This window comes from Limnobacter litoralis (assembly GCF_030160455.1).
Taxonomy (GTDB): Bacteria; Pseudomonadota; Gammaproteobacteria; order Burkholderiales; family Burkholderiaceae_B; genus Limnobacter; species Limnobacter litoralis.
Map to the genome: position 1 here is coordinate 1 of NZ_BSOJ01000028.1, position 56,504 is coordinate 56,504.

At 55.3% G+C, this 56,504-nt stretch carries 56 protein-coding genes and 1 tRNA gene (1 of these 57 running past the window's edge); 21 read left to right on the forward strand and 36 right to left on the reverse strand.

Translation table 11 applies throughout. From position 1 onward, the window contains the following. From QQJ87_RS11415 to QQJ87_RS11430, 4 genes are all read left to right on the forward strand, one after another. Window positions 1–237: hypothetical protein (locus QQJ87_RS11415; RefSeq protein WP_284281875.1), on the forward strand; the 237-nt coding region annotated here is incomplete at its 5' end. A 178-nt stretch (window positions 238–415) separates the two neighbouring features. Continuing rightward, window positions 416–1,108, forward strand: coding sequence for an HTH-type transcriptional repressor FabR (gene fabR, locus QQJ87_RS11420; RefSeq protein WP_284281876.1), 693 nt, complete (start codon window positions 416–418; stop codon window positions 1,106–1,108). Further along, window positions 1,095–2,516 carry a UbiA family prenyltransferase gene (locus tag QQJ87_RS11425; RefSeq protein ID WP_284281878.1) on the forward strand — a complete coding sequence of 474 codons (1,422 nt, stop codon included), beginning with the start codon at window positions 1,095–1,097 and terminating at the stop codon, window positions 2,514–2,516. Before fabR ends, QQJ87_RS11425 begins: the two co-directional genes overlap by 14 nt. Before the next feature lie 16 nt (window positions 2,517–2,532). Next, window positions 2,533–4,101 carry an ArnT family glycosyltransferase gene (locus QQJ87_RS11430; RefSeq protein WP_284281879.1) on the forward strand — a complete coding sequence of 523 codons (1,569 nt, stop codon included), beginning with the start codon at window positions 2,533–2,535 and terminating at the stop codon, window positions 4,099–4,101. A 2-nt stretch (window positions 4,102–4,103) separates the two neighbouring features. Here QQJ87_RS11430 and QQJ87_RS11435 read toward each other — a convergent pair whose 3' ends face one another. The 10 genes from QQJ87_RS11435 to ybgC form a co-directional block, all read right to left on the reverse strand. After that, complete coding sequence (locus QQJ87_RS11435) at window positions 4,104–5,072, reverse strand: hypothetical protein (protein WP_284281880.1); 969 nt, start codon at window positions 5,070–5,072, stop codon at window positions 4,104–4,106. Then, window positions 5,062–7,359, reverse strand: coding sequence for a galactose oxidase-like domain-containing protein (locus QQJ87_RS11440; protein WP_284281882.1), 2,298 nt, complete (start codon window positions 7,357–7,359; stop codon window positions 5,062–5,064). Before QQJ87_RS11440 ends, QQJ87_RS11435 begins: the two co-directional genes overlap by 11 nt. 211 nt (window positions 7,360–7,570) lie before the next feature. Next, window positions 7,571–7,647 (reverse strand) — tRNA-Met (locus QQJ87_RS11445). 73 nt (window positions 7,648–7,720) lie between these two features. After that, window positions 7,721–8,467 carry a tol-pal system protein YbgF gene (ybgF, locus tag QQJ87_RS11450; RefSeq protein ID WP_284281883.1) on the reverse strand — a complete coding sequence of 249 codons (747 nt, stop codon included), beginning with the start codon at window positions 8,465–8,467 and terminating at the stop codon, window positions 7,721–7,723. Between the two features lie 22 nt (window positions 8,468–8,489). After that, on the reverse strand, window positions 8,490–9,020 hold the full coding sequence (pal, locus tag QQJ87_RS11455) for a peptidoglycan-associated lipoprotein Pal (protein ID WP_284281884.1): 531 nt from the start codon (window positions 9,018–9,020) through the stop codon (window positions 8,490–8,492). Window positions 9,021–9,062: 42 nt separating this feature from the next. Continuing rightward, a complete protein-coding gene (tolB, locus tag QQJ87_RS11460; RefSeq protein WP_284281885.1) occupies window positions 9,063–10,373 on the reverse strand; it encodes a Tol-Pal system beta propeller repeat protein TolB in 1,311 nt (436 codons plus the stop codon). A 46-nt stretch (window positions 10,374–10,419) separates the two neighbouring features. Further along, on the reverse strand, window positions 10,420–11,373 hold the full coding sequence (locus QQJ87_RS11465; protein ID WP_284281886.1) for an energy transducer TonB: 954 nt from the start codon (window positions 11,371–11,373) through the stop codon (window positions 10,420–10,422). Window positions 11,374–11,385: 12 nt separating this feature from the next. Further along, the gene (gene tolR, locus QQJ87_RS11470) at window positions 11,386–11,814 is read right to left on the reverse strand and encodes a protein TolR (RefSeq protein WP_284281887.1); all 429 of its coding nucleotides are present in this window, start codon (window positions 11,812–11,814) and stop codon (window positions 11,386–11,388) included. A gap of 23 nt (window positions 11,815–11,837) precedes the next feature. Next, window positions 11,838–12,515: a protein TolQ gene (tolQ, locus tag QQJ87_RS11475; protein ID WP_284281888.1), complete on the reverse strand. Its 678-nt coding sequence runs from the start codon at window positions 12,513–12,515 to the stop codon at window positions 11,838–11,840. A gap of 60 nt (window positions 12,516–12,575) precedes the next feature. Next, the gene (ybgC, locus tag QQJ87_RS11480; RefSeq protein ID WP_284281889.1) at window positions 12,576–12,977 is read right to left on the reverse strand and encodes a tol-pal system-associated acyl-CoA thioesterase; all 402 of its coding nucleotides are present in this window, start codon (window positions 12,975–12,977) and stop codon (window positions 12,576–12,578) included. Window positions 12,978–13,050: 73 nt separating this feature from the next. Between ybgC and QQJ87_RS11485 the strand changes: the two genes are divergently transcribed. Continuing rightward, a complete protein-coding gene (locus QQJ87_RS11485) occupies window positions 13,051–14,592 on the forward strand; it encodes a WS/DGAT/MGAT family O-acyltransferase (protein ID WP_284281890.1) in 1,542 nt (513 codons plus the stop codon). Here QQJ87_RS11485 and ruvB read toward each other — a convergent pair. The 12 genes from ruvB to glyQ form a co-directional block, all read right to left on the reverse strand. Continuing rightward, complete coding sequence (ruvB, locus tag QQJ87_RS11490) at window positions 14,589–15,644, reverse strand: Holliday junction branch migration DNA helicase RuvB (RefSeq protein WP_284281891.1); 1,056 nt, start codon at window positions 15,642–15,644, stop codon at window positions 14,589–14,591. The genes QQJ87_RS11485 and ruvB overlap by 4 nt on opposite strands. 20 nt (window positions 15,645–15,664) lie before the next feature. Beyond that, window positions 15,665–16,255: a Holliday junction branch migration protein RuvA gene (ruvA, locus tag QQJ87_RS11495; RefSeq protein ID WP_284281892.1), complete on the reverse strand. Its 591-nt coding sequence runs from the start codon at window positions 16,253–16,255 to the stop codon at window positions 15,665–15,667. A 103-nt stretch (window positions 16,256–16,358) separates the two neighbouring features. Beyond that, window positions 16,359–16,907 carry a crossover junction endodeoxyribonuclease RuvC gene (gene ruvC / locus QQJ87_RS11500; protein ID WP_284281992.1) on the reverse strand — a complete coding sequence of 183 codons (549 nt, stop codon included), beginning with the start codon at window positions 16,905–16,907 and terminating at the stop codon, window positions 16,359–16,361. 28 nt (window positions 16,908–16,935) lie between these two features. After that, on the reverse strand, window positions 16,936–18,528 hold the full coding sequence (purH, locus tag QQJ87_RS11505; RefSeq protein ID WP_284281894.1) for a bifunctional phosphoribosylaminoimidazolecarboxamide formyltransferase/IMP cyclohydrolase: 1,593 nt from the start codon (window positions 18,526–18,528) through the stop codon (window positions 16,936–16,938). A gap of 40 nt (window positions 18,529–18,568) precedes the next feature. Then, on the reverse strand, window positions 18,569–18,823 hold the full coding sequence (locus tag QQJ87_RS11510; protein WP_284281895.1) for a Fis family transcriptional regulator: 255 nt from the start codon (window positions 18,821–18,823) through the stop codon (window positions 18,569–18,571). Next, window positions 18,820–19,812: a tRNA dihydrouridine synthase DusB gene (gene dusB / locus QQJ87_RS11515; RefSeq protein WP_431310103.1), complete on the reverse strand. Its 993-nt coding sequence runs from the start codon at window positions 19,810–19,812 to the stop codon at window positions 18,820–18,822. Before dusB ends, QQJ87_RS11510 begins: the two co-directional genes overlap by 4 nt. A gap of 153 nt (window positions 19,813–19,965) precedes the next feature. After that, the gene (gene gloA, locus QQJ87_RS11520; protein ID WP_284281897.1) at window positions 19,966–20,352 is read right to left on the reverse strand and encodes a lactoylglutathione lyase; all 387 of its coding nucleotides are present in this window, start codon (window positions 20,350–20,352) and stop codon (window positions 19,966–19,968) included. A 31-nt stretch (window positions 20,353–20,383) separates the two neighbouring features. Then, a complete protein-coding gene (locus QQJ87_RS11525; RefSeq protein WP_284281898.1) occupies window positions 20,384–21,148 on the reverse strand; it encodes a M48 family metallopeptidase in 765 nt (254 codons plus the stop codon). A gap of 20 nt (window positions 21,149–21,168) precedes the next feature. Further along, window positions 21,169–21,933: a lysophospholipid acyltransferase family protein gene (locus QQJ87_RS11530; RefSeq protein ID WP_284281899.1), complete on the reverse strand. Its 765-nt coding sequence runs from the start codon at window positions 21,931–21,933 to the stop codon at window positions 21,169–21,171. Window positions 21,934–21,984: 51 nt separating this feature from the next. After that, window positions 21,985–22,545: a D-glycero-beta-D-manno-heptose 1,7-bisphosphate 7-phosphatase gene (gene gmhB / locus QQJ87_RS11535; protein WP_284281900.1), complete on the reverse strand. Its 561-nt coding sequence runs from the start codon at window positions 22,543–22,545 to the stop codon at window positions 21,985–21,987. Between the two features lie 15 nt (window positions 22,546–22,560). Next, a complete protein-coding gene (gene glyS, locus QQJ87_RS11540) occupies window positions 22,561–24,648 on the reverse strand; it encodes a glycine--tRNA ligase subunit beta (RefSeq protein WP_284281901.1) in 2,088 nt (695 codons plus the stop codon). 9 nt (window positions 24,649–24,657) lie between these two features. Further along, window positions 24,658–25,572: a glycine--tRNA ligase subunit alpha gene (glyQ, locus tag QQJ87_RS11545; protein WP_284281902.1), complete on the reverse strand. Its 915-nt coding sequence runs from the start codon at window positions 25,570–25,572 to the stop codon at window positions 24,658–24,660. A 356-nt stretch (window positions 25,573–25,928) separates the two neighbouring features. On the opposite strand from glyQ, the gene QQJ87_RS11550 reads away from it, so the two are divergent. Then, entirely contained in the window at window positions 25,929–26,408 is a 480-nt protein-coding gene (locus tag QQJ87_RS11550) for a hypothetical protein (RefSeq protein ID WP_284281903.1), read from the forward strand. A gap of 64 nt (window positions 26,409–26,472) precedes the next feature. Here QQJ87_RS11550 and QQJ87_RS11555 read toward each other — a convergent pair whose 3' ends face one another. Next, complete coding sequence (locus QQJ87_RS11555; protein WP_284281904.1) at window positions 26,473–27,939, reverse strand: NAD-dependent succinate-semialdehyde dehydrogenase; 1,467 nt, start codon at window positions 27,937–27,939, stop codon at window positions 26,473–26,475. Window positions 27,940–27,941: 2 nt separating this feature from the next. Continuing rightward, complete coding sequence (locus QQJ87_RS11560) at window positions 27,942–28,706, reverse strand: 16S rRNA (uracil(1498)-N(3))-methyltransferase (protein WP_431310099.1); 765 nt, start codon at window positions 28,704–28,706, stop codon at window positions 27,942–27,944. Window positions 28,707–28,848: 142 nt separating this feature from the next. Between QQJ87_RS11560 and tkt the strand changes: the two genes are divergently transcribed. The 3 genes from tkt to QQJ87_RS11575 all read left to right on the forward strand — a co-directional run bounded on the left by tkt (window position 28,849) and on the right by QQJ87_RS11575 (window position 34,008). Beyond that, window positions 28,849–30,864, forward strand: a complete 2,016-nt coding sequence (gene tkt, locus QQJ87_RS11565; RefSeq protein ID WP_284281907.1) for a transketolase — start codon at window positions 28,849–28,851, stop codon at window positions 30,862–30,864. A 35-nt stretch (window positions 30,865–30,899) separates the two neighbouring features. After that, window positions 30,900–31,910, forward strand: coding sequence for a type I glyceraldehyde-3-phosphate dehydrogenase (gene gap / locus QQJ87_RS11570; RefSeq protein ID WP_284281908.1), 1,011 nt, complete (start codon window positions 30,900–30,902; stop codon window positions 31,908–31,910). Window positions 31,911–32,046: 136 nt separating this feature from the next. Beyond that, entirely contained in the window at window positions 32,047–34,008 is a 1,962-nt protein-coding gene (locus tag QQJ87_RS11575) for a S8 family peptidase (RefSeq protein WP_284281910.1), read from the forward strand. Here the strand turns inward: QQJ87_RS11575 and QQJ87_RS11580 are convergent. Further along, window positions 33,942–34,559 (reverse strand): rhomboid family intramembrane serine protease, encoded by a 618-nt coding sequence (locus QQJ87_RS11580; RefSeq protein ID WP_284281911.1) that lies wholly within the window; start codon window positions 34,557–34,559, stop codon window positions 33,942–33,944. The two genes, QQJ87_RS11575 and QQJ87_RS11580, sit on opposite strands and share 67 nt — an antisense overlap. 32 nt (window positions 34,560–34,591) lie before the next feature. Between QQJ87_RS11580 and QQJ87_RS11585 the strand changes: the two genes are divergently transcribed. The 8 genes from QQJ87_RS11585 (at window position 34,592) to arsH (ending at window position 42,815) form a co-directional block, all read left to right on the forward strand. Beyond that, window positions 34,592–35,776: a phosphoglycerate kinase gene (locus QQJ87_RS11585; protein ID WP_284281912.1), complete on the forward strand. Its 1,185-nt coding sequence runs from the start codon at window positions 34,592–34,594 to the stop codon at window positions 35,774–35,776. Window positions 35,777–35,814: 38 nt separating this feature from the next. Beyond that, entirely contained in the window at window positions 35,815–37,254 is a 1,440-nt protein-coding gene (pyk, locus tag QQJ87_RS11590; RefSeq protein ID WP_284281993.1) for a pyruvate kinase, read from the forward strand. A 36-nt stretch (window positions 37,255–37,290) separates the two neighbouring features. Continuing rightward, window positions 37,291–38,355, forward strand: a complete 1,065-nt coding sequence (fba, locus tag QQJ87_RS11595; RefSeq protein WP_284281913.1) for a class II fructose-bisphosphate aldolase — start codon at window positions 37,291–37,293, stop codon at window positions 38,353–38,355. Between the two features lie 81 nt (window positions 38,356–38,436). Then, complete coding sequence (locus QQJ87_RS11600; RefSeq protein ID WP_284281914.1) at window positions 38,437–39,333, forward strand: phosphoribosylaminoimidazolesuccinocarboxamide synthase; 897 nt, start codon at window positions 38,437–38,439, stop codon at window positions 39,331–39,333. Window positions 39,334–39,357: 24 nt separating this feature from the next. Further along, window positions 39,358–39,879: a 5-(carboxyamino)imidazole ribonucleotide mutase gene (purE, locus tag QQJ87_RS11605; protein ID WP_284281916.1), complete on the forward strand. Its 522-nt coding sequence runs from the start codon at window positions 39,358–39,360 to the stop codon at window positions 39,877–39,879. A 14-nt stretch (window positions 39,880–39,893) separates the two neighbouring features. Next, the gene (locus tag QQJ87_RS11610; RefSeq protein WP_284281917.1) at window positions 39,894–41,072 is read left to right on the forward strand and encodes a 5-(carboxyamino)imidazole ribonucleotide synthase; all 1,179 of its coding nucleotides are present in this window, start codon (window positions 39,894–39,896) and stop codon (window positions 41,070–41,072) included. Beyond that, complete coding sequence (locus tag QQJ87_RS11615; protein ID WP_284281919.1) at window positions 41,062–42,069, forward strand: L-threonylcarbamoyladenylate synthase; 1,008 nt, start codon at window positions 41,062–41,064, stop codon at window positions 42,067–42,069. Before QQJ87_RS11610 ends, QQJ87_RS11615 begins: the two co-directional genes overlap by 11 nt. Before the next feature lie 23 nt (window positions 42,070–42,092). Then, window positions 42,093–42,815, forward strand: coding sequence for an arsenical resistance protein ArsH (gene arsH, locus QQJ87_RS11620; protein WP_284281921.1), 723 nt, complete (start codon window positions 42,093–42,095; stop codon window positions 42,813–42,815). On the opposite strand, the gene QQJ87_RS11625 is transcribed toward arsH, so the two are convergent. The 10 genes from QQJ87_RS11625 to QQJ87_RS11670 all read right to left on the reverse strand — a co-directional run bounded on the left by QQJ87_RS11625 (window position 42,800) and on the right by QQJ87_RS11670 (window position 51,718). Then, the gene (locus QQJ87_RS11625) at window positions 42,800–43,945 is read right to left on the reverse strand and encodes a DUF3734 domain-containing protein (protein ID WP_284281923.1); all 1,146 of its coding nucleotides are present in this window, start codon (window positions 43,943–43,945) and stop codon (window positions 42,800–42,802) included. The two genes, arsH and QQJ87_RS11625, sit on opposite strands and share 16 nt — an antisense overlap. 85 nt (window positions 43,946–44,030) lie before the next feature. Further along, window positions 44,031–45,452 carry a hypothetical protein gene (locus QQJ87_RS11630; RefSeq protein ID WP_284281924.1) on the reverse strand — a complete coding sequence of 474 codons (1,422 nt, stop codon included), beginning with the start codon at window positions 45,450–45,452 and terminating at the stop codon, window positions 44,031–44,033. A gap of 168 nt (window positions 45,453–45,620) precedes the next feature. After that, window positions 45,621–46,001: an aspartate 1-decarboxylase gene (gene panD / locus QQJ87_RS11635; RefSeq protein ID WP_284281925.1), complete on the reverse strand. Its 381-nt coding sequence runs from the start codon at window positions 45,999–46,001 to the stop codon at window positions 45,621–45,623. Next, window positions 46,001–46,852, reverse strand: coding sequence for a pantoate--beta-alanine ligase (gene panC, locus QQJ87_RS11640; RefSeq protein ID WP_284281926.1), 852 nt, complete (start codon window positions 46,850–46,852; stop codon window positions 46,001–46,003). The genes panD and panC overlap by 1 nt, the downstream gene beginning before the upstream one ends. Window positions 46,853–46,858: 6 nt before the next feature. Then, window positions 46,859–47,689 (reverse strand): 3-methyl-2-oxobutanoate hydroxymethyltransferase, encoded by an 831-nt coding sequence (gene panB, locus QQJ87_RS11645; protein ID WP_284281927.1) that lies wholly within the window; start codon window positions 47,687–47,689, stop codon window positions 46,859–46,861. Between the two features lie 18 nt (window positions 47,690–47,707). Further along, the gene (locus QQJ87_RS11650) at window positions 47,708–48,349 is read right to left on the reverse strand and encodes a deoxynucleoside kinase (RefSeq protein ID WP_284281928.1); all 642 of its coding nucleotides are present in this window, start codon (window positions 48,347–48,349) and stop codon (window positions 47,708–47,710) included. Between the two features lie 76 nt (window positions 48,350–48,425). Beyond that, the gene (gene folK, locus QQJ87_RS11655; protein ID WP_284281929.1) at window positions 48,426–48,905 is read right to left on the reverse strand and encodes a 2-amino-4-hydroxy-6-hydroxymethyldihydropteridine diphosphokinase; all 480 of its coding nucleotides are present in this window, start codon (window positions 48,903–48,905) and stop codon (window positions 48,426–48,428) included. Further along, the gene (pcnB, locus tag QQJ87_RS11660; protein ID WP_284281930.1) at window positions 48,902–50,326 is read right to left on the reverse strand and encodes a polynucleotide adenylyltransferase PcnB; all 1,425 of its coding nucleotides are present in this window, start codon (window positions 50,324–50,326) and stop codon (window positions 48,902–48,904) included. Before pcnB ends, folK begins: the two co-directional genes overlap by 4 nt. Beyond that, complete coding sequence (locus tag QQJ87_RS11665) at window positions 50,323–50,988, reverse strand: histidinol-phosphatase (protein WP_284281931.1); 666 nt, start codon at window positions 50,986–50,988, stop codon at window positions 50,323–50,325. The genes pcnB and QQJ87_RS11665 overlap by 4 nt, the downstream gene beginning before the upstream one ends. 1 nt (window position 50,989) lies before the next feature. Beyond that, window positions 50,990–51,718 carry an HdaA/DnaA family protein gene (locus QQJ87_RS11670; protein ID WP_284281932.1) on the reverse strand — a complete coding sequence of 243 codons (729 nt, stop codon included), beginning with the start codon at window positions 51,716–51,718 and terminating at the stop codon, window positions 50,990–50,992. Window positions 51,719–51,855: 137 nt separating this feature from the next. On the opposite strand from QQJ87_RS11670, the gene purM reads away from it, so the two are divergent. Then, window positions 51,856–52,893: a phosphoribosylformylglycinamidine cyclo-ligase gene (purM, locus tag QQJ87_RS11675; RefSeq protein ID WP_284281933.1), complete on the forward strand. Its 1,038-nt coding sequence runs from the start codon at window positions 51,856–51,858 to the stop codon at window positions 52,891–52,893. 3 nt (window positions 52,894–52,896) lie between these two features. On the opposite strand, the gene queG is transcribed toward purM, so the two are convergent. Further along, window positions 52,897–53,979 (reverse strand): tRNA epoxyqueuosine(34) reductase QueG, encoded by a 1,083-nt coding sequence (queG, locus tag QQJ87_RS11680; RefSeq protein ID WP_284281934.1) that lies wholly within the window; start codon window positions 53,977–53,979, stop codon window positions 52,897–52,899. Window positions 53,980–53,981: 2 nt separating this feature from the next. Here queG and tsaE point away from each other — a divergent pair, with 2 nt between their 5' ends. The 3 genes in view from tsaE to mutL are tightly spaced (at most 21 nt apart) and all read left to right on the forward strand, a layout consistent with a single transcriptional unit that may run on beyond the window. Further along, window positions 53,982–54,464 carry a tRNA (adenosine(37)-N6)-threonylcarbamoyltransferase complex ATPase subunit type 1 TsaE gene (gene tsaE / locus QQJ87_RS11685; RefSeq protein WP_284281935.1) on the forward strand — a complete coding sequence of 161 codons (483 nt, stop codon included), beginning with the start codon at window positions 53,982–53,984 and terminating at the stop codon, window positions 54,462–54,464. Further along, window positions 54,451–55,779 carry an N-acetylmuramoyl-L-alanine amidase gene (locus QQJ87_RS11690; RefSeq protein WP_284281936.1) on the forward strand — a complete coding sequence of 443 codons (1,329 nt, stop codon included), beginning with the start codon at window positions 54,451–54,453 and terminating at the stop codon, window positions 55,777–55,779. Before tsaE ends, QQJ87_RS11690 begins: the two co-directional genes overlap by 14 nt. A gap of 21 nt (window positions 55,780–55,800) precedes the next feature. Further along, window positions 55,801–56,504, forward strand: the start of a protein-coding gene (gene mutL, locus QQJ87_RS11695) for a DNA mismatch repair endonuclease MutL (protein WP_284281937.1). Its footprint extends 1,135 nt past the window's final position; the window shows 704 of its 1,839 coding nt (coding positions 1–704); its start codon is at window positions 55,801–55,803; the stop codon falls past the right edge of the window.

Below are 56,504 nucleotides of genomic sequence, written 5' to 3' on the forward strand. Positions count from 1 at the left end.
CATCGGTCATTTCCTCAAAAGAGGTTAATTGGCCGAATGCACTTACACAAATTTATTTACAGCCTCTCTGGCAGCGCAAACGATGTCGGCATTGGTGGCCACAAATTCGACAAGGTCTTTGATGCCGGTCGCGAACAATGGGTGATCTTCAATCACCAGAATTTTATTGGTATTCATGCACAGGCTCCTACCGAGGTGAAGTTAGTTAATACGGTGTCACTCTTTGTGATCAACTAACCCTAATGTATTCAAATGAGATTATTTTCCAACCCTCTTTAGGGTGAGTTGAAACTTTTCTGAAAGTTCCGTCAACCGTAAAGCGACGAATAATGAAGTATTGATAGAGATTGAATGCGCAGCTGTGCACATTACAGGGCGAAGTTGACTGTAAACTACCGCTATGCGAGCAAAACCCTTGAAATCCACTGTTAAAGCGGCAGAAGAGCCTCAGGCGCGGGCCCGACGCAAAGAGCAGACGCGCCAGAACCTGATGCAGGCCGCGCTGTCGCTCGTGAATGCGGGCAGCAGCTTCACCGCTTTGGGTATTCGTGAGATCACGCGTGAGGCGGGCGTCGTTCCGACGGCGTTTTATCGGCATTTCAAAAATACCGACGAACTTGGATTGGCCTTGGTCGAAGAAGGGGGCATTACTTTGCGCCGCTTGCTCAGGGAAGCGCGTCAGGCCAGTTTGCCTGGTGAGGACATGATTCGCCACTCGGTGAGTGTATTCGTGAACTACCTGAAGCAACATCACCTTGAATGGCGCTTTGTCACGACAGAGCGATCGGGTGGTTCACGCATGCTGCGTGCAGCCATTCGCAATGAGATTTCACATTTCACCAATGAAATGGTCTCAGACATTCGTGCGCTGAATATTTTTCCCAATTTGTCCACGCCATCGCTCCAAAGAATTTGCAGTCTGGTGGTGGTGCTTATGATGCATTCGGCGCTGGATTTTCTGGATCTGGGGCCGGGGCAGCCCAAGCTTGAGGAAGAAATGATTGATGATTTCGTCAAGCAAATTGTTCTTGTTTTTCTCGGGGGGGCCAATTGGCAGGAGGATCCCCAGAAGCCTTTGCTGGATGGCATGAGTGATGCCAAGCACTAGACCGCCGGTCTATGTTGATCTGGATGGCACCTTAAGTCCATCTGATTTGTTGCTCGAGGCCTGCCTGCAACTCGTTCGTCTCCGTTTTCTCAATGTCTTTCTGTTGATTGCATGGGCCTTGAAAGGGGCTTGGTATTTCAAGTCAAAACTGGCCACTTGCATACAGCCGGACACCGAACTGTTTCCGATACGCGCCGGGCTGCTGGATGAATTGGTGGCGCTAAAAGCCGAAGGACACAGGTTGGTTCTGGCCACGGCGTCTGTCGAAAGCTGGGTATTGCCGATTGCCGCACGTCTTGGCTTGTTCGATGCAGTCATTGCCAGCCGCACTTCCAACCTCAAAGGTGTGCGCAAATTGAGGGCCATCGAATCAGACGCAGGGGGGCAGCCTTTCGTTTACTACGGCGACTCAGCGGCTGACATTCCTGTCTGGAAAGCGGCACAGCGGCCTGTGGCGGTGGCGCCCTCATGGCGAACCCGATTGAAAGCCAAGGCAGCGGGTGTGCAGCTTGAGGTGTTCCAGGTCAAGGGTGATACAGCATTCAAGGTTATTTCGCGAGCCATGCGTGTTCAGCAATGGGCAAAAAATGCCTTGTTGTTTTTGCCCTTGGTGGCAGCTCACCAATTGAATGCGCACCTGTGGCTGCAAATGTTGATGGGTTTTGTGGCATTTGGTTTGGTGGCGTCCGCAACCTACATCTGGAACGACTTGATGGATTTGGTGCCCGATCGTCATCATCCCAGAAAGCGGCTCAGGCCCATGGCCAGCGGTGCGCTTTCCCCCGCATCGGCATTGTTGTTGATGTTTTTTTTGGCACTGGCTGGGTTCGCCTTGTCTTTGCTGGCTGCAGGCGGTGCATTTACCAGCGTACTGTTGGCTTACACCGCATTGACGCTTCTCTACACGTTTCGTCTGAAAAGGGTGCCTTTTGTGGACGTGCTTACGCTGGCCTTGCTGTACACGGTGCGCGTTATTGCAGGTGGGCTTGCCACAGGCATTGAAGTGTCCAGTTGGCTGCTTGCAATTTCATTGTTTGTGTTTTTGAGTCTGGCGCTGGTCAAGCGTTGTGCCGAACTTGAGTTTCTGCAGTTCGAGGGGGTAGAGCCCAGTGGACGTGGCTATCGAATGTCCGATTTGGGGTATCTGGTTTCAATGGGTATTTCCAGCGGTTTTGTGGCGGTGTTGGTGCTGGCCTTGTACGTGGATAGCCAAAACGGTTCGATGCTGTATCATCAGCCCAAGTTTTTGTGGGGCATTTGCCCGATTTTTCTGTATTGGTTAATGCGTATCTGGATACTGACTTCCAGGCGCGAAATGATCGACGATCCTGTGCACTTTGCAATTCACGACCGGGTCAGCTGGCTGGTCTTGGTGTGCATGGTCGTACTGGCCGCCTTGGCCGTTTGAAATTGGGGTGTTGAACGTGAATTCCAACGAGGTCAGGGCCTCCATTCAGGTCGGTCAAGCCCGACGTATATTCTGGTTTGTGGTGCTGGTGACAGGGCTTGTCAAGCTTTGCATGGCCCGCTATTTTCCGATCACCGGCGATGAAGCCTTCTTCGATCAATGGGCCAATTTTCCAGGGTGGGGCTATTACGATCACCCACCGATGATTGGGTGGTGGCTGTGGATTTTGCATCACTTCGGCGATGGGCCTGTGGTGATCCGTTCTGCCACCGTGGCTTTGACCACAATTATTTCCTTTGGGGTGGTTTATCTGGCCAAGCGCCTGATGCCTATGCACGATGAAGCAAAGGCCTGGCTGGCAGGCGCAGTGTATTTGTCTCTGCCGGTGTCGTGGTATGGCGTCTTTGTCACCACTGACACCCCGCTGATTTTCTTCACGGGCGTGTCCATTGCGTTCTATGTCATCGCAATTCGCCGAGAGTCGGCACCGACCATGTTCCTCAGTGGTGTTTTTCTCGGACTCGCGTTCTTGTCGAAGTATTTCGCGGTGCTGTTGGGTCTGGCTTTCGGCATTCATTTGCTGTTTCACCGCAAACGTTTTCAGTACATCGGCTTGTTGCTTTTGGGGGTGTTGCCTTTGGCAGCCATCAATGTCATTTACAACGCCACCCATTGCTGGAACAACATCATGTTCAATTTGGTGAACCGCAATGAGGATGCCGCGCTGGGGTGGCACAACCTGGCTTTGTTTCTGGTCATGATGATTTACCTCATTTCACCTTGGGCAACCTGGAGATTGATTCGCAATGCAGGTGGCTGGCGCAGTCATCGCGCACTGAGTGCTACTTTTCTTATTCCGATGGGGCTTTTCCTTTTGTTGTCTCTGGAAAAAACCATCGGGCTGCATTGGGTGTTGGGCTTTTTGCCGGTGGCCTTTGTCATGCTGGCCGCCTGCACCCCCGCTCACACCCTGAAGAAATTGATCGGTTTCAATGCGCTGTTGGGTATTCCACACCTGCTGTTTTTCGGCGCACTCATGTTTGCCAACCCGGCGATCTGGCCGAAGCCAGGGTTTCGAGAAGATGTGCGCTTTCATCGATACACCGATGAAATTGTGGTGGGTCTGACTGAAGACATGCCAGCAGGGGCGGTGCTGACCACCATGGCCTATTCGCCAGCCGCCCTGTTGTCTTACCACTATGGGCACTATGTGCCAGTGTTTGGGCCGGGCAAATACCATGCACGAAACGACGATGTGTTCGTGGATTGGCGAACCATGGCCGGCAAAGCCATTCGGATTGTCAGCAAGGGTGAGCCCATTGATCCGGCTGTCTATCAAAACTATTTAAGCCATGTGCGCGTGTCAGAAAAGACCATTGCCGAGGTGCCGTTTTACATTGTGGACGGCGATGACTTCAATTACGAGGCATTCAGAAATGTGGTGCTGCGTGAAGCGGCAGAAAAGTATTACCAGATACCCAAACCGCTGCCGGTGTTTGCGTGTCCGTTCGGCGAGCGGTATGGGTTTGAAAAAGAATGCAGGGTCGGTGACATGGGTGTCTTGAAAGGCATATTGGGCCGATAAGCTCAGTGTTTGACGGCTTGCCAGTGCACCTCTCCTGAGACAGTGCCTGGCGTGGTGTTTCCGTCAATCACCACCGGAATCGACCAGTGTCCGGTTTCTTTGTGATTGTCCGGCCAACTGGCCTGAATTCTGGGATCTTGGTAGGTGACGGTGTGCCCTTGGTTCACCTTGATCCAGTCTTCGGGTCCACCTGTTTTGCCATAGAGCTTCAGTTGATCAAACCACTTGTGATGCTGATTCACCCAGACCCCGTCTTTTCTCAGCTCAATGAACGCTTGGCCCTGATCGTCAAGCACCTGCAGGGTTTTTTCGCTGTTGATCGGCCTTGACAACAGGATGATCGACCCGCTGACACCGGGAATCATCGCCGTCAATTCAGTGTCAGGGCTCTGGGTGACTTCCGGCTGCCAGAATCCGTGCATCACGGGTTTGGACGACACTGCAACCGGAACAACGATGCGTTTTCCATCGACTCGCAAACTCAGTTTGAAGGGTTTGGGAGGATCGTCAACCAGTCTCTTGTCATACCATCCATAGCCAGTTTGTTCTGCCACCGTACTCCACTGGGGGGGCAGGTCCTTTTTGGCCATCAAAAGCGCGGGCACTTTGCCGCCCCCGGGTTGCTGTGCCCTGAACCAGGCTGCGGCATTCAAATCGGCTTGTACCTTGCCTTCTCTCAACCGTATAAATGCGCGCCCCTGCGGGTCCAGAATGTCCACTTGATGCGTGCCGTCTGTCGCCAAGGCAAACTGGTTAACCGTGGTTTGGACAACACGAATGTCAATGCCTGAAGGGGCCTTGAAATGGCTGGAAATGACGGGAATGCCTGCACCCGATTCGCTGCTTTCGTGCGCACCCGAAGGTGTGCACACCAGAAACAGCGCAGCCATGGATGCTGTACCGACGATCCTGAAAAAAAACCCCAGCCCAAAGGCCGGGGTTTTCAATGCTCCAAAACGATTAGCTTGCATTTTGAATCATGAAGCTGACTGATTTGGAGGGAAGCAAATTGCCCTTTGAGTCTTTGGTGCGCACAAAGACCATATAAGCACCTGCAGGCAATACGGCGGCCTGGCTTGGTACTTTGAAGGACAGGTTCTTGCCCGCCACTTTCGTGAAGGCCGATTTCGGAACCACGACAGTGCGTTGGTCACCGTCAACCAAGTGGGTTGTGACCGTGTGACGCACGATGATGACTGAGTCAATGTCGCTGGCCATGGTGTTGCCACCCATTTGAACAGTCAGTTCGTCGCCGCGGTGTGCCGCTTTCAATGTGGCCTGCCCCGTGACTGGATTGGGTGCTGGGGCATCCGTGAATCCGGTCAAGACAGGTCGTGCGGGATTCGTCACATAGGGTGGTGTGTAAATCTCGAACGAGGGGTCCCGACCGTCATTGGGCGCAAAACCAAAAGCCGCCAGGTTAATGTCCTTCAGATACAGGGTGGAAATCGGCGCATGGCCACCCACCAGTACACGCCCATCGGGCATCAGCAGGGCGGTGTTGTGATAGGTGCGGGGGTGATGTGCAACCGCCATTTCAGTCCAGGTTTTGGTTTTTGGATCAAAACGTTCTGCTGTCTTGCGTGGGTATTCCACACCAGGTGCCGCTACGCCATCGCGGTCTGCGCCGCTAAACACCATGACGCTGTCATCGGGCAGCAAAACACCACTGCCGTACCAGCGTGTCTGGTTCAATGCGCCAGTCACTTCGCTGCTGTAGCCAACCACCTTGGCGTCCGCCTGCTTTGCTGCGGGTTGCGTCTTCACTGTGTCGATGCGTGATCCCGCTACGGCGACATAACCCCCGGGCGAACCGGCCACGACCAGTGGCAAGACTCCGCCAGCAGTCAGGAAGCTTGCGTCGGTGTACTGGCCGTTTGCATTGGGTCTAAGTGGCAGCATGATCGAGAATGTTGAACCCCGCATGCCCGCGCCCACCACTTGTTGCAAAGCCGCTTGCGGATTGCCCCCCAAGGTTGAGAGCGTTTTCAGCAAGGCTTGTGGGCTCTTGATGGGCGCCTGGGTCAATACCTTGGCAAGCGCAGCGGTTGTCGCGCTGCCACCTGTGGCCACATTCAATGCTTGGGTCAATGATCCCAGGCCCGCGTCATCGAACTTCATCGGGAAGCCTGCGTAGGCAATGTCCGTCCAGCTGTCTGTGCCTGGATTATACGCGCCGGTGATGTTCCAGAGGGGCTGATCGTAGCTTTGGCCAAACGGGTTGAAGGCTTGTCCGCCCGCGTTGTAATACACTTCGCCATCAGGCAGCAGGTGCAGCCTGGGGAACAAGGGCAGCGCGCGCTGCGCAGCTGGGCCGTTGACCTTCCAGATGCCTTTGCCGTCTGTTCCGCCATTCATGTCGAAGGTTTCGGTTTGCACCACGTTTCGACCACTTTGCTCTGGCGCTTGTGGGTAAACAGGTTTCAGCAATTTGGTAACACCACTTGCCACAAAAATCTTGCTGTCAGCAAGATTCACAGTGGAGGGGTACCAGCGACCGTAGTTCATGTCAGCCAGTTGGGTCCACTCGTTGGTGTTCTGATTGTAGGCTCTGGCGTTTCTCAGGCCTTCCAGTTCTACCAAGCCGTAAGGCACATTGTTGATACCCGGTTCGCTGTAATAGCTTGTACCACCCACGGCCATGATTCGCCCGTCGGCCAGCATGGTGACGTCAGCGCAGAACAGGGCGCCATCGGCACTGTTGGTTTGCTTGTTTGAACTCAGGCCGGGTACCAGTTCTGTGCTGTTGTAACCGTTGGGGTTTGCACCTGCGTCAATCGGGTAGGGCAGAAGCCAGCTGGTCGCCGAGTTGGCATCCCGGGGAATGTGCATCAGGCGGGTCTGGTCGTTGATGGCCTTTTGACCAAAGTCGGTCAGAATGCCCAGCTGGAAATCTTCAGTGCCTTCCAGTGCATTGAAATACAGAAAATCACCATCAGGCAACAGAGAGATCGTGCCTGCAGCGGGTTTGCATTTCATGCGACCATGCGCGGGGTCAGCCAGACACTTTTGGTCAGTGGCCACCGGGTCCACCGCGATTGCGTTGCCCTTGGAATCTTTGGTGCGGTAATACACGTAAGGTTCGGCAAAAGGCTCGCTGAAAGAGCCCAGACAACTGGCGTCTTTACAGGTTTGTTGTGGGTTGGTGGGTACATATTTTGCGCCGATCAGGTCGTCGAGCAGACCTGCGGCATGCGCTGCGGTGGACGCAGTAATGGTAAAGGCGATTGCGGTCGCCAGACGGTTCAGCTTGAACATGTCATCCTCCTCCAGACAAGCTGTTGCTACAACGCCGGTAATCACATGGAAATGCTACCGGTCGAATTTTTTTGTTAACACTTGTTACTTAAGAGTGTGCACCAGCCGCGAAGGTTTGTCAAAAAAGAATAATGGAAGTTATGGTTTTAAGATGTCTTTGGGAATGGGGACGAAAAAAAACCCTTGGTGTTTAAACCAAGGGTTTTGTATTTGGTGGCGAATCAGGGACTCGAACCCCGGACCTGCGGATTATGATTCCGTCGCTCTAACCAACTGAGCTAATTCGCCGAAGACCGAGATTATAACTGAGGCAAGCAATAAAAAGAAGCGGCTTTTTCAAAAAAATGCAACGTCTGTCGTTTTATTTCAGTGCTGTCAATCGGGTTTTGGCGCTTGCTGCTGCGGGGCTGTCCGGATACTTGGAAATCAGTTCATTCAGCGTCTTTTTGGCACCAGGAATGCTACGTAATTCAATTTGACTGCTGGCCATGCTCAACAGTGCGTCAGGCGCGCGTGGGCTGCTTGGAAAGTCTTTGGCCAAATCACGCTGAGTAATCAGAGCAGTTTTGTAATCGCCCTGGGCAAACTGGCAGCTACCCAAGAAATAACGGACCTGCGGCACCAGATCACTTTTGGGGTAGGAGTCCAGAAAGGCGGAAAACTGCTTTGCGGCTTCACTGAAGTTGCCGCCTTTGAAATTGTCCAAACCGGTTTGATAGGCTTTGGCCTGATCTGCCGGTACTCGGTAAGTCACACCGTCCAGTTCGATCGGTTGTGGTTCCAGTGCCTTCAGGCGCTGGTCGAGGCTGGTGTACAAGGTGCGGTTGTCGTCCTGAAGCTTGCGAATGGCGTTGTTGGCCACCTCAAGTTCACCACGAAGTTTTTCAATTTCCTTGTCTTTGTTGGCAAGGGATTGCGCCAGGGTCAGTTGACCCTGGCTGGTTGATTCGAGTTGGCTGACCCTCTGTTCCAGCTGGCTGATTCTTTGGCGCAAGTCGAGAATGGCTTTGCGAGCGTCATCGTCCTCAAAGAGGGCATATGAAGGGCGGGCAAAGGCCATCAACATCAGAGCCATCGCACCGGCAAGCTGGGCAGATTTTCTGGTCATCAAAACGAACGTCTCCTATTGCTTACTTGTACACGATGTCGGCACGGCGGTTTTCAGCCCATGCGGCTTCGTTGTGGCCTGTGGCTTTTGGCTTTTCCTTGCCGAAGCTGACCGTTTCGATCTGGTTGGCGTTTACACCCAAAGCCAGCATCAGTGACTTGACAGCGTCTGCACGGCGCTGACCCAGTGCCAGGTTGTACTCTGAGCCACCACGCTCGTCGGTGTTACCCTGAATCACGATGTTGGCGTTTTTGTGCTCGGTCAGGTAGCGGGCATGCGCCTGCACCAGTGCGCGGAAGTCTGGCTTAACGTCGTAGCTGTCGTAGTCGAAGTAAACGCTACGCTTGGCCAGAACGCCTTGTGGGTCGTTCAGTGGATCGGAAGTTTCTGGCTTCACTGTGGGCACTGCGCGGCTGTCCGCGTTGATGTCACCAGGGGCCTTGCCGGACTGGTTTTCGATGGGCTTGTTGTTCAAAGGCACTGTGGAGCTACAGGCTGCGAGCGCACCAATTACGCACGCAATAGCCAGGTTCTTCAGAAATGCTGCTTTCATTTTTTTCCTCCGGGTTGTTCGATAAAAAGTGTTTAAAAAAACTTACTGGTCAACAAATGGTCCCCACGTTGGCTCCGTAATGCTCGCATTTGAACTGGTCAGTTCATTGCGGACACGACCATCTGATGACACAACGGCCAAAACGCCTTTACCCCCTGATTTTGTCGCGTACAGGATGTATCTGTTGTTGGGTGAAAAACTTGGACTTTCATCCTGACTGGTGTTTGTCAGTGATTGTGTGGTACCTGATGAAAGGTCCATGATCATCACCTTGAATTGTCCATTGCTTCGGTTTACGTAGGTCAGAGACTTCCCGTCAGGACTTACCTTGGGGGAAATGTTGTAATTGCCCTCGAAGGTGACCCGTGTGACGTTACTCCCGTCGCTGTCCATCCGATAAACCTGAGGTCCTCCACTGCGATCAGAGGTGAAATAAATGCTTTTGCCGTCGGCAGAGTATACAGGTTCGGTATTGATGCCGCCTGTGTTGGTCAGGCGTTTCAAGTCAGACCCGTCCAGATTCATGGTGTAAATCTGTGAGCCAGAGTCTTTGGTCAGCACCACCGCCAGTTTTTGACCGTCGGGGGCCCAAGCCGGGGCACTGTTGCTACCCCTGAAATTCGCGACTGCGCGTCTTTGCCCGGTTGCCAGGGTGTGCACAAAGACCACAGGTTTTTTGGTTTCAAATGACACGTAGGCCAGTTGCTTGCCGTCTGGTGACCAGGTCGGCGAAATGATGGGTTCGCGGGAGGCAAGCGCAACTTGCTGGTTAGCGCCATCGGCATCGGCCACGATCAGTTTGCTTTGGCCGGGCGATTTTTCAACGTAAGCAATGCGGGTCGCAAAAATTCCGGGTTCGCCCAAGAATGTTTTGTAGACGTAGTCGGCAATTTTGTGGGCGGTCAGCCGCAGCGCGGAAGGGTTGATGACATAGCTGAAACGCCCCACCGATTTTTGTTGCACTGTGTCGTGCAGGTTAAAGCGAACATCCAGTCGCCCGTCAGCCAGTTTTTTGACAGAGCCCACCACCAAGGCGTCTACACCGATGGATTTCCAGGCGGTTGGATCGATGACCGTGTTTTCATCCAGCACCACATTGCTGCTGGTGTTGATGGACTTGAAGTAACCGCTACGGACGAGGTCCGCTTCGATGACCGATTTGATGTCGACGGGCAGGCCTGCGTTGCCGGTAAATGGTGCGGCAGAAAATGCAATCTGGCTTTGGCCCACCCCGGTGATGTCGATTTTCAATTGCGCATGTGCTGGTGCAGACGCAAGCGACAATGCCGCGCACGCCAGATACACCAGCCCAAGCATGGATTGTTTGACACGTCGTGTGAAATCAAAATTCATATGCAACCTGATTCAAGCTTTCATGGGTAAAGGAAGTAGTTCGTTTCTACTGAACGTCCTTCGGTCGAAAAGAGACGACGAGTACCGCGGAAACGGAACCGTCATCTGCCCTTGGCAATGGCGAAGACCTCTGGATTGCACGCTCTACGGCGCTGTCCCAGGCTTCCAGCCCACTGCTCTGTTTCCTCGTAACGCTGATTATCTCACCATTTGGCATCTGCCGTATTTCAAAGATGGCCTCGGGGTTTCCAGACAGGTCTTTGGCACCCGGAAATACAATTCGACTGCGAATGTACTGCCGAATGCGGTCTGCATATTTTGCCCTGTCTGTGCTTGTGCCCGTGGATTGAGACGCCGTATGTGGCGCCCCGCCCGTGATTCGCGCCATTTCTTCAGCCCGAAGTTGCTTGGCCAGATTGGGGTCAAGTTTTGGCTCGGGTTTGGGTTTCGGCTTGGGCTCCTTTTTGGGTTCTTCCTTTTTGGGCTCAGGCTTTGGCTTCGGCTCTTTTTTGGGCTCTTCTTTCTTCGGCTCGGGCTTGGGCTCAGGCTTGACTTCCTTTTTGGGCTCAGGCTTTGGCAGCTTGATGTCTGGCTTGGGCAGGGGAACCTCTTTCTTGGGTTCAGGCTTGGGCTCAGGCTTTGGCTCAGGCTTTGGCTCAGGCTTTGGCTCAGGCTTTGGCTCTGGCTTGGGTTCCGGTTTGGGCGCTTCCTGCACAACCTTTTCAGGCGTGACGATTTTCGGCTGGGGTGGCAGGTTGGACCAGATTTCCGCTTCAAACGCGACCGGAGGCTTGCTGGTCCATTGCAGGCTGAACACGAAAAACGCCACCAGCAGCAGGTGGGCCACAATCGAAAAGGTCAGGCCGGTTTTGTCGCCCACGTGATCGGCAGGCAGCTCGGGCCTTTGCGCCATTCGGGTTTGGGCCGACATGGTTTGCAAAAGCCTTTCATGGCTTTCGCTGAAACTCAAGGGTCCTCGACTGTTGGGGCGATGGTTCATGAGACTTTCGCGTCACTGTCCTTTGGGCTTGACCAAAAGGCCCACTTTCTGAATGGCTGCACTTTGCAACGCATCCATGGCATCAACCACGGCTTGGTACTGGATGCTCTTTTCGGCTGAAATGACAACAGGTCTTTCCGGTTCTGTGCCTTGAATTTCTTTGACTTTGGCCCCCAGGTCCTGCAGGGAAACCTCCGAACTTTTTCCAGTGCGCATGTCTTTAACCACCAGCTGGCCCACCTGGCGCACCGTGACCTCAATGGGTTGCACTTCTTTGGGGGTGTTGGTTTTGGACATGGATGGCAAGTCGATCACCGAGGGGGAGATCATCGGCGCTGTCACCATAAAAATGATGAGCAGCACCAACATCACGTCGATGTAAGGCACCACGTTGATGTCACTCATGGAGCGTCTGGACTTTCGACCGAATTCGGCTTTCATGTCTGCGTTTCCTTGACTGCGCGTCAGTGTTGACGTTGAAGAATGTTCAAGAACTCTTCAATGAATGTTTCGAACTGGATGGCCAGGCGATCAATGTCTGTGGCAAAGCGGTTGTAGGCCACCACGGCAGGAATGGCTGCAAACAGGCCGATGGCTGTGGCCACCAGCGCTTCGGCAATACCCGGCGCGACAGAAGCCAGCGTTGCTTGCTGAACGTTGGACAAGCCACGGAAGGCGTGCATGATTCCCCAAACCGTGCCGAACAGACCGATGTACGGACTGACCGAGCCAGCGGAGGCCAGGAAGGGAAGATTTCGTTCCAGTTGATCGTTTTCGCGTTGGTAGGCGGCCTTCATGGCGCGGCGCGCGCCGTCGATGATCAAGGATGAATCGGTCAGGCCTTTTTTGTCGCGCGCACGCAGGAATTCGCTCATGCCCGCTTCGAAGATCCGCTCAAGCGGGCCAGCGTCGTTGCGGCGGGTTGATGCACGCTGGAACAGGGTGTTCAGGTCTCCACCGGACCAGAATTCCTCTTCAAACTTGTTGGACAGTTTGCGGGCGCGACCGAGTACAACCCATTTTTTGAAAATGTTGGCCCAGGACACGAGTGAAACCATGACCAAAATAAGCATCACAATTTGTACAACAAAGCTGGCTTCAGTAACCAGCGTGACAAAGGACATGTCCTGAGAAATATTCATGTTTTTCCAGCCAAGCTAAAACCCGGTCAGTAACGCATGAGCGGCCTGAACGGTGTACGTTTAAAGTAATTTTTTAAGTTCATCCATGACACTGGCAGGAATGGCTGCCGGGCGCATGGTTTCAGTGTTTACACATCCCACTCGGGTAAGCCCGTCGCACAATAATTCGTTTTGGCGCCAGACCTCCTGGCGAAAGACAGCAGAGGCACGTTTTAATTCCGCTATTTCAACCGAAATTTCAAGCGCGTCTTCTAGTTTAGCAGAGCGCCTGTAATTCAATTCTGTGCGGCTGACAACGAACACCAACTTGTGCTCTTCCATCAGCCTCTTCATGCCGATGCTCTGTTCCAGAAACCACTGGCTTCTGGCGCGTTCCATGAATTTCAGGTAATTTCCATGGTACACAACACCCGCGGCGTCTGTGTCTTCAAAGTAAACCCGCAAAGGGAACTTGAATGCCATGAGGAGACTCTCTCGTTGCTAATATCGGTGTAGTTTAAAGTAGTGACAACAATGATAAGAGGGGTATAGGTCGATGGCTCGAAACATTCCACTGTTAGACGCTTCCTGGTTGTATGTAGAATCCAGAGAAGCCCCCATGCACGTGGGCAGCATGGCGATATTTACGTGTGGGGAAGGTGAAACCTGCAAAGAGGCCATCGCCCGCATTGTCAAAATGCTGCGTGAATCCACTGAATTCTGTCCGCCCTTCAATTACCGACTTTCCAGCCCTAAATTGTTGACCTTGCGCCCCAAGTGGGTTGAAACCGACAAGGTCGATCTGGACTACCACTTCAGGCACAGCGCGTTGCCGGCGCCTGGCGGCGAACGTGAGCTGGGCACGCTGATTTCCCGTTTGCATTCGCATCCGCTTGATTTTCATCGCCCCCTGTGGGAGATGCACCTGATTGAGGGCCTCTACGGCAACCGCTTCGCCCTGTACACCAAGATGCATCACTCGCTGATGGACGGCGTCGGTGCCATGCGCTTGATGGAGCGCATATTCGGAAAAACGCGGGAGGAGAGCATGAAACTGCCCGCGCCCTGGTCGGTCGGCACGATCCCTCGCAAACGCAAAAAAGCCGAGCCCCTGCATTTTGCGGATCAGGCGCGTGAAGCCTGGGAGCAGGCCAAGCTCAATGGTCGAAGCTTGCCGATGGCTGGCAAGGCCATGATGGACATGGTGGCCGAGGCATTCAAGCCGACAGATCCTGCATTGGCGACACCCTTTTCAGGGCCCAAGTCCATTTTGAACGGTCGAGTGGGTGGTGCTCGTCGACTGGCTACGCAAACTTACGAACTTGAGCGGGTCCGTGTGGTTGCCGAGGCTGCCAAGGTCAGTGTGAATGACATTTTTCTGGCCATCTGTTCGTCTGCGTTGCGGCGCTACCTGATTGAACATGATGCGCTGCCTGAGTTGTCTTTGACTGCTGGGTTGCCCGTTTCAGTTCGCCCCAAAGACGACCTTGACGGGGGCAATGCGATCAGCTTTATTTTGGCCAACTTGTACACCACCGAGGCCGACCCGTTGGAGCGATTGAATCACATTCGCCGGTCAACCCAATTGGCCAAGGCGAACCTGCAAGCCATGCCCAAAGAGGCCATCAACAACTACACCATCATGTTGATGTCGCCCATGATGATTCAGTTGATGACCGGTCTGGGCGGGTTGACACGGCCGATTTTCAACACGGTGATTTCGAACGTGCCCGGGCCATCGCAAGACCTGTATTTTGCAGGATGCAAGCTGGTGCATTTTTACCCCATCTCGTTGATTCCGCATGGCCAGGCGCTGAACATCACAGTGGTCAGTTACGCTGGCCAATTCAATGTGGCCTTTACCGGGGATCACGATGCATTGCCGTCGATGCAAAGGCTGGCGGTTTACACCGGCGAGGCCCTGGAGGAACTGGAAAAACTGTTGGGCATAAAAAAGGCGGAGAAGAAAGCGGACAAGAAAACCACCGCAAAGGCTGCGCCCGCTCGAAAGCCGGCTGCACCCAAAAAACCGGTTGCTGCGAAAAAGCCCGCACTTGCCAAGAAACCTGCTGCAGCCAAAAAGCCGGCAGCCGCTTAGCCCAGCAAGCTGCCCTGGTCGCTTCCCCCGGCGGTTGGCGGAAGCGACGACGGTGCCGCAATTCGGAAGTGCGCGTAGCTGTTGAGCGTGGCCAATCTGCCACGCGGTGTGCGTTGTATGTAACCCTGCTGAATCAGGTAGGGTTCAATCACGTCCTCAATGGTGTCGCGTTCTTCGCCAATGGCAGCGGCCAGGTTGTCTAGCCCCACCGGTCCACCGTTGAATTTCTCGATGATGGTCAGCAATAGGTGCCTGTCCATGGGGTCCAGGCCGATTTTGTCGACATCCAGCATGGTCAAGGCCTTGTCGGCAATGTCGGCGGTGATTACGCCGTTGCCTTTCACCTGCGCGTAATCTCGCACACGGCGCAGCAAGCGGTTGGCAATGCGTGGCGTTCCGCGTGAACGGCGCGCAATTTCAAGGCAACCTGACGTTTCGCTTGGGGTGTCCAGCAATTTGGCTGACCGTTCAACAATCCGTGTCAATTCCTCGGGCGAATAAAACTCAAGCCGCGACACAATGCCAAACCGGTCTCGCAACGGGTTGGTCAGCATGCCGGCACGCGTGGTGGCACCGACCAGGGTGAACGGTTTGAGGTCGAGCTTTACACTGCGCGCACCGGGGCCTTCACCGATCATGATGTCGATTTGATAATCTTCCAGCGCCGGGTACAGAATTTCTTCCACCACCGGCGACAGGCGGTGAATCTCATCGATGAACAGCACATCGTTTTCTTCGAGATTGGTCAGCAAAGCAGCAAGGTCACCCGCGCGCTCCAGCACGGGGCCAGAGGTTTGGCGAAGGTTTACACCCATTTCGCGGGCCAGAATATGCGCCAGCGTGGTTTTACCCAGGCCGGGCGGACCGAACAACAAAACGTGGTCCAGTGCTTCACCCCGCGCTTTGGCCGCTGCAATAAAAATGTCCAGTTGATCGCGAATTTTCTGCTGACCCACGTACTCGTCCAGGTGTTTGGGGCGCAGGGCGCGCTCAAGCGCTTCTTCGGCGGGCGAAGACGGAGCAGGGCTTATCAGTCGATCGGGTTCAATCATCTTGGCGTGCTCGCATCGGTTCAGGCTTTGGAGAGGTTTTTCAGGGCATGCCGGATGCCGTCAGTGACATTGCTGCCCTCGGGCAGACCCTTGCAGGCCAGCTTGGCTTCTTTGTCAGAATACCCCAAGGCCATCAGCGCTTGAACAATTTCATCCGCCTCAGAGGCCGCAGCAGTTGGCAACGCACCCAAACCGGCACCGTGGCCAAGTACATTGATTTGCCCCTTCAATTCAAGCAACAGGCGCTCAGCCGTTTTTTTGCCAATGCCCGGAATTTTCACCAAGCGCGATGCGTCCTGGCTTTCAACCGCCAATAAAAACTCGTGTGTGGAAATGCTTGAGAGTATGGCCAGCGCTGTGCGGGGCCCGATGCCGGAAAGCTTGATCAGTGACTTGAATGTTTTCCGCTCGTCCTCGGTTTCAAAACCGTAGAGCAGGTGGGCGTCTTCGCGTACAACCAGGTGGGTCAACAGGGTGCAGGGGGCTGACACGGCGGGCAGGTTGTAAAAGGTGCTCATGGGCACCTGAACTTCATAGCCTACACCCTGAATGTCCATCAACACCCAGGGGGCGTTTTTCTCGGCCAGTGTGCCGCGTAGTCGACCTATCATGCCTGCCTCATTGTGCAATGTGGAGTGATTGTGTTTGGCTGTATGAATTTACAGTGAAAAACTGCATTTGATTATACTTCAAAGGCCTCGTACGCCAAGCGACTTATCGCCAACTGGTTCGGCCTTTTCGAACACGCGTTTTGAACATTTGTTGTGGCAGGTCACTTTGCGCCAGAGCAGAAATCAATGGGTTGGTTTGTGCATGCGTCAAAGCCGCCGCCAAGGCGTCTGCCGCGTCTGCCGACGGTATGCCTGGCAAATTAAGCAGGCGTTTGACCATTTCCTGCACCTGTTCTTTTTTGGCCTTGCCGTGGCCTACGATGCTTTGCTTGATCTGCAGCGCGGTGTACTCGGTCACTGCAAGGCCGCTGAAGGTGAGCGCAGTCAGTACAGCACCACGGGCCTGCCCAAGTAAAAGCGTGGATTGCGGGTTGACGTTCACGAACACCTTCTCGACCACTGACACGTGTGGCCGGTACAGGGTGGCCAGTTCGGAAAGACCCTTGAACAGCGTGTGAAGCCGGTCGGGCAGGGGTGCGCCGCTGTCGGTGCGAATCACGCCGCTGGCCACATAAGTTTGCTTGCCATTGGCGATGTCAACCAAACCGTAACCGGTGATGCGAAGACCGGGGTCAACCCCCAGTATTCGCAGTGTATTGGCGTGTGGCTTGTTGCCTGAATCAGTGCCTGAAGTGTCGGACACCGGTCAGCACCATGACAATGTTGCGTTCGTCCGCTGCGGAAATCACCTCTTCATCGCGCATGGAGCCACCCGGCTGAATCACGCAACTGGCGCCGGCGTCTACCACCACGTCCAAACCATCCCGGAACGGGAAGAAGGCGTCGGAGGCCACTGCGCTGTCCGCCAGTGTGAGGCCTGCGTTTTGCGCCTTGATGGAGGCGATGCGGGCGGAATCAACCCGGCTCATTTGGCCTGCGCCCACGCCCATGGTCATGCCGTCTTTGCAGAACACAATGGCGTTGGACTTCACAAACTTGGCGCAGCGCCATGCAAACATCAGGTCAGCCCATTGTTGTTCCGTGGGCTGGCGTTTGCTGACCACGCGGATGTCCGCCTGTTGCACATTTTTCAGATCGGGCGTTTGCACCAGCATGCCGCCGCCCACGCGCTTGAAGTCGAAACGATGGCTGCCGACACTGAGCGGGATTTCGAGCAAACGAACATTCTGCTTGGCGCTGAAGACCTCGCGTGCCTGTGCATCAAAGGAGGGCGCGATCACGACTTCGACGAACTGCTTGGCAACTGCTTCAGCGGTTTCGCGGGTGACATGGCGGTTGAACGCAATGATGCCGCCAAAGGCTGAAGTGGGGTCGGTCTGGAATGCCTTTTGATAGGCTTGCAGGGTGTCGTGGCCCACAGCCACACCGCAGGGGTTGGCGTGTTTGATAATCACGCAGGCGGGTGCATCAAAGGTTTTGACACATTCCCAGGCCGCGTCTGAATCGGCAATGTTGTTGAACGACAGTTCTTTGCCCTGCAGCTGGGTGTAGTTGGCCAGTGCGCCTTCAGGGGCGTTGGCTTCCCGATAAAAGGCGGCGCTCTGGTGGGGGTTCTCACCGTAACGCATGTCCTGCACCTTGTGCAGTTGCAGGCCCAGCACATTGGGGTATTCGTGGCGTGCAGGCACGTCGTTCAGATCCCCTTCGGTGCCTTGCAAGCTGGTCAGAAACGCAGCAATGGCGCCGTCGTATCGGGCGGTGTGTGCAAAGGCTTTGGCAGACAGGCTGGCGCGTGTTTTCAGGGTGGTGGCGCCATTGTTGCTACCCATTTCTTCGGTCACGCGGGCGTAATCGGCGGGTTCAACAATGATGGTCACGCCGGTGTAGTTTTTGGCGGATGCACGCACCATGGCAGGGCCACCAATGTCGATGTTCTCGATGGCGTCTTCCAGCTTGACCTGGTCACCTGCGGTGGCCTGGTCGAATGGGTACAGGTTGACGGCCACCAGATCGATTGCGCCAATGCCGTGAGTGGTCATCGCGTCGAGGTGACTTTGCAGGTCGCGGCGGGCCAGAATGCCACCGTGGATCTTGGGGTGCAGGGTTTTAACCCGGCCATCCATGATTTCAGGAAAGCCAGTCACGCTGGACACTTCCTTGACTGGAATGCCTTTCTCGGCCAACAGTTTGGCGGTGCCGCCAGTGGACAGAATTTCAACACCGCGCGCGTGAAGGGCCTGGGCCAGTTCAAGAATGCCGGTTTTGTCAGAGACGCTAAGCAGCGCCCGCTTGATGGTTGGGTTGTGTGTCATGACAATGCGTATTGGCCCGAGGGCGCAGTGAGTAAATAATTCAGATCAGGCCGTGTTGCTGCAGTTTTTTTCTAAGCGTATTACGGTTAATGCCCAGCATCTGGCTGGCAATGGTCTGGTTCTGGTTGGCTTTTTCCATCACCACTTCCAGCATCGGTCGTTCAACCGCAGACAGCACCATGTCGTACACGGACTTCGCGTTTTCCCCTTCAAGGTCTTCAAAAAACTTGTCGAGGTTCAATTTGATGCATTCCGATATCGTGATCGGAGTGGGGTCTAAATCAGTTGGTTTCATGCTGCCATTCTTCTTTGTGATGTTTGTTCTGGATATGCGGCAAAATGGGTGTGGCCTGCGCTGCGCCACTGATCAAAAAACTGGTTCAGGATTTCAAGTTGTGCTTGTGTGGACTGCGCCTTCATCAGGGCGTCCATCACCGGGTGGTTTTTGCCGACGGGGTCGCAAAGATACCACTGTAAATGCTTTCTTGCGGTCAGCATTCCGGTTTTCTCACCATAAAAACTGTAGTGATCCTCTAAGTGACTTGTCAGCGTTTGCTGCGCTTCTTCAAGCGTAGGTGGTGCAAGGTGTTGGCCGGTGCGCATGTAATGCAAAGTCTCCCGGAAAACCCAAGGGTTGCCTTGCGCAGCACGCCCAATCATGACGCCGTCTGCGCCCGTGTACTTCAGAACCGCGACGGCTTTTTCCGGTGTGTCGATGTCTCCGTTGGCGATTACCGGAATTTTGACAAGCTGCTTCACAGCTTTGATGGTGTCGTATTCGGCATGCCCGCTGTAGCCACATTCACGGGTGCGCCCGTGCAGCGTCAGCAGACTGATGCCAGTGTCCTCGGCCATTTTGGCAATGGTCAGGGCATTTTTGTTCTCGGGGCTCCAGCCGGTGCGGTATTTCAAGGTTAGGGGCACATGGTGTTTGAAGCACACAGCCTGCACAGCAGCCAGAATGCGCTGAACCAGGTCTTCGTGACGAAGCAGGGCAGAGCCCGCAGCCACTGCGCACACCTTTTTGGCGGGGCAGCCCATGTTGATGTCGATGATTTGCGCGCCACGTTCAATGTTGTATTCGGCAGCGTGGGCCATCATGTCGGGGTCAGCGCCGGCAATTTGAACCGCGATGGGCTTGGTTTCGCCCGTGTGGTTCAAGCGGCGTGTGCTTTTGTCGGTCGCCCACAATTGCGGGTTGCTGGCGGCCATTTCAGACACGGCATGGCCTGCCCCCAGCTTCTTGCACAACTGGCGAAATGGCCGATCGGTTACACCGGCCATGGGCGCCAAAAACAGATTGTTGGGCAGATTGAAGTGGGCAAGTTGCACGGTTTGCACAAGATTTAAGCAATCATCGAGCAGGCCATTGTATCGTTCTTGCCGTTTTTATTCGACCCTAAAAAGGCAGTTTTTTTTCAAATTTTTTGCTTGACTTCAAGTGCCAAGCTGAATCAATTCGATTTTGTAACCATCCGGGTCTTCAACAAAGGCGATCACGGTGCTGCCACCTTTGACCGGGCCGGCGGGCCGGACCACTTTTCCACCCGATTGGGTGATCGCATCGCATTGTGCGTAGGCGTCTTCCACGCCAATGGCAATGTGCCCATAGGCTTCGCCCAATTCATAACTGGACACACCGTTGTTGTAGGTCAGCTCAAGCACCGCGGTTTCTGATTCATCGCCGTAGCCAAGATAGGCCAGGCTGTAACCTTGATCAGGGCGTTCTACGGTGCGCAACAGGCGCATGCCCATGACTTTGGTGTAAAAGTTGATGGAACGTTGAAAGTCGCCAACGCGAAGCATGGTGTGAAGAATTTTCATGGTACAGCTCTTGAAAAGTGAAACAACCCCATTAGGATAAACTGAATTGCGGGTCAATTGGCACCATGGCCGGGTTCATGCCAGCCAGTGTTTTGTGAGCAGCCTGATAATTCGGCAACAGGCGTTCAACAGTGGCCCAAAAATTTGCACTGTGGTTCATGTGAACCAAATGCGCCAGTTCATGGGCAATCACATACTCAATGAAGTGCTGTGGGTAATGAATCAATCGCCAGTTGAGGCGAATCTCCCGACGGCTGTTGCACGAGCCCCAGCGGTGCTTGGGGCTGCTAAGGTGGATCGTGAACTCGCCAAGTTTCTGGTTATTTGCCAGCGAATCAGCCAGTTGCTGAAATGTGGCCAGGGCCAGGTGTTGTAACTGTTTGGTCAGCAGCGCAGGTGCCTTGGGTGTGTCGGTGGGCAACCAGATCAGCCGCTCGTGCAGATTGATCTCGACCTTTCTCGGCTTGTCTCGGTAGTGAAGTTCAAAATGCTGGCCCAGCACCGGCACAGGTTCGCCGTCCTCCACGCGTTGCTCTAGGCGGGCCCACCGCTTTTGCTGGTGTTCGCGGTCGTACAGCTTTTTTAAAAGCCACTGCTTTTTGCCCTGAATGATCTCGTCCAGCATAAGCGGACTGATTCGCAATGGCGCGCGAATGATCAAGCCTTCTTCTGCGATCAGAAAGCCCACCGACCTGCGCTGAGTCAGTTGCAGCATGTAAGGCACGACCGTGCCGTCCAGCACAATGCTGCAAAGTCGGGCAGCGGGTCGGGTCTTGGGCGTCGTCTTTCGCAGCATCAATTCAGGCTGGGGTCGGCCTATTCCTTGCCTCTCACCAGGGGCGTTTCTGCGCTGGTGTAGCGTTCGGGGCTGATCTGGTGCATTTGGGTTTCAATCCATTTTTCCACTTCAGCCATCAGTGAATCGGCGTCATGCCCCTCGGGCGAAATGGCTGGACCAAAGCGCAGGGTGACAGTGCCCGCTTGTTTGAAAAAGCCTTTGCGCTTCCAGAATTCGCCCGCGTTCACAGCCACGGGCACAACGGGTGTGTTGGTGGCCACTGCCAGACGGGTGCCGCCCGTTTTGTAACGTCGCTTGAACCCGACCGGCACACGGGTGCCCTCCGGGAAAAACATCATCCATGCGCCTTGTTTCATGCGCTCGCCAGCCCTTTGCTTGATCTGCTCGAATGCCTCAACCCCTTTCTTACGGTCAATCGGCACCATGCGCAGCACCCACAGGCACCAGCCGAAAAACGGCACATATTGCAGTTCGCGTTTGAACACCAGACACAGTTGCCGTGGCAGCAGCAAAGCCGGTATGCCAAACGTTTCCCAGGCAGACTGGTGTTTGGCCAGAATGATGGCGCCGGTGTTGGGCAATTGTTCGCGGCCCTCAACCACCCAGTCGATACCACACAGCCATTTCAGCATCAGGATGTTCAGGTAATTCCACCAACAGGCCACCACATAGCGGTTGCGAATACTGATGAACGGGGATGCGAGCAAAAGCGCTGTGGCATGAATGGGCGTATACAACACCACATACAGAAAAAACAGGATTGAGCCGACAAAGGATCTCAAGTTGTGCCTCCGAGGATTGATTTTATTGTGTTTTATTGGGTTTTTCTTGTTTTAGCTGTGTTTGAACGGGTCGTCCGGCACCAGGTATTCGGCCACTGCAAGCAGGTTGTCAAACACCATTGTGCCGGGGGGCAATTCGTCTTTTTTGGCTTTGGCGGTTTGCTCGCCCTTGCCGGTTTTGACCAAAAAGGGCTTGCAACCCTGACTGGCACCAGCCTGTAAGTCGCGCAGTGAATCGCCCACGCAGGGTACGTCCTGAAGGTCAAAACCCATTCGGCTTTTGATTTCAAGAAACAGGCCTGGCTTTGGCTTGCGGCAGTTGCACTTGTCTTCAGGGCCGTGGGGGCAAAAGAACACCGCGTCAATGTGCGCACCCGACGAATTGGCCAGGTTGTGCATTTTTTTGTGCATGGCCGACAAGGTTTCAAGATCGAACATGCCACGCGCAATACCCGACTGGTTGGTGGCCACAACCACCCTGTAGCCACCCCGGTTCAGGCGTGCAATCGCCTGCAGGCTGCCCGCAATCGGCTTCCATTCGCCCACCGTCTTCACGTATTCGTCCGAGTCTTCGTTGATGACTCCGTCGCGGTCGAGAATGATCAGCTTCATGCGTCGGGCTCCGGGTCAGGCCTTGGCCAGTTGTGAAATGTCAGCCACTTTGTTCATCAGACCATGCATCCATGACAGCAATGCGATCCGGTTGTTTTTCAGGCTTTCGTCCTTGTCCATCACCATCACGTCATTGAAAAAGGCGTCCACTTCAGGGCGCAGAGGGGCCAGCAGCGCCAGTGCCTCTTGGAAGTTGCCGTTTGCAAATGCCTGCAGTGCGCTGGGTTCAATGGCTTTCACCTTGTCTGCCAGCGCCTTTTCAGCGGGTTCGCGCAGCAGGTCCGCAGAAAATGCGGCCGATGTACCCTCTGCCTTTTTCAGGATGTTGGTAATGCGTTTGTTGGCTGCGGCCAGCGCGTCGGCTTGCTCAAGGGCTGAGAAGGCGCGCACTGCTTCAAGTCGGGCCACCAGGTCGGTGAATTGCTCGGGCTGCTGGGCCAGAACGGATTCAACCTCGGCGGCGCTGTAACCTTGGTCGCGCAGATAACCGCGCAGGCGGTCCAGCATGAACTGGTACACGCCCTCACTGCTGTCGCTGAAGTCGGCGTAGCCGCTGAACAGGCCACAAGCGGTTTTCAGGGCGGCCTTGATATTCAACGGCAGCTTGCGCTCAATGACCATGCGGATTACGCCCAAGGCGTGACGGCGCAAGGCAAACGGGTCTTTGTCGCCAGTGGGAATCAGGCCAATGCCATAGATGCCTACCATGGTTTCAACTTTGTCGGCCAGCGCTACGGCAAGGCCCACGGCGTTGCGGGGCAGTGTGTCGCCCGCAAAACGGGGGCTGTAGTGGTCGGCAATCGCTTGGGCCACGTCGGGCTTTTCACCGTCGTGCCGGGCATAGTGTTCGCCCATATTGCCTTGCAATTCCGGGAATTCACCCACCATGTCGGTCAGCAAGTCGGCCTTGCACAGCAGGGCGGCGCGCTGCGCCAATGCGGGTTCCGCGCCAGTGAAGGGGGCCAGCCACTGGGCCAACGCAACCAGTCGTTCGTTGCGGTCTTTCTGGCTACCCAGTTTGTTGTGGTAAACCACCTGCGCCAAGCCTTCAATGCGGCTTTCAAGACTGCGCTTTCGGTCTTGGTCAAAAAAGAATTTGGCATCGGCCAGTCGCGCACGCAGCACGCGTTCATTGCCATGAATGATCGAATGCGGGGTTTCAGTTTCCAGATTCGACACCAGCAAAAAGCGGTTGCGCATTTGACCGTTTTGGTCGGTAATGGCAAAGTATTTCTGGTTGGCCTGCATGGTCAGAATCAGGCATTCCTGTGGCACTTCCAGAAAAGCCTCTTCGAAGTGACCTTCGTAGACCACGGGCCATTCAACCAGTGCACACACTTCGTCAATCAACGCGTCGGGTTGCACCGCCCGCTCGGGCTTGGCGGCCAGCTCAATGCACTGGGCAATGGCCTCGCGGCGTTCGCCAAACGAAGCAATGACCTTGCCCTCGTTTTTCAGTTGCTCGGCGTAGCCGTCGGCGTTTTTCAGATTGATCACGCCGCTGCTCAAAAAGCGGTGGCCCAGGGTCAGTCGGTCGGCCTTCAGGCCCAGAATTTCAACGGGTAGCACCTGTTCGCCATGCAACGCCACGAGGCGGTGGGCAGGGCGCACAAATTTGACTGTACTGCCATCGGGGCGCTGGTAGCTCATCACTTTCGGAATCGGCAGTTTGGTGGTGGCTTGCTCAAGCGCAACCGCCAGCGATTCTGCCAATGCCTTGCCGATCACCTTGCGGCGAATGTGCAAAACGTCTTGCTTGCCGTCGCTGATGGATTCAAGCGCACTGGCCGCCACCCCTTCCAGCCCCAGGCTGGACAGCTTTTTCAGCAGGGGTGGGGTGGGTTGCCCGTTGCCGTCAAGACCGATTTTGGCGGGCAGCAGGCGCTCCAGCGCGTCTTCATCAGGCGACTTCGCCAATACGTCTGTAATTTGACAACCCAGCCTGCGCGGGCTGGCAAAGGTTTTAATTTGGCTGTTGGCAGTGAGGTGCCCGGCCTGCTTCAATGCGTTGGCCAGCAGTTCAGAAAACGCCTCGCCCAGGCTCAACAGCGCCTTTGGCGGCAGTTCTTCGGTAAACAGTTCGACAAGTAGAGTAGGGTTCATGGCGGTGGGTCAGGCGGCGTTGGTTTGTGGGGTGTTGCACATGGGGAAGCCCAGCTTCTCGCGAGAGTCGTAATAGGCTTGCGCCACCAGGCGCGACAAAGTGCGAATGCGCCCAATGTAGGCCGCACGTTCCGTGACAGAAATGGCCCCGCGAGCATCCAGCAGGTTAAAGGTGTGCGCCGCTTTCAAAATCATCTCATAGGCGGGCAGGGCCAGGCCCGCTTCAATCAGGCGCTTGGCCTCGCTTTCGTATTCGCCAAAGTGCCCAAACAGCATTTGCACATTGCTGAACTCAAAGTTGTAGGTGGACTGCTCCACCTCGTTTTGATGAAACACGTCGCCATAGGTCAGTGTCCGCTTCACGCCTTTTTCTTCACGCTCGGTCCACACCAGGTCGTACACGTTTTCCTTGTTTTGAAGGTACATGGTCAGGCGTTCAATGCCGTAGGTGATCTCGCCCAGCGTGGGGGCGCAATCAATGCCGCCGACCTGCTGAAAGTAAGTGAACTGAGTGACTTCCATGCCGTTCAGCCACACTTCCCAGCCCAAGCCCCAGGCACCCAGCGTGGGGTTTTCCCAGTTGTCTTCCACAAAGCGAACATCGTTCTGTTTGGTGTCGATGCCCAGCGCTTCCAAGCTGCCCAGGTACAGCTCGATGATGTTCTCGGGCGACGGCTTCAACACCACTTGAAACTGATAGTAGTGCTGCATGCGGTTGGGGTTCTCACCGTAGCGGCCGTCCTTCGGGCGGCGCGAGGGCTGTACGTAAGCCGCATTCCAGGGTTCAGGGCCCAGCGCTCGCAAAAAAGTGGCCGTGTGGCTGGTGCCAGCCCCCACTTCCATGTCGAAGGGTTGCAGCAGGGCGCAGCCTTGTTTGTCCCAATAGGCTTGCAAGGTCAGAATGGCTTGTTGAAAAGTCAACATGGTGTGTCCTGAATTGTGTAAGGCGAATCTGATTCAACCCGCCATTGTAACTTTAAGTCGGCTTGCTTTGGGAAAGGTGCAGGCGGATGGGCGACAGGGAAGGGGTCTGGTCAGAGACCGGTGGGTGTGTTTAAGATTAATTGGACAAGACAGTAGCGGTGTTTGGCAGATTGCGTTTCATCAAGGAACATCAATTGCGGCATGACAAAAATTGGTGAATTGATGACTGCTGTCTCTTCTGGGTAACTCTATACCTATCAAGGTTCACTCATATTTCACCCCTCTGGGCTTTGCTTTGAATCAATTGCCTGAAACTGATTTCATCTGTTTTCCAATTGATTTCCTAGGATGAAAAGATGACCCTCGCACTCAGCGCACCAAGACAAAATTCAGAGATGGGCTTTTCCAGAGATATTGAGTCACAGCGGTTGAATCCCGTAGCCACAAGACGATACAACCCTTATGTGACGGCTGCAAAAATTGGTGGTCTTGGCATTTGTGCCGGTGCAGGGCTCGTGGCCACTTCCTTGCTGGCTTCGCTTGATCCCACTCAAACACACCACATGGGTCGCTCATTGCAAGATACAGGTTGCACAGACAAGCAGCTTGAAAATATTCAAAAGGCCAAGCAAGCACTTCTGTATTCTGGCATTGCAGCCGCTTCGGGCCTTGGCGCCGCATTTGTCGGCGGTTGTTCCACTGCTGCCTGCCCTGAATCAGGCGCAAGCGGGCCTTTTTTGTGTCTTGCACAGTTAGGGGGGGTGGCCCTTAGTTTGGGTTCAACAGCGGTACTTGTTTCAGGCATCATTTACGGGGTAATGAAATCGAATTGCTAAAGTTTTGAAGGTGTACTGAACACAAAAAAGCCCACATTTCAGCGGGCTTTTTCACGCACCTGCCTCAAACTCCAATACACAGGTATTTCATTTCCAGAAACTCTTCAATTCCCCACACGGAGCCCTCGCGGCCCAGGCCGGACTGCTTGACGCCGCCAAACGGGCCCACTTCGTTGGAGAACACGCCAACGTTGATGCCGACCATGCCGTATTCCAGCGCGCGGCCCACGCGGAAGGTGCGGGCTGAGTCTTTGGTGTAAAAGTAAGCCGCCAGCCCGAACGGAGTGTTGTTGGCGTGGAAGACGGCTTCGTCTTCATGCTCGAAAGGAAACAGCGCAGCCACGGGGCCAAAGGTTTCTTCCTGTGAAATCAGCATGTCGTGGTTGGCATGGGTCAGCACGGTGGGCTCGAAAAAGCGGCCGCCCAAGCTGTGGGGTTTGCCGCCAGCCACCAGTTTGGCGCCTTTGGCCACAGCGTCGTTCACGTGGCGGGTTACTTTTTCCAGAGCCTGGCCGTCAATCAGCGGGCCAATCACGCTGCCATCGGCAAGGCCGTCGCCCACGGGCAGCAGCTTCACCTTCTCGGCCAGTTTTTCTGCAAATTTGGCCATGATGCTTTGTTGAACGTACACGCGGTTGCTGCACACACAGGTTTGGCCAGCGTTGCGGTACTTGGACGCAATCAGACCATCCACGGCTTGGTCAATGTCTGCGTCTTCAAACACGATGAATGGGGCGTGACCACCCAGTTCAAGCGACAGCTTTTTGATGGTTGGGGCGCACTGGGCCATCAGAATGCGACCCACCTCAGTAGAACCAGTAAAGGTCAGTTTGCGCACGGTTTCGCTTTCGCACAGCACCTTGCCCACTTCAATGGATCGGGCTGAGTCTGCGGTAATCACGTTGAACACCCCATCTGGAATGCCGGCCTGTTTGGCCAGCACGGCCAGTGCCAGGGCAGACAGCGGAGTTTGTTCTGCAGGCTTGACGACCACGGTACAGCCGGCCGCCAAGGCGGGGGCCACTTTGCGGGTAATCATGGCAATCGGGAAGTTCCAGGGGGTAATGGCGGCGCACACGCCCACGGGTTGCTTCAGCACCAGCAATTCACGGCCGGGCTGGGGCGACTCCAGCACGCTGCCTTCAATCCGCTTGGCCTGTTCGGCAAACCATTCCACGAACGATGCGCCATAGGCCACCTCACCTTTGGCTTCAGCCAAAGGTTTGCCTTGTTCAAGCGTCATCAGGCGTGCCAGGTCGTCGGCGTTGGCCAAAATCAGGTCATTCCATTTGCGCAAAATGCCTGCGCGTGCTTTCGCGGTTTGGGCGCGCCAGCTAATCAGGGCTTTGTGGGCCACTTCAATGGCTTCTTGTGCCAGTGACACAGGGGCATTGCCCACCTTGGCCAGGGTTTCACCTGTAGATGGGTTGTCCACGTCAAAGGTGTCGGCAATGGCGACAAACTGACCGTTGACGAAGGGTTGCAGTTGAAAAAGGGCCGGGTTTGCAAGATTCGGTGTGTTGCTGCTCATGACTACGCTTTGCTTTCCAGTTGTAACAGGGCTGTCAGTTGCGACAGGCAGGCCAGGGCAAACGTTTCGGTGCGCAATATTCGTCTTGAAAATTGCAGGGCCACCGCTCCGTGTTCAACAGCCCATTGGGTTTCTTCACCGCTCCAGCCGCCTTCGGGACCAACACAAATTACCAGAGTTTGCAAGGGTTGCGTAACTGGTAATTGACCTGATACGCCTGTGCACCACTGGGTCAGCGTGGTGCTGGCTTCGGGCGTGAACCACAGCAACTGCGCGCCAGGGGCCTGTTTGGCGATGGATTCAAAGGCTGCTTCAAGCGACATGGCGGAATGCAGTTGGGGCAGGTGTTGACGTTCTGATTGCAAGCTGGCGGCTTGCACTATCCGTTCCCAGTGGGCGGCTTTTTTCTCTTGGCGTTCGGCGTTCAGCCGCACCACACTTCGTTGGGCCTGTATGGGCCAAAACGCGCTTGCACCCAATTCAGTGGTCTTTTCAAGCACCCAGTCCATTTTGTCGCCTTCGGGCAGGGCCTGGGCGATCCACACCGGGCGCATCAATTCCGTGTCTTGCAGGGGAAGGGGGCCTTCGGTGATTCGAATTTCTGCCAATTTTTTGGACAGGTAGTGCAGCGTGCCCATGAACTCTTGCCCACGGCCGTTCCACACTCGCAATTCCGAATTGTCTCTAAGGCGCAACACTCGCGAGGCGTAGTGCATCAAGTCCTCAGACAGATCAAGGGCTTGGCCTTTGCTGTTGCATTCGCTCATGAAGAAGCGGCTTGTCTTTTTTGTGCTGCCAGTTGTCATGTTTACCGATGTTTATTCAGCCAAAGGCCACTTTCGAAGGATAGCTTTGATAAAATTCAGGTTTTCCCAACTTTGCTTTTGGCAAACCTGTCGCCCAACACCTATGTCATCCTCTTCCAAGAACATGGCGAATGCCATTCGCGCACTGGCCATGGACGCTGTTCAAGCCGCCAAATCCGGTCACCCAGGCATGCCAATGGGCATGGCCGAAATTGCAGTTGCCCTGTGGGCACGCCATTTGAAGCACAACCCGCAAAACCCGCACTGGGCTGATCGCGACCGTTTTGTGTTGTCAAACGGCCACGGTTCCATGCTGATTTACGCGCTGCTTCACCTGACCGGTTACGACTTGCCCATTGAAGAGCTGCAAAATTTCCGTCAGTTGCATTCTAAAACACCAGGGCACCCTGAAGTGGACATCACCCCCGGAGTGGAAACCACAACTGGCCCGTTGGGGCAGGGTATTGCCAACGCCGTGGGCATGGCACTGGCTGAAAAGCTGCTGGCCGCAGAATTCAACGAACCCGGCTTCCCCGTGGTTGATCACAACACTTACGTGTTTTTGGGCGACGGCTGCTTGATGGAGGGCATTTCTCACGAAGCCTGTTCACTGGCCGGCACACTGGGCTTGTCCAAGCTGATCGTCATGTACGACGACAACGGCATCTCAATTGACGGCAAGGTTGAGCACTGGTTTGGCGACGACACGCCCAAGCGCTTTGAAGCCTACGGCTGGAATGTCATTCCCAACGTGAATGGTCACGATGTGGACGCCGTGGATGCAGCCATTGCCCAGGCCCGCCAGAATGCGACACTGGACAAAGGCCCCACGTTGATTTGCTGCAAAACCAACATCGGCGAAGGCTCGCCCAACATGGCCGGCACCGACAAAGTGCACGGTGCGCCACTGGGCGACAAGGAAATTGCCGCCACGCGCGAGGCAATCGGCTGGAACCACCCACCGTTCCACATTCCTCCCGAGGTGTACAACGCCTGGGACGCACAGGTGGAAGGCGCAGCGCGTCAATCCGCTTGGGACAAACTGTTTGCCACTTATGAAGCCAAGTTTCCTGCCAAGGCTGCTGAATTCAAGCGCCGCATGGCGGGTAACCTGCCGGCCGGCATTGAAGCCAAGTTGACAGGCTTGCTGCAGGCAGTGGCCGACAAGGCCGAAACCATTGCAACCCGCAAGGCCAGCCAGAATGCCATTACCCTGTTGGCGGCTGAATTGCCTGAATTGCTGGGCGGCTCTGCTGACCTGACTGGCTCAAACCTCACCAACTGGCCATCTTGCGTGGCGGTGCGCCGAAACGCCGACGGTTTTGTGGCGGGCAACCACGTTAACTGGGGCGTGCGTGAATTTGGGATGAGTGCCGCGCTGAACGGCGTGGCCCTTCACGGTGGTTACATTCCGTTTGGTGCCACTTTCCTGACTTTCTCGGATTACAGTCGCAATGCCATCCGCATGGCTGCGCTCATGAAGAAGCGCAATATTTTTGTGTTCACCCACGACTCGATCGGTCTGGGTGAAGACGGCCCAACCCACCAGCCCGTGGAACATGCGGCCACACTGCGCCTCATTCCAAATCTGGATGTGTGGCGTCCCGCTGACGCGGTCGAATCCATGGCCGCCTGGAATGCAGCGGTGTTGCGTGCCAATGGTCCGAGCGCCCTGTTGTTCAGCCGCCAAAACCTGCCGCACGTGCCCCGCACTGCTGCCCAGCTTGAAAACACGTTAAAGGGCGGTTATGTGTTGTCTGACGCCGCCGATGCCAAGGTCACGCTGGTGGCCACGGGTTCTGAACTGGAATTGGTGCTGAAAGCACAAGAAGCTTTGCAAGCCAAAGGCGTGGTTGCCCGCGTGGTGTCCATGCCGTCTACCACGGTGTTTGACCGTCAAGACGCAGCCTACCGCGCGCAAGTGTTGGGCACAAAGCCGATGGTGTGTGTCGAGGCCGGCGTCACCGACGGCTGGTACAAGTACATCGCCGCTGCAGGTGCGAAAGGCAGCGTGGTCGGCATGCACAGCTTCGGTGAGTCTGCTCCGGCTGGCGAACTGTTCAAATATTTCGGCATTACCGCCGACAAGGTGGCCGAGGCCGCTCTGTCGCTGATTTAACAGACTGATTTCATTTCTACTGAGGAGTTTTTGACATGACCATTCGCGTTGCCATCAACGGTTACGGCCGAATCGGCCGCAACGTTCTGCGTGCCCACTACGAAGGCGGTAAAAAGCACGACATCGAAATCGTAGCGATCAACGACCTGGGCGACCCCAAAACCAACGCCCACCTGACCCAGTACGACACCGCGCATGGCCGTTTCCCTGGCACCGTGTCGGTTGACGGCGACTACATGGTGGTCAACGGCGACAAAATCAAAGTGCTGGCGAACCGCAACCCGGCTGAGCTGCCATGGGGCGAGTTGGGCGTTGATGTGGTCATGGAGTGCACAGGCTTTTTCACCTCCAAAGAGAAAGCCTCTGCCCACCTGAAGGGCGGCGCAAAGAAGGTCATTATTTCCGCCCCCGGCGGCAAAGACGTGGACGCCACCGTGGTTTACGGTGTTAACCACAACGTGTTGAAGAGCACCGACACCGTAATCTCCAATGCGTCTTGCACCACCAACTGTTTGGCCCCTTTGGTCAAGCCACTGAACGACGCCATCGGCATTGAAACCGGCCTGATGACCACCGTTCACGCCTACACCAATGACCAGGTGTTGACCGACGTGTACCACGAAGACCTGCGTCGCGCTCGTTCAGCCACCATGAGCATGATCCCCACCAAAACCGGTGCGGCTGCTGCTGTGGGCCTGGTGTTACCAGAACTGAACGGCAAGCTGGACGGCTACGCCATCCGCGTACCAACCATCAACGTGTCCATGGTTGACCTGTCATTCATCGCCAGGCGTGAAACCACGGTGGATGAAATCAACAGCATCCTGAAGGCCGCTTCCGAAGGTCCGCTGAAAGGTGTGCTCGATTTCAACGAGGCACCCTTGGTGTCCATCGACTTCAACCACAACCCAGCGTCTTCCTCATACGACGCCACGCTGACCAAGGTCAGCGGCAAGCTGGTCAAGGTTTCCAGCTGGTACGACAACGAGTGGGGTTTCTCAAACCGCATGCTCGACACCACTGTGGCGCTGATGAACGCCAAGTGATTGAAATACCCCCCCTCAAAGGGGGTAACCCCTTCATTTCAATGGAAAAGTAAGGCCCCTTAGCGGGCCTTTTTCATTGGTTTGAAAGCAGGCCTGGTTCGCTACATTGGAAGCATCCCAAGAAGTGAGCCACAGCATGTTCCAAGCATTCAATGCCAAGCAGAATTCGTTCAAGTCAGTTAACCTGATTTTACTTTTCAAGCACGCCTGTATGGCGCTCTGTCTGTGGGGGTTGGCCGTGGGGGCCGCCCAGGCCGACAGTGGTCAGTTCATCATCAAGCTGAAAAATGCGGTCGAGCTGAGTTCAATGCCCACTGTGCGCAGATTGGATCACGATGGCCAGGAATTGGCGGATCTTATGCAGCGCAACGGCGTTGACGCCACGTGGTTGAGGCCTGGTGCGATCGGCATTCAAGTCATGAAGTGGGGGCCTTCCGTTCGTGAAAGCGACAAGCAGGCTTTGCTCAACCGCTTGCGCAGCGACCCCGATGTTGAGTATGTACAAGAGGATCGCCCTGTTCGCGCCTTTGCCACGCCCACCGATTCGCAGTTTTCAAACCAGTGGGACTTGCGTTCGTTGGCGAACACCGCCGGTGCAAAATTTGACCAGGCTTGGGACATGATTCGAGGTTCGGCTGCCGTTGTAGTGGCTGTGATTGACACTGGGGTGGTGTTCTCGACACCAGACCTCTCCGGGCGGTTGCTCAGCGGTTACGACTTTATTTCAGACTCTGCCACAGCCAATGACGGAGACGGGCGCGACGCAGACCCTTCTGACCCTGGTAACTGGGTGAGTCAGGCTGATACACAAACCACGCAGTTCAGTGGTTGCTCAGTCAGCAATTCAAGCTGGCATGGCACGTTTGTGGCGGGTGAAATTGCAGCAGACACCAACAACCAGTCTGACATTGCCGGTGCAGACTGGAACGTCAAAATTCTTCCAATTCGGGCGCTGGGCAAGTGCGGTGGCTCGCTTTCAGACGTGCTGGATGGCATGCTGTGGGCCGCTGGCATTTCCGTACCCGGAGTGCCCAACAACACGAACCCTGCCGCAGTCATCAATTTGAGTTTGGGCAGTGCGTCAAGCTGCAGTACTTATGAACAATCTGTCGTTGATCGAGTCACCTCTGCCGGTACTTTGGTGGTGGCTGCCGCGGGCAACGGAGGCGGTGCGGTTGAGTCGCCCGCAAACTGCAATGGTGTCATGGCCGTGGGGGCCTTGGACAAAGACGGAAGCCGGGCCTACTACAGTGCTGTGGGCAATGGCGTCACCCTGATGGCGCCGGGTGGGTATTACGACGGCATTGTGGGCCTTGGAAACAGTGGTACAACTACACCTTCATCGCCCACACTGGTTACAAAAACAGGCACCTCATTTTCTGCGCCTTTGGTGGCTGCCACAGGTGCCTTGTTGAAGTCGGTCAATCCAGCTTTAAGCCCGGCTCAAATTCGCAATTACATTACTCAGAATACATCGCCGTTTTTGGCCCCTGCTTCTCAAACCTGCACGGCCAACAGCGGCTATGCAACGTGTAACTGCACGACAGCGGTCTGCGGTGCGGGCATGTTGAATGCATTTGCCGCCGTCAAAGCGGCGCGCGGCAACTTGCCCCTTGCCAATGCGGTGTCCAGCAACAATGGTTTGGTGACCAGTGGCTATCAGCCTGCGTCTGCGTCAAGCAACGTGATCCTGAATGGTTCATCCAGTACAGCAGGTACAGGCAATACCATTGCTTCGTATGCCTGGCAGCAGGTGTCTGGTGAAACATTGATGACCGGCACCAACACCAATGCCAACGTGACTTTGCCGCCGCCCCAAAACACCACAGACCTCGTTTTCAAGCTGACGGTGACCGATTCAGTGGGGCAGTCGCACACCAGCTACACTGCGCTTCGGGTGGTGGCCAGTGGCGGATCAAGTTCATCGCCAACCGTGGGCACCACGGGTGGATCGAGTACCCCGACGGCCACTTCAAGTACCTCTTCGTCTGGTTCGTCTGGCGGAGGTGGTGGCGGTGGTGCACTGTCTTTCTATGGGCTGGCCGGTTTGGCCCTGTTGCTGGCAGCTCTTCGAAAGGCCAACAGCAAAGCTGCGTAAGCGAACCCCAGCACAATGCCACCCCGGTGCGCCTGGGTGGCAATTGCTCCACCGATGTGGGCATCCACATGTGGGCCTTGGGCCCATTCGACGGTAAGCTTCGCCGCAAGGCCAACCGACAACAGCGTCAGCGGCAGGCTGGTATTTTGGGGTCTGTTTGGCTGGCACCAGGCCAGCGCCAAACACACCGCAAATTGAAAATGCAGCGCGCCGCTCAGGCCGCAGTACCACTGAATGGGCTCAACGAATTCCAGGTAGAACGCCACCGCAAACAGCGAGGCGAGCTGAGTCAAAAGCCATTGCCAGGGGTGCAGTACCCGTTCGAATCCCCAGTTCAAAAGTGCCATGCCTGCCAGGTTCAGCGCAAGGTGCGTCCAGCTGAGATGCACAAACTGCGCAAGCAGTAAGTAAATGAAAAATGAGTCAAATAAATCAGTGTGTTGCCTGTAAAACAGCGGAAAATAAAGCTGCGTAGCAAAAGCAGCCACTGCAATTGCAATCGAGGGCAAATAAAGCCGGAAATCGGGTTTGTCGGGGGTATAATTACGCACTGTTTTTATTTATCTCTGGGCGAGTACCACTCATGCTTCGTTTCTTGCGGCTAACCGATCAAAAAGTCAGTGGTCAGCGCGTGCTGATCCGCGTCGATTTTAACGTGCCATTCGACTCACAGGGTCGAATTACTGAAGATACCCGCATTCGCGCGTCCTTGCCCGGAATTCAATACTGCATCAACAACAATGCAGCGCTGATGCTGACCTCCCACCTTGGCCGCCCGGTTGAGGGTCAATACGATGAAACGCTGAGCCTGGCCACTGTGGCACAGCGCCTGTCTGAATTGCTGAACAAGCCCGTGCGCTTGGTTAAAAACTGGGTGGAAGAGGGTGTGTCTGTTCAACCCGGCGAAGTGGTCATTCTTGAAAACTGCCGCTTCAACAAAGGCGAAAAGAAAAACGACCCTGTGCTTAGCCAGAAAATTGCGGCCCTGTGCGACATTTACGTCAATGACGCTTTTGGCACAGCCCACCGCGCTGAAGCCACCACACACGGCGCAGCTCAGTACGCAAAAATTGCCTGTGCCGGCCCCTTGCTGGCCGCCGAACTGGATGCATTGGGCGCAGCATTGTCTCAGCCGCGTCGCCCCATGGTGGCCATTGTGGCGGGCTCGAAAGTGTCTACCAAGCTAACCATTCTTGAAAGTCTGGCCGAAAAGGTCGACCAATTGATCGTAGGCGGCGGTATCGCCAATACTTTTATGGCTGCGCAAGGTTTGCCCATTGGCAAGTCACTGTCAGAGCCCGACCTGGTTGATCAGGCCAAGGCCATTATTTCAAAAATGCAGGCGCGCGGCGCCGCGGTGCCCATTCCAACCGACGTGGTGGTGGGTGCTGAGTTCTCTTCTGCGGCACAAGCCACCTGCAAGCCCGTAGCACAGGTTTCCGATGCCGACATGATTTTCGACATTGGCCCAGAAACTGCCGAAACACTGACTGGTATTCTTGAAAAGGCTGGAACCATCGTCTGGAACGGCCCGGTCGGCGTGTTTGAATTTGATCAGTTTGGCAAAGGCACTGAACGAATCGCCAAGGCCATTGCCAAGTCCGACGCCTTTTCAATTGCCGGTGGCGGCGACACCCTGGCTGCCATTGCAAAATATGGCATTGCAGACCAGGTCAGCTACATTTCCACCGGCGGTGGCGCCTTCCTTGAGTTTTTGGAAGGCAAAACACTGCCCGCAGTCGACATTCTTCAGCAGCGCGCTGCCTGAACCACCCCAACTTTTGCAGGAACACTGAATTCATGCTGATGACTCGCCAAACCAAGATCGTTGCCACCCTCGGCCCAGCGTCCACCGACCCGGTGGTGCTGGAGAAGATGATCTCGGCCGGGCTGAATGTGGTTCGTGTCAATTTCTCGCACGGTTCTGCCGATGAGCACATCGGGCGTGTGCGAATGGTTCGCGAAATTGCTGCGCGCTTGCACAAGGACATCGCGGTCATGGCTGACCTTCAGGGTCCCAAAATTCGCGTGGGCCTGTTTGAAAATGGATTTGTCCAGCTGGATGTGGGCTCCAGTTTCATTCTGGATGCGCAGTGCAAAATGGGCAACCAGGATCGCGTTGGGCTTGACTATCCCGAATTGGTCAATGACGTGAAGGCCGGTGACACCTTGCTGCTGGACGACGGCAAAATCGTATTCAAGGTCAAAAAGGTGGCAGGCAGTGAAATTCACGTTGAAACGCTGGTGGGTGGACCACTGAAAAACCGCAAGGGCATCAACAAGCAGGGTGGTGGTTTGTCCGCGCCAGCGCTCACTGCCAAAGACATGGAAGACATTCGCACCGCTGTGGCTTTTGAGGCCGATTACATTGCGGTGTCCTTCCCCAAAAGCGGTGCTGACATGTACATGGCTCGCGAGCTCACTCGCGCAGCCGGTGGCCACGCTTTGATGATTGCCAAAATCGAACGCTGTGAAGCACTTGAAAACATTCAGGAATTGATCAAAAGCTGCGATGGCCTGATGGTCGCCCGTGGTGACCTGGCTGTTGAAATTGGCGACGCCGCGGTGCCTGCTGAGCAAAAGCGCCTGATTCGCGCGGCGCGTGAACACAACAAGCTGACCATCACCGCCACGCAAATGATGGAGAGCATGATCGAAAGCCCTGTGCCTACGCGTGCAGAGGTGTCAGATGTGGCCAACGCAGTGCTTGACGGCACCGACGCGGTGATGTTGTCTGCTGAAACAGCCGCAGGCAAGTTTCCAGTGGAAACCATCATGGCGATGTCGCGCACTTGCATTGAGGCCGAAAAATCCGCCAAGTCCACACTGGATGCTGATTTCCTGAACCGCAAATTCACCCGTGTTGACCAGTCCATCGCAATGGCAGCACTGTTTACGGCTCATCATCTGGATGTGAAGGCCATTGCGGCTTTGACCCAGTCCGGCTCAACCGCTTTGTGGATGTCTCGCCTGAATTGTGGCGTGCCCATTTTTGCATTGACGCCCGAAGAAAAGACCCGCAGGCGCTTGTCGCTCTACCGTGACGTGCGCACGGTGATGATGCAATATGAAACCGAAGACCGTGAGATTTTGCTGGCAAAAGCGGAGAAAGCGTTGCTGGATGCCAAAGTGGTCGAGATGGGCGATCTCATCGTCATCACCATTGGCGAGCCGATTGGCAAGTCAGGCGGCACCAACACCATGAAGATTGTTCGCATTGGCGAGCACATTGGCCAGACACAATAAGACAGATTCATTTATTTTTTATTCGGAGACTTTCCCATGCCACTCGTATCCATGCGCCAATTACTGGATCATGCCGCTGAAAACGCATACGGCATTCCAGCGTTCAACGTCAACAACCTGGAACAGGTTCAGGCTGTGATGGCCGCGGCCGATGCAGTGGGTGCTCCAGTTATTCTTCAAGCCAGTGCAGGTGCGCGCAAATACGCAGGCGAGCCATTCATCAAGCACCTTATCCAGGCCGCCGTTGAGGCCTATCCGCACATCCCCCTGGTGATGCACCAGGACCATGGCACCAGCCCGAAAGTGTGCGAAGGCGCAATTGGTTTGGGCTTCGGTTCCGTCATGATGGACGGCTCATTGATGGAAGACGGCAAAACCCCCGCCAGCTTTGAATACAACATGAATGTCACCAAAACCGTGGTGGATATGGCGCACAAAGTCGGCGTCACGGTTGAAGGTGAACTGGGTTGCTTGGGCAATTTGGAGACCGGCGAAGCCGGCGAAGAGGACGGCATTGGCGCCGAGGGCAAGCTGGACCACAGCCAGATGCTGACTGACCCCGAAGAAGCCGCTGTGTTCGTTAAGGCGACCCAACTGGACGCGCTGGCCATTGCCATCGGCACCAGCCACGGCGCTTACAAATTCAGCCGCAAGCCCACAGGTGACATTTTGGCAATTTCCCGCGTGAAAGAAATTCACGCCCGCATCCCGAATACACACCTCGTGATGCATGGCTCTTCGTCTGTCCCTGCCGATCTGCTGGCCATCATCAACCAGTTTGGCGGCAAGATGAAAGAAACCTACGGCGTGCCTGTGGAGGAAATTCAGGAAGCGATCAAGTACGGTGTTCGCAAGATCAACATCGACACCGACATCCGCCTGGCCATGACCGGTGCAGTGCGCAAGTTCCAGTTTGAAAACCCCGGCAAATTCGACATGCGCGAGTGGATGAAGCCCGCACGTGAAGCCGCCAAGGCCATTTGCAAGCAGCGTTACCTTGAATTTGGTTGCGAAGGACAAGCCGGTAAAATCAAGGCGATCAATCTGGTCGACATGGCCGCCAAGTACGCCAAGGGCGAACTGGCCCAGATCGTTCAGTAAAGCAAACCGTTCTGATATGCCATCACGCGGGGTACAACCCGCGTGTTTTACTTTTAAAAGCCTGTGAATGAGGCCCCTTGAATGAGTACAGTGTTTGAAACCAAATTGACGTCACTTCCTTTGTTGCACAAAGGCAAAGTGCGGGAAAACTTCGCCGTGGGTGACGACAAAATGTTGATCGTCGCCAGCGACAGGTTGTCTGCATTTGACGTCATTCTTGACCAGCCCATTCCTGAAAAAGGCATGGTACTGACCCAGATGGCCCAATTCTGGTTCGACATTCTGACCGACGTGGTGCCCAACCACCTTACAGGCATTGATCCTGCCACCTTGGTCAGCCCTGAAGAAGCCAAACAGATTCGTGGCCGGTCAATGGTGGTCAAACGCCTCAAGCCCCTGCCCATTGAGGCGGTGGTGCGCGGCTACCTCATTGGATCTGGCTGGAAAGACTACTGTGCCACTGGCGCCGTGTGTGGCATCAAGCTGCCCGCAGGCATGCAGATGGCGGCCAAGCTGGAAACTCCCATTTTCACGCCTGCCACCAAAGCGGCCGTCGGTGAGCACGATGAAAACATCGACTTTGACACCATGGCAGCCACCATTGGCAAAGAACTCGCTGAACAAGTCCGTGATGTGTCCATTCAGCTTTACACCAAGGCCAGCGACTACGCGGCGCGCCAGGGCATCATCATTGCAGACACCAAGTTTGAATTCGGACTGGATGAGAATGGCACATTGACCCTGATGGATGAAGTGCTTACCGCCGATTCATCCCGCTTTTGGCCAGCAGACCAGTACCAGGTGGGTATTTCCCCACCTTCCTATGACAAACAGTTCGTTCGCGATTACCTTGAAAGTGTGCCAGGCTGGAACAAAAAAGCCCCCGCGCCTTCATTGCCGGCTGAAATCATTGAGAAGACCGCCAGCAAGTACCGTCAGGCCTACGAGGTGCTGACAGGTCGTGTGTGGATGGGCTGAAAATAACAATTGGGGACACAGGCAATGACAGACGTGAACAACATGCACACATGCGACAAGCCACTGGTTGGCGTGGTAATGGGCTCTTCCTCAGACTGGGAAGTGATGAAAAACGCCGTGCAGGTGCTGCGCGATTTCAATGTGCCCTACGAGGCTCAAGTGGTGTCGGCACATCGCATGCCCGATGAAATGTTTGCTTATGCCACTGTGGCCAAAGACCGGGGAATACAGGTGATCATTGCTGGTGCAGGCGGTGCCGCGCACCTGCCAGGCATGCTGGCTGCCAAAACAACACTGCCTGTGATGGGCGTGCCGGTTCCTTCAAAATACCTGCGTGGCGAAGATTCACTGTTGTCCATCGTCCAAATGCCCAAAGGCATCCCTGTTCACACCTTCGCCATTGGTGAAGCGGGTGCTGCAAATGCCGCTTTGGCCGCTGTTTCCGTGTTGGCCTTGAGTGACAAAGCATTGTCTCAGAAGCTGGAAGCCTTTCGTGTGGCGCAGTCCCAGGTGGCGCGCGACATGGAACTGCCCCCTCTCCGTTAAAGGTCCACATTCCTATGAGCAATTCACACAACGCACAGGCCGCCAAACCCAATCAATGGTTGGGCCTGTTGGGTGGCGGGCAATTGGGGCGCATGTTCTGCATGGCCGCTCAAAGCCTCGGTTTCAGGGTGTTGGTGCTTGACCCAGCCGCCAATGGGCCTGCCGGCTCTGTGGCTGACGATCAGGTTTTGGCCGATTACATGGACGATGAAGGCCTGGCCCAGTTGGCCGCTCGATGTGTGGGTGTGACCACCGAATTTGAAAACGTGCCAGCCTTGGCACTGGACACCCTTTCAAAGTCTATTCCTGTCAGTCCATCGGCCTTTTCGGTGGGCATTGCCCAAAACCGAATTGACGAGAAGGCCTACATTCAAAAGTGTGGTGTTCCCGTTGCACCCCACGCCGCCATTCGCCAGACCGCCGACATTTCTATCGCGCTTGAACCCTTGTTGCCCGGTATCCTCAAAACGGCGCGTCTGGGTTACGACGGCAAGGGGCAGGTGCGGGTTAAATCGCTGGATGAAGTTCAAAAGGCCTTCGTTGAACTGGGGCAGGTTGAGTGCGTACTTGAGCAGCGCTTGCCCTTGCTCAAAGAGGTGTCGGTGATCGTAGCGCGCGACAGCATGGGCGAGTGTGCCACATTCCCCGTTGCTGAAAATCACCATCGAAAAGGCATTTTGGCCACCACCGTGGTGCCGGCACGCATTGACGAATCCATGGGCGCGCAGGCAAGGGCCAATGCCATTGCCATTGCAGGGGCCCTGGATTACGTCGGCGTGCTGTGTGTTGAGTTTTTTGTGGTCGATGGCATGGGCCTGGTGGTCAATGAGATCGCCCCGCGCCCTCACAACAGCGGTCATTATTCAATTGACGCCTGCGTTACAAGTCAATTCGAGCAACAGGCCCGCATTCTGGCCAAGCTGCCCTTGGGAAGCACACGGCAGCACAGCCCGGCTGTGATGGTGAATCTGTTGGGTGATCTTTGGTTTACGCCGGAAGGCGAAGAACGCGAACCCAACTGGCCCGCTGTGTTGGCTTTGCCTGAGGTGAAACTGCACCTGTACGGCAAGGAGCAGGCCCGCGTGGGCCGAAAGATGGGACACATCACCATTGTGGCCGCCGAACTGGAGCGCGCCCTGGAGGTCGCTCAAATGGTGCGCGATATTTTGGGCATCGGTCAGGATGACGATTAAGGTACTGGAACCCACCGAACTGAACATTTTGCAGTGTGCACAAGCGCTGCAAAGCGGTTCACTGGTGGCATTTCCCACCGAGACTGTATTTGGGTTGGGTGCTGCAGTCACTCAGCCCTCGGCTGTGGAGGGTATATTTCGGGCCAAAGGCCGCCCCAGCAACCATCCTTTGATTGCTCATGCGCACACTGGTTTCGATTGGGCAGATGGATGGATTGACCTCTCATCTGCTCGTCTCAAGGCCCAGTTTTTGGCGTTGACTCAGCATTTTTGGCCTGGCCCCCTGACCTTGATTGTACCCAAGGGCGACAAAATGCCTCTGAACGTGACCGGCGGGCAACGGTCTGTGGGCGTTCGGTGCCCTCAGCACCCTGTTGCACAAGCCCTGCTGAAGGCCACTGGTGTGCCCGTTGCGGCACCGTCTGCCAACCGCTTTGGAAAGGTCAGCCCCACACGGGCTGCCCACGTGGTCAGTGAGCTGGGTGTGTCTGTTCCCTACGTGTTGGAAGGTGACATTCCTGAAGTCGGCATTGAGTCGACCATTGTTTCGTTGTTGAATGAAACCCCCCGCCTATTGCGGCCTGGGCGAATTACCGCTCAGCAAATCGAGGCCGTGCTTGGGCAAGCTGTTGCGGTTGGACCTGCCGCAGGCGAAAACGCCGTGCGTTTTTCGGGCGGGCTGGAAAAGCACTACAGCCCAGACGCCAAGGTGTGCATCCTGAGTGCCGAGCAGTTGATGGCAGAGCCTTTGCCGTCCAGCACGCTGTTTGTCGGGTGGTCGGATTCCTTTATCGAGCAAGCCAATCACAAGGGCGCCCAGTTGCGAAATTCAAGTGTAGTCAGTAACAGTGGTCTTCCCGCTGAAATTGAACAGAACTTGTACATTTGGCTGCGGCAAGCAGACGAGCAGCAGTGGGGTTGTGTGGTATTCGAGCAGCCCCCGGCACTGCCTGAATGGGCGGGCGTGGCAGATCGCCTGCGCCGTGCGGCCTGGTAAACCGTTATTTTCAGGACAAGCCCATGTCAATGGACGACAAAACCCTACCCAATATCGATCAGTCACTTTTTCAATCGCCTGATTTGTCAGCTTTGGGTGCAGCTGGGCAGCCAGCGCATTCGCCCCGGTTTTTGGTGTTGTATGGGTCGCTGCGCGAGAGGTCGTACAGCAAGTTACTGGCACTGGAAGCGGCCAGGCTTTTGATGGCCTTGGGTGGCGAGGTCAAGTTGTTTGATCCCAGGGGTTTGCCGCTGCCTGATTCTGAGCCTGAAAGCCATCCCAAAGTGCAGGAGTTGCGTGAACTGGCGCAATGGGCCGAGGGCATGGTTTGGGTGTCACCCGAAAGGCACGGCGCAATGACCGGCATCATGAAAGCCCAAATTGACTGGATTCCACTTGTTGTGGGTGCCGTCAGACCCACGCAAGGAAAAACGCTGGCCGTGATGGAAGTCAGTGGCGGTTCGCAATCCTTCAATGCGGTCAATCAGATGCGTGTGTTGGGCCGCTGGATGCGCATGATCACCATCCCGAATCAGTCTTCAGTGCCCAAGGCATTTCTTGAGTTTGATGAAGCTGGGCGCATGAAGCCTTCAAGCTATTACGACCGGGTGGTGGACGTGGTCGAAGAACTGATGAAGTTTACTTTGCTGACGCGCGGCTGTTCAGCTTATCTGGTTGACCGGTACAGTGAAAGAAAGGAAAGCGCCGAAGCGCTTTCAAAGCGCGTGAATCAACGTGCCATCTGACTGCTTGGCGTGGCGGCTGCCGCGCTGCCATGACCTCGATCAAAGTCGAATACATGCACCCCAGCCTGCCCTTTTTGACGGTTTTTCCAGTGGCTTTGCGCCAGAGTAAAGTGCACGTCATTGACTCCGGCTTCCCAGTGTTCATTCACCGAGAGTCTTGAAAACTCGTAGTCTTTGGAGTGTTGTTCGTAGTCTTTCTGCCTGTAAATCAGATGGGCAATGGTGACCGAGTTGTGTTGGCTCCATTGCGTCAAAAGGGCTTTATCGTCTGCACTGAGGGCGTCGGCTGGCAGCTTTTCCAGCAGTTCGTTGACAATGACCCGAACTTTCTGATTTTGTCGAAACAGGTCAGTGTTCAAACGGGTTCGGCTTGAATACCGAATGTCGTCTTTTCGACGCATCACTTCCAGCAGGTCTTTGGGCATCTCGCCCTTGGCGCTGAACAGATCCACCTGAAAAATGCAAAGGTCCTCCGGCAGACGTTGATCAATGACGTATTGCAGGGGGGTGTTGGACACCAAGCCGCCGTCCCAATACCATTGACCGTCAATTTCAATGGGTGGAAAGCCTTCTGGCAGGGCACCGCTGGCCATGATGTGTTCGGGTTCAATGGTGATTTGTGTGTTGTCGAAGTACACAAAGTTGCCTGTTTCCACATTGACTGCGCCAACGCTGAAACGCACGGATGGATGGTTCAATCGTTCGAAGTCGACCAGCTCTTGCAAGGTGTGCTTCAAGGGGGAGGTGTCATACACCCCCAGTGCCTGCGAATGGCCTGCCAGCCACCCCTGCAGGGCATGCAGTGGGTTTTGTGGTTTGAAAAAGCCTGGAACACCGAAGCTGGCCACCCAATTGGCACTGAGGTTGTTTTGAAGTGTGCGGCCTGCGGCTGTATTGCTTAGCTTGGGAAGCAGCAGGTTGGAGGACACCAAGTTCCAGAACTTGCGGAGTTGCGGGGCACGCTCAGACGGCGCATTGCCCGCAATGATTGCCGAGTTGATGGCGCCAATTGAAATGCCAGCCACCCAGTCCGGCTCAATCCCCTCGTCGTGCAAGGCACAGTAGGCGCCCGCCTGATAAGCGCCCAACGCGCCGCCGCCCTGTAACACCAGTACCACCTTTTCTGCCATGAAACGGCTCCTTCAAATCGAGTGTGTACTCAGTGTGACTCAAACAAGGGGCGGGCGTTCAATCCAATTCAGCGGGTGTCTCCGTTCAGGGAAAGGCCTGCCCATTGATGGAGGCGTTGACCAGGCTGATGTGCGCTTCAGTGATGCCGCCATTGCCGTTGTCGAGTGGATAGCTCTCTTTGAGTAACGCGCCCGAACCCACGCCGTACCAGGAGCTTGTGGTTTCTGTTCCTGCGCTGCTCTGGGCTTCCTGATCGATTCGACAGGCCAGAAATTGACCCGCCGGTGTGTTCACTGCCTCAAGTCCGGTGAAGGTCACTTTTTCTGTGCTGTAGGCAGACAGGCTGGATTGAGTGGGTGCACCACCCGCAATACGGGTGCTGGTCAGTGTGCGGCCCGACAATACTCTGTTTTGGCTCTCTCCAAGGTTCAGGTCAAAGTCCTTTTCAAGCACCGCTGGACTGTAAACCGTTTTTTCCTCAACAGTTTTGCCTTGCGCGGTGGTGCTGGCCAGTTCTCCAAGAAATTCAATGTCAGTGCCCGAGGTTGTGAAATACAGGCTGTCCACCAGTGCGTTTAAATTGGTGCTTGTCGTGAGGGCCATGGCAGCTTGGCCTTCAAATGTCACCGCCTGTACGGATTGGGTAGTGGTGAAGCCACCTTTGGTGGTTCCCTGTTCAAACGCGTAAGTGCCGTTGAATGTGTAGCCCGCATTGAACATGCCTGGGTTGAAGCACAGGGCAGAAGAGATCGGCTTTCCCTCGACAGCGTGCAAGGCAGTCGAGTTGGCGGGTAGTGCAATGCCGGTTAATCGGTAGAAGCTGCTGGCCTGACTGACCAGATTGTCGGAGTCTGTGGTATTGGGCGATTGATCGGCGTTAAAGCCACCCGCTGCTGAAATACTGTCGAGTGCTTTGTCAGCGTCGTTTTGCGGGTCTTTGTTGCTTGCTGGGGCCACCAGCGGTTCGGTCAAGAAGGTGGGCCCGATGTCGACCCCATATTGCTTCAAGATCCGCGCTTGCACCGCCTTCTCGGCCTCGTCGATTTCACTGGGGTTTGACACCAGTGCGGCCAGTGTTGCGCTGGCCACAACCTGATCGGCAGGTGCATTGATGCCCAGGCCAGATCGAGCAAGCAGGTAACGTGTCAAAAGCTCAGTGAGTGGGGTGATGTTGATGGCATTGCCACCCGTGTAAAGCGCACGAAGGGCATGGCCGTTGAAGGTGGTGTTGATTACACAGGGTGTTGCGTCTGACAGTGCAATCGTGAATGCGCCGGTGGCATTGGTTTGGCTGTTGAAAGTGCCGTTGCTGCAGATGGCCTGAATGGGTGCGTTGGAGATGGCCTTGCCCGTGGCTGCAGTGCCGCTGACGGTGACTGTGCCTAGCGTGCCTACGGCGGCATTGTTACTGGCACTGCTCGCCCCCCCACCGCCGCCACAGGCTGACAGCATGAGCAATAGAAGAGTAGAGGCAACCGGGGCGGTGCAATTGATTGTGTGGGTCATGGAGTGTACTGAAAAGGGAATAAAGGGCCCAATGGTGGGGGCATAGGTCTTAAAAACCGGAATTCAGGTTTATGTGAACACTCCGCCAGAAAAGTTCGACGGACTCAGAAACGAAAAAGCCCCCGAAAACGGAGGCTTTTTGACAAGAAGAAGGTGAAAGCTGCGCGTTTACATCATCTGCGTGGGTATGAATCCACGTTCTTCCTGCTTGCGGTTGTTTTCATCGACAAAAACAAGCTTGGGTTTGAAATCCTGAACTTCCTCGTCGCTGAGCGAGCCATAGGCGGCAATGATCACGAGATCGCCTTTCTGGGCGCGGCGCGCTGCAGCGCCATTCAGGGAAATCATGCCGCTTCCACGTTCGCCCTTGATGGCGTAGGTGGTAAAGCGCTCGCCGTTGTCGATCACATAAATGTCAATTCTCTGGAATTCAATGATTCCGGAGGCTTCCATCAGATCGAGGTCGATTGCACAAGACCCTTCATAGTGAAGTTCGCAGTGGGTTACTTTGGCTCGGTGAATTTTTCCGAGCAACATCTCACGATGCATTACGCTATCTCCAAATTGTCGATCAAGCGCGTTTGGCCCAGTTTGGCCGCGGCAAGAATCACCAAGGGTGTTTGATCCAACAGGTTTTCATCAGTGGGGCGCTTCAGGTCATGCTGTTTGCGCACCTCGAAATAATCCGGCTTCCAGCCCCGGTCTGCCAGTTGCGCCAGGCAACGGTGTTCCAATTGTACCAACTGCCCCAAATTTGGGCGACCCGATTTGACCTGATTGGAAAGATCATTCAAAAGTTGATACAGAAAGGGCGCTTCAGCCCGTTCCGTGTCGCTGAGGTAACGGTTGCGCGATGACAGTGCCAGGCCGTCTTCGGCACGTACAGTGGGCGCGGCAATGATTTCAATGGGCAGGGCCAACTGGCTGACCATGCGTCGAATAATCATGAGCTGCTGGTAATCTTTTTTGCCGAAAACCGCCACCTTGGGCTGCACACAATTGAACAGCTTGGTCACAACGGTACAAACCCCTTCAAAAAAGCCGGGCCTGAACTCGCCTTCCAGTGTGCTACCCAGGTCATCGGGTGGCTTCACCCGGTAGTCCTGCGGTTCAGGGTACAGGTCGCGTTCAGTGGGGGTGAAAGCCACGTAGACGTGTTCTTTTTCAAGCGCATCGCAATCATCCTGAAGCGTGCGCGGATATTTGTCGAAATCTTCGTTGGGGCCAAACTGAAGCCGATTGACAAAAATACTGGCCACCACTGGGTCGCCATGTCTGGCTGCAATGCGCATCAGCGAGAGGTGCCCCGCGTGCAGGTTGCCCATGGTGGGCACGAAGGCGATGCGATTTTGGCCCCGAAGCTGGTCACGCAGTTCTGTAATGGAAGAAATCTGTTTCATGCAAAATTAAAATTGATGTTCAACTGCTGGAAAGGTTTTGTCTTTCACGGCGCGCACATACGATTCGATGGCCTGTTGAATGGAGGACTGATTATCCATGAAATTTCGAACGAACTTGGGTTTCTTGCCTGGGAAAACATTCAGCATGTCGTGCAAAACCAAAACCTGCCCATCGCAATCCACGCCAGCACCAATGCCGATGGTGGGCACTTTCAAGGTGCGGCTGATTTCAGCACCGAGTGCGGCAGGAATTAGCTCGAACAGCACCATTTGCGCACCCGCGTTTTGCATTTGGAGAGCAGTGGCCTTCAAGAGCTTGGCGTCCTGACTGCTTTTGCCTTGCACACGGTAACCGCCGATTGCATGCACCGACTGGGGCGTTAGGCCCAGGTGGGCGCAAACGGGGATGTCTCGTGTTCGCAAAAACTCGACGGTTGGCGCCAGCCAGCTACTGCCTTCCAGTTTGACCATGTGTGCACCTGCGGCCATTAATCGGGCTGCATTGGCATAGGCTTGTTGGGGGCTTTGCTGATAGCTGCCAAATGGCATGTCGGCTACTACGAATGCATGTGTGTTGCCTGCGGCCACGCACCGGGTGTGGTACTCCATCTGTTCCATGGTCACTGGCAGCGTGCTGGGCATACCGGCCAGTACCATGCCCAGCGAATCACCGATCAACAGAACATCAACGCCGCAGTTGTCCAAAAGGCCGGCAAAACAGGCGTCGTAACAGGTCAGCATGGCGATCTTTTCCTGCTTGGCCTTCATGTCCAGCAGGCGAGGCAAGGTGACGGCTTTGCGACCGCCTTCCGGTGTGGGTGTGTTGTGTACACTCATGCGTCAGGGTCCTTTTGCTTATTCCGACCAGTTAAAAAACTCGCGCCGTCCTTTCATGCTTTCAATTTGGCTGAGCAGCAGGTCGAAATCTTCAGGGTGATCAACAGGGTTGAGGTGTTCGGTATTGACGATCAGCAAGGGCGCGCCGTCATAGTGGTAAAAAAAGCGGCTGTAGGCCTCGCTGAGTTGCGCAAGGTACGACTCGGTGATGCTTTGCTCGTAGCCGATTGCACGTTTGTGCACCCGTTCAACCAGAATTTGGGGCGAGGCCTGCAGGTAAATCACCAAGTCTGGCGTGGGGGTTTGGGGGCTTTGATGCTGATAAATTTGCTGATACAGCTTCAGTTCTTCTTCATCCAGCGTCAAAGAGGCAAACATGCGGTCTTTTTCGAGCAGGAAGTCGCTGACCACCATCGACTCAAAGAAGTCGCGTTGTGCCAGATCACGCAGTTGCCCAATGCGCTGAAACAGGAAAAACAGCTGCGTGGGCAGGGCGTAGCGGGCAGAGTCCTCGTAAAACTTGGGCAGAAAAGGGTTTTCCTGCGGCTGCTCCAGCAACAGTTCGGCATTGAAGCGCTCGGCCATGAGTTTCGCCAGCGACGTTTTTCCAACGCCAATGGGGCCTTCAATCACGATGTGACGATATTTCTCAAACAACAAATTCAAACTCCCGGGCTGGATTGCCCTGCGCGCGCTCAGTGTAGCGCACGCCTTGGCAGATGGTTGGAATAAACGCTCAAATCCGGAATACGGACTGGTCCAGTGTCTGCTTCAACAAATCGGATGCCCGACCCTGACCCGGAATGTACACCTCTGGCGCCAATTCAACCAGCGGCTCGAGGACGAATCGCCGCAGATGCATGCGTGGGTGGGGTACTGTCAGGTGCTCAGTGGAAATTCGCAATTGATCCACCAGCAACACATCAAGATCAATGGGTCTCGGCGCATTTCGGAAGCTGCGCACCCGGCCCAGGTCTTGCTCGATTTGCATGCACAATTGGAGCAACTCCTCAGGGGCACCTGCCCAGTCCAGTTCAATGACGGAGTTCAGGTAGTCAGGGCCCGTGGCGTCTACAGGGGCACTCTTGAAACGCGAAGATTCCCGGATGAAGGTCGCGCTGGGGTGTTGGTTCAAAAGCCCCGGCAGAGAGTCGAACAATTCGTTCGGTGTCCCCAGATTACCCCCGACGCCCAAAAAGCAGCGCGAAGATTTCAATCCTCCATGTCCTCATGCAGGTGTGCCACATCCGGTGTTGCGTGCTGGTCCCGCTGTTGTGGCTTTCTGCGGCGCTTTCGCCGCTTTTTGGCAGGGCTGCCGGTCTGGCCGCCACTGTCACGAAGGCTGTCAATCAATTGCTGGCGATTTTGGGGCTCTAGGTCGCTGAAGCGGCGCCACCACTCAGCCAGTTCCAATTCAGCGTCGCCCACCAAGGCACGCAACTCCAGGAAATCCAGCGCCGCGCGGAATTTCTGCTGTTCCAGCATGCGAAATGGCGCTTTGCCTGTCCGCTTCTCAAAACGAGGCTGAAAGCTCCAAATTTCGCGCATGTCGCCAGTCAGGCGTCGAGGAATGGCGGTGCGCTCGGCCTGTTCGGCCAGCACTTCGTCCATGGCTGCATACAAGGCTGGAAATTTGACCTCGCCTTTGGCCAGGCGGCGTTCCCAGTTTTCCAGCACCAAATGCCACAACAGGCAGGCAAACAGAAATCCGGGACTAATTGGCTTGCCCTCTTTGATGCGAGCGTCAGTGCGAGACAGCGCCTCTTCAACGAATTTTTCGCCGCGCTCGTCACTCAAAATGGCGTCGAGAAGGGGAAAGACGCCACCGTGCAAGCCTGCATTTCTCAAGCCTTTCAAGCAGGCCAGTGCGGATCCGCTGGTGAGCAGCTTCAGCATTTCATCGAACAGGCGAGCGGCCGGTACGTTGGTCAACAGGTCTGAAAGGCTGGAAATGGGCGCGTAGGTGGAGGGCTCCACCGTGAAGTTCAGTTTGGCGGCAAACCGCACAGACCGCAACATCCGAACTGGATCTTCGCGGTATCGCTGAGAAGGTTCACCGATCATGCGCAGTGTTTTTGCCCGCAGGTCTTTCATGCCGTGGTGGTAGTCCCACACGGTTTCTGTGCGAGGGTCGTAATACATCGCATTGACCGTAAAATCGCGGCGCGTGGCGTCCTCGTCCTGTTTGCCGAACTCGTTGTCGCGCAATACCCTGCCGTGTTCATCGGTTTCACTGCTTGCACTGGCCAATGCCCTGAAAGTGGACACTTCAATGGTTTCAGGGCCAAACATCACGTGCACGATCTGAAAGCGTCGACCGATGATTCGCGCACGCCGGAACAGGCGTTGAACCTGCTCGGGGCTGGCGTCGGTGGCCACATCAAAGTCTTTCGGGCGCATACCCAGCAACAAGTCGCGAACCGCGCCACCGACCACGAACGCTTTAAAGCCCTTGTCTTGCAGCGTTTCGCACACGCGTATGGCGTTGTGAGACACCAGGTGACGGTTGATTCGATGGTCCTTTTGACCCCAAATCTCGGGTTTTGCCACGTGATAGGGCGTAGGCGCGGCGTTGCCGGCCGTGTCTTTGGCCAAGCCGGGTTTGACGAAAATTCGCTTGAAAAATCGCTTGATCATTTGAACAGTTCCAGAATGGGCCACTGACGCTGCTCAGCGATGGCGGTCAACTTGTCATCCGGGTTGGTGGCCACTGGGTGCGTCGCTTTTTCCAGTAATGGCAGGTCGTTGATCGAGTCGCTGTAAAAATGAATGCTTTCGAAGGACGACAGAGTCCAGCTTCGCGCAGCCAACCACTGTTCCAGGCGGGTCACCTTGCCGTCTTTGAAATTCGGGATACCGACAATTTTGCCAGTGAATTCGCCATCGACTACTTCAGGTTCGGTGGCAATCAGGTTCGGGATGCCGAACAGCTCAACGATGGGTTTCGTAATGAAGCTGTTGGTGGCCGTGACGACCACGCAAATGGCGTGGTCATCCTGGTGTTTCTTGACCAGTTCAAGCGCGCTTTTGCGAATGGCGGGCTCGATGACCTGCGACATGAAGTCGGCGTGCCACTTGTTCAACAAACCCCTGGGGTGCGACCGTAGCGGGCTGAGTTGAAAGTCCAGAAATTCATGGATGTTCAGGCAGCCTGCTTTGTAGTCGTTGTAAAACGAGTCGTTTTTGGCTTCAAATTCATTGCGGTCAAGCAGACCTTTGTCAATCAGGAACTGCGACCAGCCGTGGTCTGAGTCCATGGGTAGCAAGGTGTTATCAAGGTCGAACAGTGCAAGTTTCATCTTATTCTTTCACAACCAGACTTTCGCGCCGTTTCATCCAGTGCCGCAGCAAATGCACGGAAACGGGCTTGTGTTGTTCTAGGGAAAAACGGTCCAGGCCGTCCATGACTGCCATTAAAGACCCCATGTCGCGTTGAAAATAACGCAGTGCATATTCAACCACTTCCTCGGAAAGCTCAAGGCCGCGACCCCGCGCAACAGCCTGAAGCGCGTTGAACTTCTCTTCATCAGTCAGTGGTTCCACCCGCCAGCACAAGCCTGCTGAAATCCGGGTTCTCAGGTCGTCGCGAATTTTCAGTTCTGCCGGGTGGTAGGTTGAACCCATCACAATATTGACTGGTTTTTCCCCAGCCAGGTGTGCGTTACAGGCATTGAACAATTGCACCTGAGAATAGGGCGTGAGCTGGTCAATGTCGTCGACGATGAGCGTTGGGGTGGCGGATTTGAAGACAAATCGGTCCGCGCCCTTCAAAACACCCGCACCCAACAACTCGGCGGCACCCTTCAACAAATGACTTTTGCCGCAGCCTGGGGGGCCATACAGGTAAATAAGCCGATTCGCTGGCGACGGCTGGGCCAGCGCATGAAGCGAATGCAACACTTGCGCGTTTTTCCCGACCAGAAAATTTCCAAGGTTTGGCTTGGGTGGTGTGAAAACATCAAGAAGCAGTTGTTGCATGCTCATTGCAGGGGTGTTGCGGCCTTCGAGTGGTGATTGGGGGGTGAACATGGAGCCAATGATAACCGCAAATGCCAAATTTCACGATTCTGGTTGAATCAAACAGAATACATTCGCATAGAACGAGGGGCAAATCCAGCCGCCTCGGTTAAAATGACGCATCATCTGCACACTTCCCCGGGTAACCCATGAATTCACCTCTCACGTACAAAGACGCTGGCGTTGACATACAAGCTGGCGACGACCTAGTTGAAGCCATCAAGCCCATGGCCAAGCGGACCATGCGCCCTGGCGTGCTTGCCGGCATTGGTGGTTTTGGTGCGCTGTTTGAGGTGCCCACGGGTTTCAAAGAACCAGTGCTGGTGTCCGGCACTGATGGTGTTGGCACCAAGCTGCGCCTCGCGTTTGAATGGAACATTCACAACACGGTCGGTATTGATCTGGTGGCCATGAGCGCCAACGACATTTTGGTGCAGGGCGCCGAGCCGCTGTATTTTCTGGATTACTTCGCATGCGGCAAGCTCGACGTCAAAACAGCCGCCAGCGTGGTTGGGGGTATTGCTCTGGGTTGTGAACAGGCGGGTTGCGCTCTCATTGGTGGTGAAACCGCTGAAATGCCCGGCATGTACCCGGACGGTGAATACGATCTTGCTGGCTTTGCAGTCGGCGTGGTCGAGAAATCGGAAATTATCGATGGCAGCCGCGTGAAGTCTGGCGACGTTATTTTGGGCTTGGCTTCCAACGGTGTGCATTCCAATGGCTTTTCATTGGTGCGTAAAATCCTTGAGCGTGCTCAACCTGACCTGAATCAGGCTTGCGATGGCATGACATTGCGTGAAGCCATCATGGCGCCCACCCGCATGTACGTCAAACCGGTGCTGTCTCTGCTCAAACAGGTGTCAGTTGCCGCCTTGGCGCACATCACCGGCGGTGGCCTGGTTGAAAACATTCCGCGCGTATTGCCCGAGGGCATGACGGCTGAATTGAACCGCAGCGCCTGGCCGGAATCCGATTTGTTCAAGTGGCTGCAAAGCAACGGGCAGGTGCCTTTTGATGAAATGAACCGGGTGTTCAACTGCGGCATTGGCATGGTCATCGTGGTGGATGCCCAGCAGGCCGATCAGGCCATGGCAATATTGAAGGCGGAAGGTGAGCAGGTTTACCGAATTGGTCAGGTACGCCCCTCACGCGCTGGTGAAGCCCCCACCGTGGTCAATGCAGCCTGACAATCAGGATTCCTGCTGCCTGATTGCCCAGTCTATGTGCTCCCTTAAAAATGCATCGGCTGTCCGGTGCATTTCCTGAAGGCCCCGTAGGGCGTTCTCTTTCTGGCATGAGTTGCCGGCGGCAATCGCCAGGTTCCGCCGAAACCGGCGGTACCCGATTCGGCGAATGGCCATGCCTTCGGTGTTTTTGTTGAACTCCTCTTCAGTCCAGCCCATCAGGGTTTGCCATTCTGGCTTGTCGAAGCCATGGCGAGGTTCAAAGTCCGCGTACACGCTGGGTTTGGCGAATTTGTTCCATGGGCATACCAGCTGGCAGTCATCGCAACCGTAAATTCGGGTCCCGATTGCCTTGCGAAATTCCAGTGGAATGGCCGAATCGTGCTCAATGGTCAGGTAGGAAATACAGCGCCTTGCGTCCACCTTGTAGGGCTCAACAATTGCGCGGGTTGGGCAGGCGGAAATACAACGTGTGCACTGGCCGCAGTGGTTCTGCCCAAAGGGCGTGCTCGGTGGCAGCGGCAGGTTGGTGAATATTTCTCCCAGAAAAAACAGGGAGCCTTCGCTGGGGTGAATCAGCAACGTGTGCTTTCCACGCCAACCCAGCCCGGCCTTTCGGGCAATTTCCACCTCGGGCGCGGGTGCGCTGTCGCAGCTGACCCGAAAGCCATGGGACTCAAAGCGTGCGTGAACCACCTTGGCCAGCGCCGCCAATTTGGCACGAATCACTTTGTGGTAGTCTCGTCCCCGTGCATACACGCTGACATAGGGTTGCTCGCCGGCCGTGGCCGTGTCCAGCATGTTTTTCATGGCAATCGACGCGGTGCGGTCTTCAAAGACGCTGGCCGGTGTGTAATTGAAACGAAAGGACACAATGCTGACTGTGCCGGGCAGTAGAATATCGGGGTTCAGGCGATCCATGCCGTGCCTGGCCATGTAACCCATTTCCCCGTGCATCCCGGCATCCAGCCAGGCGCTCAGGTGTGGTTCACAGGCTTTCAGGTTGGTGTCGCTAACGCCCAGGCACTCTAGGCCGAGTAACCCGGCCTGTTGCCTGAACCACTGCCAAAGTTCTTCCTGGTTCAACATAAATGAAGACGTACACCCAACGATTGCACGATGAAAAAGTCACCCACAGTGTAGGTGAAAAGCTGGCTGACATTGTATCGGCGCCACTTTTTATCAGTCTTTCAGGACCTTTGGGTGCAGGCAAAACTGCACTGATTCGAGCCTTGCTCAGGCGTTTGGGCGTCACTGGGGCCATCAAAAGTCCCACCTATGCGTTGGTTGAACCTTACAATTTTTCTAGTTATTCTATCTATCACTTTGATTTTTATCGCTTCCTGGATCACAATGAGTGGGAAGAGTCTGGCTTTCGGGATTATTTCGAACAAAATGCCATTTGTTTGGTCGAATGGCCTGAAAAGGCAGAGGGCCTTTTGCCAATCGCTGATCTGGCAATTACCCTGGCCTACGACGGCGAAGGTCGCCTGATGACCATTCAGGCGCAAAGCCCGAAGGGATGCAAACTGTTAGAGTTATTAGAGAACAACAAAACGAATGAACACTCGTAGAACTGTGCTGAAAACACTGGGAGCAAGCCTGCTGCTGCAGCTTGTGCCCGTGGGTGCCCGGGCCGCCGAGAGCGCTCGATTTGTCGATGTCAGGTTGTGGCCTGCCGAGGATTACACCCGGGTGACGCTTGAGCACGATGGTGCTCTGAAATACAAGTACTTCCTGGTGGAAAACCCAATGCGCATGGTGGTCGACATCAGCGACATGCAATTGGACAAAACGCTCAAAAACCTGACTGACCGTTTAAAGCCGGACGATCCCTACGTTCAGCAGATTCGTGTTGGCCAGTTCAATGCCGACACCGTGCGAATTGTGTTTGACCTGAAAGCGCAAGTCAGACCGGAAGTGTTCACGATCGACCCAGTCGCCGAGTACAAAAACCGCCTGGTCGTGGATTTCTATCCCAAAACCCCGCCTGATCCCCTGATTGCGCTCTTGAAAGACCAGCAGCAGGACGCGGCAACCCCCAGTTACAAAGACGATGAAATCAACCGGGCCCTGAATTTGGCCAAGGCAGACCAAACGGACAAGGCGCCTGCGTCCGAATCCGCCAAAGAATCTCCCAGAAAAGCCAAGGCAGATGCGGATTCAACGCCCCAGGTTCGCAGACTGGTCACGGTGGCGATTGATCCCGGCCACGGAGGTGAAGACCCGGGTGCAATCGGGCGTGCGGGCACTCGTGAAAAAGACGTGGTGCTGGAAATTGCCCGCATGTTGAAGCAGGAAATTGACCGCACGCCAGGCATGCGCGCCATGTTGACCCGCAATGACGACTATTTCGTGCCTTTGGGCAAACGTGTTCAAAAGGCCCGCGGTGTCAAGGCGGATTTGTTTGTGTCTGTACACGCAGACGGGTTTATCAAACCGTCGGCCCGTGGTTCCTCTGTGTTTGTGTTGTCCGAGCGGGGCGCCAGCAGCAGCGCAGCGCGTTGGCTGGCAGACAAGCAAAACGCCTCTGACCTGATCGGTGGCGTCAATATTGCAGACAAAGACAACCAGCTGGCCAAGGTGCTGCTTGACCTGTCCACCACAGCCCAGATCAACGACAGCATGAAACTGGGTGGCGCTGTTCTCGGTAAACTGGCCTCCGTCAACCAGCTGCACAAAGCCTATGTCGAACAGGCTGGTTTTGCTGTTCTGAAGGCGCCTGACATTCCGTCCATCCTTGTAGAAACGGCCTTTATCAGTAACCCGGCCGAAGAAAAGAAGTTGAACGACCCCCACCAACAGTTGAAAATTGCCAAAGCGATCGCAGGCGGCGTCAAAGAATACTTTGACAAGAATCCGCCCGTGGCCCGCTCTCGCATTGCCTGATCCACGCCTATAATAGGGGCCATGCACAAAGCCCCTATCTCTTTGCTTCCCGATGTTCTGATCAGTCAGATCGCCGCTGGCGAGGTAGTGGATCGCCCTGCGTCAGTCGTGAAAGAACTCGTTGAAAATGCCCTCGACGCGGGCGCAACCGAGATGACCATTCGCATCGATGGCGGTGGCATTCAGCGGATACTGGTGCAAGACAACGGCGCGGGTATTCCAGCCACTGAATTGCCTTTGGCCGTCACCCGACACGCGACTTCAAAAATTCAGACTTTGAGCGATCTGGAGTCAGTGGTCACCTTGGGCTTTCGGGGTGAAGCCCTGGCTTCCATCGCCTCTGTAAGTCAGATGACCGTCAGCAGTGCCACGGCAGGGGCCACTCACGGCCACGCCATCAGCAATCGAACCGGGGCCTGGTTGACAGAGCCCGCCGCCTGCCCCATCGGCACAACTGTTGAAGTGCTGTCCCTGTACTTCAGTACGCCAGCACGCCGCAAATTCCTGAAAACCGAGCAAACCGAATTTTTTCATTGCCTCGATGTGATCAAGCGCATGGCCTTGGCCAATCCTTCAGTGTCTTGGGTGGTGTACCGTGACGGCAAACTGTACGCCCGCTATCAGGCTTCAGATTGGTCTGCGCGTGTATTCGGCATTCTTGAAGCCATGGCTGACGGGGCATCCAAGCCCATCGATTTTGAAACGGCAGACATGAAGTTGCGCGG

Coding starts and splice junctions, on each gene's coding strand:
- QQJ87_RS11425 (WP_284281878.1), top strand. CDS start 1,095: ATGCCAAGCACTAGACCGCCGGTCTATGTTGATCTGGATGGCACCTTA.
- QQJ87_RS11435 (WP_284281880.1), bottom strand. CDS start 5,072: ATGCAAGCTAATCGTTTTGGAGCATTGAAAACCCCGGCCTTTGGGCTG.
- QQJ87_RS11440 (WP_284281882.1), bottom strand. CDS start 7,359: ATGTTCAAGCTGAACCGTCTGGCGACCGCAATCGCCTTTACCATTACT.
- ybgF (WP_284281883.1), bottom strand. CDS start 8,467: ATGACCAGAAAATCTGCCCAGCTTGCCGGTGCGATGGCTCTGATGTTG.
- pal (WP_284281884.1), bottom strand. CDS start 9,020: ATGAAAGCAGCATTTCTGAAGAACCTGGCTATTGCGTGCGTAATTGGT.
- tolB (WP_284281885.1), bottom strand. CDS start 10,373: ATGAATTTTGATTTCACACGACGTGTCAAACAATCCATGCTTGGGCTG.
- QQJ87_RS11465 (WP_284281886.1), bottom strand. CDS start 11,373: ATGAACCATCGCCCCAACAGTCGAGGACCCTTGAGTTTCAGCGAAAGC.
- tolR (WP_284281887.1), bottom strand. CDS start 11,814: ATGAAAGCCGAATTCGGTCGAAAGTCCAGACGCTCCATGAGTGACATC.
- tolQ (WP_284281888.1), bottom strand. CDS start 12,515: ATGAATATTTCTCAGGACATGTCCTTTGTCACGCTGGTTACTGAAGCC.
- ybgC (WP_284281889.1), bottom strand. CDS start 12,977: ATGGCATTCAAGTTCCCTTTGCGGGTTTACTTTGAAGACACAGACGCC.
- QQJ87_RS11485 (WP_284281890.1), top strand. CDS start 13,051: ATGGCTCGAAACATTCCACTGTTAGACGCTTCCTGGTTGTATGTAGAA.
- ruvB (WP_284281891.1), bottom strand. CDS start 15,644: ATGATTGAACCCGATCGACTGATAAGCCCTGCTCCGTCTTCGCCCGCC.
- ruvA (WP_284281892.1), bottom strand. CDS start 16,255: ATGATAGGTCGACTACGCGGCACACTGGCCGAGAAAAACGCCCCCTGG.
- purH (WP_284281894.1), bottom strand. CDS start 18,528: ATGACACACAACCCAACCATCAAGCGGGCGCTGCTTAGCGTCTCTGAC.
- QQJ87_RS11510 (WP_284281895.1), bottom strand. CDS start 18,823: ATGAAACCAACTGATTTAGACCCCACTCCGATCACGATATCGGAATGC.
- dusB (WP_431310103.1), bottom strand. CDS start 19,812: ATGGCCGGTGTAACCGATCGGCCATTTCGCCAGTTGTGCAAGAAGCTG.
- gloA (WP_284281897.1), bottom strand. CDS start 20,352: ATGAAAATTCTTCACACCATGCTTCGCGTTGGCGACTTTCAACGTTCC.
- QQJ87_RS11525 (WP_284281898.1), bottom strand. CDS start 21,148: ATGCTGCGAAAGACGACGCCCAAGACCCGACCCGCTGCCCGACTTTGC.
- gmhB (WP_284281900.1), bottom strand. CDS start 22,545: ATGAAGCTGATCATTCTCGACCGCGACGGAGTCATCAACGAAGACTCG.
- glyS (WP_284281901.1), bottom strand. CDS start 24,648: ATGAACCCTACTCTACTTGTCGAACTGTTTACCGAAGAACTGCCGCCA.
- glyQ (WP_284281902.1), bottom strand. CDS start 25,572: ATGTTGACTTTTCAACAAGCCATTCTGACCTTGCAAGCCTATTGGGAC.
- QQJ87_RS11550 (WP_284281903.1), top strand. CDS start 25,929: ATGACCCTCGCACTCAGCGCACCAAGACAAAATTCAGAGATGGGCTTT.
- QQJ87_RS11555 (WP_284281904.1), bottom strand. CDS start 27,939: ATGAGCAGCAACACACCGAATCTTGCAAACCCGGCCCTTTTTCAACTG.
- QQJ87_RS11560 (WP_431310099.1), bottom strand. CDS start 28,706: ATGAGCGAATGCAACAGCAAAGGCCAAGCCCTTGATCTGTCTGAGGAC.
- tkt (WP_284281907.1), top strand. CDS start 28,849: ATGTCATCCTCTTCCAAGAACATGGCGAATGCCATTCGCGCACTGGCC.
- gap (WP_284281908.1), top strand. CDS start 30,900: ATGACCATTCGCGTTGCCATCAACGGTTACGGCCGAATCGGCCGCAAC.
- QQJ87_RS11575 (WP_284281910.1), top strand. CDS start 32,047: ATGTTCCAAGCATTCAATGCCAAGCAGAATTCGTTCAAGTCAGTTAAC.
- QQJ87_RS11585 (WP_284281912.1), top strand. CDS start 34,592: ATGCTTCGTTTCTTGCGGCTAACCGATCAAAAAGTCAGTGGTCAGCGC.
- pyk (WP_284281993.1), top strand. CDS start 35,815: ATGACTCGCCAAACCAAGATCGTTGCCACCCTCGGCCCAGCGTCCACC.
- fba (WP_284281913.1), top strand. CDS start 37,291: ATGCCACTCGTATCCATGCGCCAATTACTGGATCATGCCGCTGAAAAC.
- QQJ87_RS11600 (WP_284281914.1), top strand. CDS start 38,437: ATGAGTACAGTGTTTGAAACCAAATTGACGTCACTTCCTTTGTTGCAC.
- purE (WP_284281916.1), top strand. CDS start 39,358: ATGACAGACGTGAACAACATGCACACATGCGACAAGCCACTGGTTGGC.
- QQJ87_RS11610 (WP_284281917.1), top strand. CDS start 39,894: ATGAGCAATTCACACAACGCACAGGCCGCCAAACCCAATCAATGGTTG.
- QQJ87_RS11615 (WP_284281919.1), top strand. CDS start 41,062: ATGACGATTAAGGTACTGGAACCCACCGAACTGAACATTTTGCAGTGT.
- arsH (WP_284281921.1), top strand. CDS start 42,093: ATGTCAATGGACGACAAAACCCTACCCAATATCGATCAGTCACTTTTT.
- QQJ87_RS11625 (WP_284281923.1), bottom strand. CDS start 43,945: ATGGCAGAAAAGGTGGTACTGGTGTTACAGGGCGGCGGCGCGTTGGGC.
- QQJ87_RS11630 (WP_284281924.1), bottom strand. CDS start 45,452: ATGACCCACACAATCAATTGCACCGCCCCGGTTGCCTCTACTCTTCTA.
- panD (WP_284281925.1), bottom strand. CDS start 46,001: ATGCATCGTGAGATGTTGCTCGGAAAAATTCACCGAGCCAAAGTAACC.
- panC (WP_284281926.1), bottom strand. CDS start 46,852: ATGAAACAGATTTCTTCCATTACAGAACTGCGTGACCAGCTTCGGGGC.
- panB (WP_284281927.1), bottom strand. CDS start 47,689: ATGAGTGTACACAACACACCCACACCGGAAGGCGGTCGCAAAGCCGTC.
- pcnB (WP_284281930.1), bottom strand. CDS start 50,326: ATGATCAAGCGATTTTTCAAGCGAATTTTCGTCAAACCCGGCTTGGCC.
- QQJ87_RS11665 (WP_284281931.1), bottom strand. CDS start 50,988: ATGAAACTTGCACTGTTCGACCTTGATAACACCTTGCTACCCATGGAC.
- QQJ87_RS11670 (WP_284281932.1), bottom strand. CDS start 51,718: ATGTTCACCCCCCAATCACCACTCGAAGGCCGCAACACCCCTGCAATG.
- purM (WP_284281933.1), top strand. CDS start 51,856: ATGAATTCACCTCTCACGTACAAAGACGCTGGCGTTGACATACAAGCT.
- queG (WP_284281934.1), bottom strand. CDS start 53,979: ATGTTGAACCAGGAAGAACTTTGGCAGTGGTTCAGGCAACAGGCCGGG.
- tsaE (WP_284281935.1), top strand. CDS start 53,982: ATGAAGACGTACACCCAACGATTGCACGATGAAAAAGTCACCCACAGT.
- QQJ87_RS11690 (WP_284281936.1), top strand. CDS start 54,451: ATGAACACTCGTAGAACTGTGCTGAAAACACTGGGAGCAAGCCTGCTG.